This window comes from Denitrificimonas caeni, from assembly GCF_905120345.1.
Classification (GTDB): Bacteria; Pseudomonadota; Gammaproteobacteria; order Pseudomonadales; family Pseudomonadaceae; genus Denitrificimonas; species Denitrificimonas caeni_A.
The window spans coordinates 446,194-502,958 of sequence record NZ_CAJHOA010000002.1 but is presented as its reverse complement, the minus strand read 5'-3'; the positions used below and the strand labels follow the sequence as shown (position 1 = coordinate 502,958).

Genomic DNA, 56,765 nt, shown 5'->3' with positions numbered 1-56,765 from the left:
TATCGTGCTCAAGCCAAAGGACCAATTTTGTCTCTAGCTCTAGGTTTCTCGCATCCTATTGATTATGAATTGCCTGAAGGTGTGACGGCTGAAACGCCAAGCGCTACCGATATCATTATTCGTGGTATCGATAAGCAAGTTTTGGGTCAGGTTGCTGCTGAGATTCGTCAGTACCGTCGTCCAGAACCATACAAAGGTAAGGGTGTGCGTTACGCTGATGAAGTCGTACGCCGCAAAGAAGCTAAGAAGAAGTAGGGCTAGCATATGAACGACAAGAAAGTTTCAAGACTGCGTCGCTCTCGCAAAGCACGTCTGAAAATGAACGAGTTACAAATGACTCGTCTTTGCGTGTTTCGCTCTTCGCAGCATATTTATGCCCAGGTCATTTCGGCCGACGGCAGCCAAGTATTAGTTTCGGCTTCTACTTTGGATACGCAACTGCGCGATGGAGCCACAGGCAATATCGAAGCAGCCAAAAAAGTAGGCCAGCTGGTCGCCGAGCGTGCGAAAGCCGCTGGTGTTGCCAAAGTGGCTTTTGACCGTTCTGGCTTCAAGTACCATGGTCGTGTGAAAGCACTGGCTGATGCTGCTCGTGAAGGCGGGCTGGAGTTTTAAGTTATGGCAAATCACGATCAAAGACGCGATAACCGCGACGACAGCCGCGATGAGGGCTACATCGAGAAATTGGTGCAGGTCAACCGTGTAGCTAAAACCGTTAAGGGTGGTCGTATCTTCACTTTTACAGCGCTGAGCGTTGTAGGTGATGGTAAAGGCCGCGTAGGTTTCGGCCGCGGTAAATCACGCGAAGTTCCAGCAGCAATTCAAAAAGCTATGGAAGCAGCACGACGCAATATGATTCAGGTTGATTTAAATGGTGTTACTTTACAGTACCCAATTAAAGCTGTGCATGGTGCTTCACGCATCTTCATGCAGCCTGCATCAGAAGGTACTGGTGTAATTGCCGGTGGTGCAATGCGTGCGGTTTTAGAGGTTGCAGGTGTTCAGGACGTATTAGCTAAGTGCTATGGTTCTACTAACCCAGTCAACGTTGTTTATGCAACGTTTAAAGGTTTGAAAACCATGCAATCACCTGATTCAGTTGCTGCTAAACGTGGCAAAAGTGTCGAGGAGATTCTCTAACCATGTCTCAAGCAACCGTTAAAGTGACTCTTATTAAGAGCACGATCGGCCGTTTGGCTAATCACAAGGCTTGCGTTCGTGGCTTAGGCCTACGTCGCATTGGTCACACCGTTGAAGTTCTGGATACTCCAGAAAATCGCGGCATGATCAATACAGCTTATTATTTGCTTCGAGTGGAGGGCTGATCCATGCATTTGAACGATTTGCGTTCTGCGCCAGGCGCTCGTCGCAATAAAGTCCGTCTCGGCCGTGGTATCGGTAGTGGTATGGGCAAGACGGCTGGTCGCGGACATAAAGGTCTGAGCTCACGTTCTGGTGGTAAAGTTGCACCAGGTTTTGAGGGTGGTCAACAGCCTCTTTACATTCGTCTGCCAAAATTTGGTTTCACTTCATTAAAAGCTATGAACCGCGCAGAGATTCGTACTTCTGAGTTGGCTAAAGTTGATGGTGATGTGGTATCAGTACAGACTCTTAAAGATGCCAATCTGATTGGTTTGCATGTAAAGCGCGTTAAAGTCATGTTGTCTGGTGACGTTACTCGCGCAGTTACTTTGCAGGGTATTGGGGTCACCAAAGGTGCCCGCAGTGCAATCGAAGCAGCTGGCGGAAAAATCGAGGAATAAATGGCTAAGCAAGGTTCTCTCTCTGCAATGGGTGGTGGTGGTTTGTCTGAATTGTGGGCACGCTTACGTTTCCTCTTCATGGCGATTATTGTCTACCGTATTGGTGCACACATTCCTGTTCCAGGAATTAACCCCGATCGACTCGCAGACCTGTTTCGACAGAATGAGGGAACCATTCTCAGCCTGTTCAACATGTTTTCAGGTGGTGCGCTTGAGCGTATGAGTATCTTCGCATTGGGAATCATGCCGTATATTTCGGCATCGATTATCATGCAGTTGATGACCGCTGTGAGCCCTCACTTGGAGCAGTTGAAGAAGGAAGGTGAGTCTGGTCGTCGTAAGATTAGCCAGTACACCCGATACGGCACCTTGTTATTGGCATTTGTACAAGCGATCGGCATGTCCGTTGGTTTAGCCAGTCAAGGTGTTGCTTTTGCAAGTGACTTCAACTTTTACTTTGTAGCTGTAACAACTTTTGTTGCTGGTGCAATGTTTATGATGTGGTTAGGTGAGCAAATTACTGAGCGCGGTGTAGGCAATGGCATTTCTATGCTGATTTTTGCTGGTATCGTTGCTGGTTTGCCTGCAGCAATTGGTCAGTCTTTCGAGTCTGCCCGTCAAGGTGATATTAATATCTTTGCCTTGATTGCGATTGGTATGCTTGCTGTTGCAATTATTGGTTTTGTGGTCTTTATCGAACGTGGTCAGCGTCGTATTGCCGTGCATTATGCTAAGCGTCAACAAGGTCGCAAAGTATTTGCTGCGCAAACGAGCCATCTACCTTTGAAAGTGAATATGGCCGGTGTAATCCCAGCTATCTTCGCCAGTAGTATCTTGTTGTTCCCGGCGTCTCTTGGTCAGTGGTTCGGCCAATCAGAGAGCATGTCGTGGCTTGCTGATGTATCGCAAGCGCTGGCACCAGGACAACCTTTAAATATTTTGTTGTTTAGTGCAGGGATTATTTTCTTCTGCTTCTTCTATACAGCATTGATGTTTAATCCAAAAGATGTTGCTGAAAACCTGAAAAAATCCGGTGCGTTTATTCCGGGTATCCGTCCGGGAGAGCAGTCTGCGCGCTACATTGATGGTGTGCTTACCCGCTTAACCGCGTTTGGTGCCTTGTACATGACGGCTGTCTGTTTGCTACCGCAATTTCTTGTTGTAGCTGCAAATGTGCCGTTTTATCTCGGCGGGACATCGCTGTTGATCGTTGTTGTGGTTGTAATGGACTTCATGGCTCAAGTACAATCACACCTCGTTTCTAACCAGTACGAATCCCTGATGAAGAAATCCAACCTGAAAGGCTATGGCGGCAGTGGTTTAATGCGCTAAAAGGCCTTTAGGCTATAGGAGATAGTGATGAAAGTTCGTGCATCGGTGAAAAAGCTTTGCCGCAATTGCAAGATCGTACGTCGTGAAGGTGTTGTTCGCGTGATCTGTAAAGCGGAACCACGTCACAAGCAGCGCCAAGGCTGATTGTGTAGTGTCATGAACCGGACAGCTAGTGCGCTGTTCGGTTGTATATATAGTTATTACAGCATTGGTTCTTGCTTTCTTTCTTGGCTTCCTGAGAGTGAGTCGCTGTCAATTGGAGTTACACTGAATGGCCCGTATTGCAGGCGTTAACATTCCGGATAACAAGCATACTGTTATCTCGCTGACCTATATCTTTGGTATTGGTCGCACAACTGCGCAGAAGATTTGCGCTGCTACTGGAGTTAATCCAGCAGCAAAAATTAAAGATCTCTCTGAAGAGCAGATCGAGCAGTTGCGTGGCGAAGTTGCCGTCCTTCATACCGAAGGTGACTTACGTCGCGAAATCAACATGAACATCAAGCGTCTGATGGACTTGGGTTGCTACCGTGGCTTACGCCACCGTCGTAGTCTACCAGCCCGTGGTCAGCGCACCAAAACCAACGCGCGTACCCGTAAAGGCCCACGCAAGCCGATCCGTAAGTAATCGCATTGGTTCTAGATAGGAATTTGATTAATGGCTAAAGCAGCTGCTCGTCCTCGTAAAAAAGTTAAAAAGACAGTGGTTGATGGCATTGCCCACATCCACGCTTCTTTTAACAATACAATTATCACAATTACAGACCGTCAGGGTAATGCTCTGTCATGGGCTACTTCAGGTGGTTCAGGTTTCCGCGGTTCGCGTAAAAGTACGCCATTTGCTGCGCAAGTTGCAGCAGAGCGTGCTGGTCAGGCGGCTCTGGAATACGGCTTGAAAAATTTAGATGTTAACGTCAAGGGCCCTGGTCCTGGTCGTGAATCAGCAGTCCGCGCTTTGAATGGTTGCGGTTATAAAATCGCAAGCATCACCGACGTGACGCCCATCCCCCATAACGGATGCCGCCCGCCGAAAAAGCGCCGCGTGTAAATTAGGAGACAGTGAAAAATGGCTCGTTACATTGGTCCCAAATGCAAACTGTCCCGTCGTGAAGGCACAGACCTCTTCTTGAAGAGTGGTTCACGCGCGATTGAATCTAAATGCAACATCGAATCAGCACCTGGTCAACATGGTCAGCGTCGCGGTCGTTTATCTGAGTACGGTACTCAGTTACGTGAAAAGCAAAAAGTTCGCCGTATGTACGGTGTGCTTGAGCGCCAGTTCGCCAGCTACTATAAAGAAGCAGCGCGCCGTAAAGGTGCAACGGGTGAAAACCTTCTGCAACTTTTAGAGTCACGTCTGGATAACGTTGTATACCGTATGGGTTTTGGTTCTACACGTGCCGAGTCTCGTCAGCTGGTATCGCATAAGTCGATCAGCATCAATGGCAAGACTGTAAACGTTCCTTCATACCAGGTTCAACCCGGTGATGTTGTAGCTGTACGTGAAAAGTGCAAAAACCAATTACGTATTTCCCAGGCTCTCGAATTGTGTGTCCAACGTGGCCGCGTCGAGTGGGTTGATGTAGATGCAGAGAAAAAGTCAGGCGTGTTCAAAAGCACTCCTGAGCGCAGTGATCTGTCAGCCGACATCAACGAAAGCCTGATTGTCGAGCTCTACTCCAAGTAAGGGCTAGAAAATAGGTGTATCCATGCAGATTTCGGTAAATGAGTTCCTGACCCCTCGTCAAATTAATGTTGACATGGTCAGTCCGACCCGCGCCAAAATTACGCTTGAGCCTCTCGAGCGTGGTTTTGGACATACTTTGGGCAATGCGCTACGGCGTATATTGTTATCTTCAATGCCTGGCTGTGCAGTTGTCGAAGTCGAAATCGACGGCGTACTGCATGAGTACAGTGCTATTGAAGGGGTTCAAGAGGATGTTATTGAGATCCTTCTTAACCTGAAAGGCCTTGCAGTAATTATGCACGGTCGTGACGAAGCCACGTTAACTCTAAGCAAAAAAGGGCCGGGCGTGGTGACTGCTGCCGATATTAAGCTGGATCATGATGTGGAAATCGTCAATGGCGACCACGTTATTGCCAATCTGGCTGACAAGGGCGCATTGAATATGAAGCTACGTATTGCACGTGGCCGTGGTTATGAGTCAGCTGATTCTCGCTTTAGCGAAGAAGATGAAACTCGTAGTATCGGTCGTTTGCAAATCGACGCCTTATTCAGCCCTGTTCGCCGTGTAGCGTATGTGGTGGAAAACGCCCGTGTTGAGCAGCGTACTAACTTGGACAAGCTCATCATCGATCTTGAAACCAATGGCACGCTTGATCCTGAAGAAGCGATTCGTCGCAGTGCAACAATTCTGCAACATCAGTTAGCAGCATTTGTTGATCTTCAAGGTGAAGCGCAGCCGGTTGAAGAAAAACCGGAAGATGAGATTGATCCAATCTTATTACGTCCTGTTGATGATTTAGAGTTGACTGTGCGTTCGGCAAACTGCCTCAAAGCAGAAAGCATCTACTACATTGGTGATCTGATTCAGCGCACTGAAGTAGAGTTGTTAAAAACTCCGAACTTGGGTAAAAAATCTTTGACTGAAATCAAGGACGTTTTAGCCTCGCGTGGTCTGTCCCTCGGTATGCGCCTTGATAACTGGCCGCCGGCAAGTTTGAAGAAAGACGATAAGGCTACGGCCTGATCGCCATTATCACCGAACCGAAGAGTTTGGTAAGGAATTAAATCATGCGTCATCGTAAAAGTGGCCGTCACCTAAGCCGTACCAGCGCCCACCGCAAGGCTATGTTTCAAAACATGGCAGTGTCGCTGTTCGAGCATGAACTGATCAAAACTACTTTGCCTAAAGCTAAAGAACTGCGCCGCGTAGCTGAGCCGTTAATTACTTTAGCCAAAGAAGATAGCGTTGCTAACCGTCGTCTAGCATTTGCCCGTACTCGCTCTAAATCAGCGGTTGGTAAATTGTTTAACGATTTAGGTAAGCGTTATGCAACTCGTCAAGGCGGATACTTACGCATTTTAAAATGCGGCTTCCGTGCTGGCGATAACGCGCCTATGGCTTATGTTGAACTGGTTGACCGTCCGGTTACTGGTGAAGTAGAAGCTGCAGAGTAAGCAATATTGCAGTTCAAAAAAACCGAGCCTTGTGCTCGGTTTTTTTATGCCTATCTTTTCTGTATAGAAATTAACTATCGCCCGCTTTTGTGGAATCCATTAGGCTCATCTCGTCTTTTTCGTTACTCTCATGCTAAGTCCATTTTTGATAGACCAGTAGGAGAAACGCCATGACTGACAAGCCAAAACTCACATCTGTTTCTGGATGTCCGATTGCCAACAACCAAGATAGTTTAACCGCCGGTGCGCGTGGTCCGCTGCTACTGCAGGATGTTTGGTTTCTGGAAAAGCTCGCACACTTTGATCGCGAAGTTATTCCTGAGCGCCGTATGCACGCCAAAGGGTCTGGTGCGTTTGGTAGTTTCACTGTTACCCATGACATCACCCAATACACTAAAGCGACAATGTTTGCTGACGTCGGCAAGCAAACGGATATGTTTGTGCGTTTCTCTACCGTTGCCGGAGAGCGTGGTGCGGCCGATGCTGAGCGTGATATCCGTGGTTTTGCCATGCGTTTTTACACCGAGCAGGGTAACTGGGATTTGGTGGGTAACAATACTCCAGTATTCTTCTTTCGCGACCCGCTGAAGTTTCCTGATCTGAACCATGCGGTGAAGCGTGATCCGCGCACCAATATGCGCAGCCCAACCAATAACTGGGATTTCTGGACCGGGTTACCTGAGGCGTTGCACCAAGTCACTATCCTGATGAGTGACCGAGGTATTCCTACTTCTTTCCGTCATATGCATGGTTTTGGCTCGCACACCTTTAGCCTGATTAACGCTAACAATGAGCGTTACTGGGTTAAGTTTCATTTTAAAACTCAGCAAGGTATTAAAAATCTAACCGACCAAGAAGCCGCTGAACTGGTCGGGAAAGATCGTGAAAGCTCACAACGTGACTTGTATGAAGCCATCGAGCGCAGTGATTTCCCGCGCTGGACTATGTTTGTGCAGATCATGCCAGAAGCGGATGCCGCTAAAGTACCGTATCACCCGTTCGACCTGACTAAAGTGTGGCCAAAAGGTGATTATCCACTGATTGAGGTGGGTTACTTTGAGCTGAATAAAAACCCTGAGAACTATTTTGCCGATGTTGAGCAAGCGGCCTTTAATCCAGCGCACATTGTGCCAGGTATCAGCTTCTCGCCTGACCGGATGCTACAGGGTCGTCTGTTCTCCTATGGTGATGCGCAACGCTATCGTTTGGGTGTGAATCACGCGCAGATTCCAGTGAACACACCGCGTTGCCCGTATCACAGCTACCACCGTGATGGTGCGATGCGTGTTGATGGTAACCAAGGCAGTCGCTTGCATTATGAGCCAAACAGTCAGGGCGAATGGCAAGAGCAGCCAGATTTCTCTGAGCCACCGTTAGCGTTAGAAGGCGCAGCTGATCGTTTTGATTATTGGGAGACTGAGCCGGACTACTTCACTCAGCCTGGTAATTTATTCCGTCTTATGAGCCCAGCGCAGCAACAGGTGCTGTTCGAGAATACTGCGCGCAATATGAACGGGGTTCCGGATGCGATTAAGATGAAGCACATCTGCCATTGCATGCAAGCTGATCCTGCATATGGGCAAGGTGTTGCAGCAGCTTTAGGTATTGATCTACCGAAATAGATGGCCTAGTTACCGCTGTTAGTCACCACACAAGCCTCGTCTATCGAGGCTTGTGTGATTTTAGCACTTACAGTTTATCTTTAAGAAAACGGCCAGTATGTGAAAGGCTATTGTTAGCAACCTGTTCAGGTGTGCCGGTAGCAATAATTTCGCCACCGCCAGAGCCACCTTCAGGACCGAGATCGATAATCCAATCTGCAGTTTTAATCACATCCAAGTTGTGTTCAATCACCACGACAGTATTGCCGCGATCGCGTAAGCGGTGCAGCACATCAAGCAATTGTTGAATATCAGCGAAGTGCAAACCAGTGGTGGGCTCATCGAGGATATACAACGTTTGTCCGGTATCGCGTTTGGACAGTTCACGAGAGAGCTTAACCCGCTGCGCTTCGCCACCTGAGAGCGTGGTAGCGCTTTGCCCAAGACGAATATAAGACAACCCTACATCAATCAGTGTTTGTAGCTTACGGGCTAGGGCAGGCACTGGATCAAAGAAAGCGCGCGCTTCTTCAATGGTCATGTCCAACACTTCGTGAATGTTTTTACCTTTGTAACGGATATCCAAGGTTTCGCGGTTATAGCGCTTACTTTTACAGGTATCGCAGGCCACATAAATATCAGCCAAGAAGTGCATCTCAACCTTGATAACGCCATCACCTTGGCAGGCTTCACAACGGCCACCTTTGACGTTAAAGGAGAAACGCCCTGGGCTGTAACCGCGCGCACGGGATTCAGCGACACCTGAGAATAACTCCCGGATGGGCGTGAAAATGCCAGTGTAGGTCGCTGGGTTAGAGCGCGGGGTGCGACCAATCGGACTTTGGTCAATATCAACAACCTTATCGAGTAGTTCAACGCCTTCTAGTGACTGATAGGGCGCTGCTTCTAAGGTGGTCGCACCGTTTAGCGCCGTGGCCATCAATGGGTAGAGCGTATTGTTGATCAGGGTCGATTTACCTGAACCTGAAACACCGGTGACACAGGTCAGTAGGCCGAGCGGGATGTCTAAATCAACATTCTTTAGGTTATTACCAGTGGCACCGTGTAAGCGCAGCATTTTTTCTGGATTGACTGACGTGCGCTCAGGCGGGTAGGTGATCTGTACCTTGCCGGATAAGTATTGACCAGTGAGCGAGTTCGGATTGGCCATTACTTCAGCAGGAGTCCCTTGCGCGACGATTTCACCGCCATGCACACCTGCGCCAGGGCCGATATCGACAACATAGTCGGCCATGCGAATCGCATCTTCATCATGCTCAACCACAATCACGGTGTTGCCGATTTTACGTAGATGATCAAGGGTATTGAGCAAGCGTTCATTATCGCGCTGGTGCAAACCAATGGATGGTTCATCAAGGATATACATCACACCAACCAAGCCTGCGCCAATTTGACTGGCCAGACGAATCCGCTGTGCCTCACCGCCGGACAAGGTGTCGGCACTGCGGTTGAGGGTCAGATAATTCAAGCCCACGTTGACTAAGAACTGTAAGCGTGCACTGATCTCTTTAAGAATTTTCTCCGCGATCTCACCACGTTTACCCGGTAAGGTTAGAGCAGAGAAATACTCGAATGCTTCGCCGATGGGCATGGACGTGATGGTGGGTAAGGTGTTTTCGCCAACCCAGACATGACGCGCTTCACGGCGCAGGCGCGTACCTGAACAGTCAGGGCAGGACTGGGTGCTGAGATACTTGGCCAGCTCCTCACGGACGGTATTGGATTCAGTCTCACGGTAGCGGCGCTCGAGATTCGGTACAATGCCTTCGAAGGGGTGCGAGCGCTTAACAATATCACCACGGTCATTCAGATAACGAAACTCAACTTGCGTTTTACCTGTACCGTGCAGAATAGTTTGCTGTGTGGCTTTATCCAGCTCTTTAAAAGGGGTCTCAAGGCTAAAGTCATACTGCTGAGCCAGCGAATTGAGCATCTGAAAATAATAGACATTGCGTCGATCCCAACCGCGAATCGCTCCTTCAGCCAGAGTTAGCTCGCCATTGACCAAGCGTTTGGTATCAAAAAACTGCTTAACACCTAAGCCATCGCAGCTTGGGCACGCGCCGGCCGGATTGTTAAAGGAGAATAGCTTGGGTTCTAGCTCACTAATGGCATGGCCACAATGCGGACACGCAAAGCGAGCAGAAAATACCATTTCCTCGCTGCCGTCATCGTCCATGGAGGCTACTAAAGCAATGCCATCGGTTAAACGTAGTGCTGTTTCAAACGATTCGGCTAAGCGCTGAGCGAGGTCATCGCGGACTTTAAAGCGGTCAACCACCACATCAATCGAATGTTTTTTCTGTTTATCCAGTTTAGGTACGTCGTCTATTTCATAGAGCGTGCCGTTGACGCGGACGCGGACAAAACCTTGTGCGCGCATTTCTTCAAAAACAGAAAGATGTTCACCTTTACGCTCACGTACTACTGGGGCTAACAACATTAAGCGCCGTTCGGCTGCTTGGCCAAGAACCAAGTCGACCATTTGACTGACGGTCTGTGCTTCTAACGGAACATCATGGTCAGGGCAGCGCGGTACACCGGCGCGGGCATAGAGTAAGCGTAAGTAATCATAAATTTCAGTGATGGTGCCGACGGTTGAACGAGGGTTATGTGAGGTTGATTTTTGCTCAATAGAAATCGCCGGAGACAAGCCTTCAATAGTGTCAACGTCAGGTTTTTCCATCATGGATAAAAACTGACGTGCATAGGCCGACAAAGACTCAACATAACGGCGCTGACCTTCGGCATATAAAGTGTCAAAGGCTAATGAAGATTTACCTGAACCGGACAGACCGGTAATCACAATCAGTTTATTTCTAGGTAAGTCGAGATCAATATTTTTTAAATTATGGGTACGAGCCCCACGAACTACTATGGTATCCACTGCATTCCTCGCGTTGCGAGTGTAAACGGTTGAGTATACGGGTTAGAGGTATGCTGCGGCAAAGCGTTCCTCCTGATAGAATCGCGTCTCTAGATCAAGGAGACATCATGAACGAGCATAATAACGATGCAATGAACGCTCAAGAGCGCCGTGCGACAGCTGGCTTATCGCTGGTCTTTGCTTTTCGTATGCTGGGCATGTTTATGGTTCTGCCAGTGCTGGCAACCTACGGGCAAGATTTATCTGGAGCGACGCCTTTTCTACTGGGCTTAGCGATTGGAGCATACGGCTTAACTCAGGCGGTATTACAAATACCTTTTGGCATGCTCTCGGACCGTGTAGGGCGCTTGCCGGTTATTTATATTGGTTTGTTAATTTTCGCTGCCGGTAGTGTGGTGGCGGGTATGTCTGATTCAGTCTGGGGCGTTATTGCAGGTCGCATCTTGCAAGGTGCCGGTGCAATTTCAGCTGCAGTCATGGCGTTGTTGTCAGATATCACCCGTGAACAACACCGTACTAAAGCGATGGCCGTCATTGGTATTAGCATTGGTATCTCTTTTGCCGTGGCGATGGTGGTCGGGCCGTTGGTGACTCGTGCTTTTGGTTTGTCTGGACTGTTTTGGTTCACCGCAGCGATGGCCTTGCTGGGTATTGTAATTATTGCTCTGACGGTGCCGAAGCCAACAGTACAGTTGCAGCATCGTGAGTCAGGTGTGGCAACGGCGGCGTTATCGGCAACGTTACGTAATGTTGCTTTGCTGCGTTTAGACTTAGGTATTTTTGTTTTGCACGCGCTGTTGATGGCCAGCTTTATTGCTTTGCCTTTAGCGCTAGTAGAGCAGGGTGGTTTGCCAAAAGAAGAGCATTGGTGGGTGTATCTGATAGCAATGTTTGTCGGTTTTTTTGCCATGCTGCCGTTTATTATCTATGGTGAAAAAAAGCGACAGATGAAGCGTGTCTTTATCGGAGCAATTAGTGTTTTATTACTGACTGAATTGTTTTTTTGGTGGTTTGGACAAAGCCTGAATTTACTAGTGATCGGCACCATCGCCTTCTTTACTGCATTTAACTTATTGGAAGCGAGTCTACCGTCCTTGATCAGTAAGTTTGCACCGGCCGGCGCGAAAGGTACAGCAATGGGTGTGTATTCGACGAGTCAGTTTTTAGGGGCGGCGCTGGGTGGTATCTTAGGTGGTTGGTTATTTAGTTTAGGCGGAGCGTCAATAGTTTTTGCAGGATGTGCCGCACTGGCCGCACTCTGGTTGGTTTTTGCTGCTAATATGCAAGAGCCGCCTTATGTCACCAGTTTGCGCTTGTCGGTCTCTCCGGCCGCTATACAAACCACGCAATGGTTGACTCGATTACGTTCACAAGCAGGTGTTATGGATGCGGTGTTGGTGGCAGAGGAAGCTGCTGTTTATGTAAAATTTGATACGCAAATAATAGATCGTGCGACTGTTGAAACTTATTTATAAGTGATCTTAGTGCACTGACTGGATGGAGAAAGCTATGGCTCGTGGAATAAACAAAGTAATTTTAATTGGTAATGTGGGCGGCGACCCAGAAACACGTTATTTGCCTAATGGCAACGCGGTGACTAACTTGACTTTGGCGACCAGTGATAGCTGGCGTGATAAGCAAACAGGGCAAATGCAAGAGCGCACTGAGTGGCACCGTGTGTCATTTTTTGGAAAAATTGCTGAAATCGCCGGTCAGTACTTACGCAAGGGTTCGAAAGTTTATATCGAAGGCCGTTTGCAGACCCGTGAGTGGGAAAAAGATGGTGTAAAGCGTTACACCACTGAAATTGTTGTGGATATGGGCGGTAGCATGCAAATGCTAGATAGCCGTGGTGATAATGAAGGTGGCAGTCGTCCTGCACCTGCGCCGCGTCCTCAGCAGCAAAGTCAGCCACAACAGCAACAGCAGCAGTCACGTCCTGCGCCGAGTGTGCAGCATGATGCGCAGCCTGCACCTGATTATGATAGCTTTGATGATGATATCCCGTTCTAAGATTGACATACGTTATACAACATCTCTGAGGGGCTGATATGCAATTACGCTTGGTTTTGCTGGGTGGCGGTAACGCGCTAGGACAAGCTTTGGTACGTTTGGGTGCCGAGGAGGATATTTCCTTTCTCGCGCCTAAACCTGAAAAAGGTGCTTGGGACGCTGCCGGCTTAACCACCCTCATTGATGAAGTACGTCCTGATGCAGTGATCAATCTGGCGTACTACTATGATTGGTTTCAAGCTGGTGCAGTGGATCCTTTGCATTTTGTTCCGCAAGAGCGAGCGATTGAGCGCTTAGCGCAGTTGTGTAAGCATTACGATTGCATTCTCTTGCAACCATCTAGTTACCGTATATTTGATGGTGTGCGTGCCACCGCTTATAGCGAAAGCAGTGAGTGCAAGCCGCTCAGTCCACGAGGACAGGCTTTGCAGCGTATGGAACAGAGCGTACGAGCGTTATGTTCCAAGCATATTTTGCTGCGGGTTGGCTGGTTACTGGATGACAGTCCTGAAGGGATGTTGGGTCGTGTATTACGTCGCGCACAAGATCATGAACCGGTCGAGATGGCCGATGATCGGCGCGGCAATCCAACGCCGGTGGAAGATGCTGCGCGGGTTATGTTGGCGATATTAAAACAGCTCGATTGTTCGGCGCCGTTATGGGGTACTTACCATTATGGCGGGCAAGAAGCCGCGACGGCGTTAGCAGTTGCGCAAGCAATTTTAGCTGAAGCCCAGGCTTGGCGGCCGCAATTGAGTCAAGAGGTGGTGTCGCGAGCGCATGCGAGTTTTGCTGATGCGGTGATTGAGCCACAGCATGGTGTGCTAGACAGTCGTAAGATTACCCATACTTTCGGCATTAAGCCGCGGGCGTGGCGAACAGGTTTGGCAGATTTGCTCGACAGCTATTATCGCAATGTCTAAGGTTTGTCTGATCGAGTCAGTGCTTGCGTTCCTATAGGAACGCAAGCACTTTAATAGTTTAGCGCAGGATGTTGCAGCACAAATAAAAACAGGCGCTTAATGCGCCTGTTTTGTTTTCGCTGGTAAAACTTAGAACTTGTAGCCAAGACCGACCATGTAAACCCATGGTTTAACATCAACATTTACTTTGGCGCGAGCCACATCAGCCACATTCACATAAGCATCTGTATCAATATCGATATAACGAATTTGGCCGTTGATCAGCAAATTATCATTAAGCATATAGTCAGCACCAATCTGCGCTGCTAAGCCCCAAGAATTTTTAATATTTAAGCTTTTCAGTGGAAGGCCCGCTGCGTTATTACCAGCTTTAGCACCACTACTTACGCTCTCGTCAAAGAACCAAGTGTAGTTAATACCTGCACCAACATAGGGCTGGAAGGCTGATTTACTATCCAGTGGGTAGTACACAGCACTTAAGGTCGGTGGTAAGTGCTTAAAGCTACCAAGCTTACCGTCAACCGCGCCGGTGCCTTTAATGTTCGCTTCATGCTTAAAAGGTGTTGCTGCTAGTAATTCAACACCCCAATGGTCAGTGACCATATAAGCAAAGTTTAAACCCAGTTGGGTGTCATTATTTAGAGTGGCTTTACCACCAAGATTTGCGCCTTCAAGAATACCTCGGTCACCTTTAACACCGGAAGTGCTTTCATGAGTTTGTACAGTCACAGCACCTGCACGAACGATAATATCGCCGGCTTGGTGAGCTTGAACTGAAGGTGCTGCAACCGCTAACGCCAATAATGACGTGGCAAATAAAGTTGTGCGCATGATGTGCTCCGTTTGCAATTTGTCTTATGTGTTGGTTGGTAACAATGTTACGGAATGAAGCACACTGCTGTTTGATACAGATCAACAAAAACGCCGCTAGTTAACTATGTCGCTGTGAAAATGGCACTTAAGATAGATAAGCGTGACTAAGTTGGCTGTTTTTGGCTGTGCAGCGCTACCGATAGGCTGCGGGGTGATTGATTTAATGTGACTTTAGGCGAGTCATCGAACCGCAAATGAAAAGCGTTGCAGCATTCAGAGTCACAAAGCGGTAAACTTGCCGGCATATTTTTTTCCTACTCCGTTGGAGCGTTTTATGTCACGCACGAGTTCACGCACGAGTTTAAGTCGTTTCCTTATTGAACAAACACGTTCGCATCAAACCCCGGCAGAGCTGCGCTTTTTAATCGAAGTAGTGGCGCGCGCTTGTAAAATGATCAACCACCAGGTGGCTAAGGGCGCATTGGGCGGTGTTTTAGGTAGCATGGGTACTGAAAACGTACAGGGTGAAGTACAGAAGAAACTCGATGTGTTATCTAATGAGATTCTTCTCGAAGCGAATGAGTGGGGTGGCCACCTCGCCGGTATGGCGTCTGAAGAAATGGATAATGCCTATCAGATCCCAGGTAAGTACCCAAAAGGTTCATACTTGCTGGTGTTTGACCCATTAGATGGCTCGAGTAATATCGATGTGAACGTCTCTGTTGGTACGATTTTCTCAGTGTTACGCTGTCCAGATCGCAATGGTGACGATGGCGATTTAGGCGAGGAAGCATTTTTGCAGCCTGGCACTGAGCAGGTGGCAGCAGGCTACGCGATCTATGGTCCGCAAACCATGCTGGTGTTGACCTTAGGCAACGGCGTTAAAGGCTTTACTTTAGATGCTGAAATGGGCTCATTTATTATGACTCATGATGATATTCGTGTGCCTGAGCAAACTGCAGAGTTTGCCATCAATATGTCCAATCAACGCCACTGGGAAGCACCAGTAAAACGCTATGTCGATGAACTGCTACAAGGCGAAGAAGGACCACTCGAGAAAGACTATAATATGCGATGGGTTGCGGCAATGGTTGCTGATGTTCACCGTATTTTGACGCGTGGAGGTATTTTTATGTATCCACGTGATAGCCGTGAGCCAGAAAAACCAGGTAAATTACGCCTGATGTACGAAGCTAATCCGATGTCGTTTATTATTGAGCAAGCCGGCGGCGTTTCAACCAACGGCTATCAGCGCATTATGGACATTCAACCGAGCTCGTTACATGAGCGCGTTGCAGTATTTTTAGGCTCCAAAGAAGAGGTTGAGCGTGTAACAGGCTATCACGCTGAATAAAATGCTATAAGCTGCATCCATAACGCACAAAGCCAGGCTCGCCTGGCTTTGTGCGTTATGGATGCAGTGTTGACTTGGGTCAATACTTCATTGATTTGATAGGTTTGTTGAGGCGTATGAAGATAAGCCTGTATGTCCGATGTTCTCTGCATTTGCATCAATATTATGTACATTGATTAACAGTAAAAAAAATAACTATGACTTTGGTCAAGGTGTATTAACTGCCCCGCTTGCTAAGCTCAAGGTACTTTTTAAGTACTAAGGCACGATCATGCAGGCTATTTATTTTTTATCCACACAGCGCAGAACATGGGCCCGTATAGCTTGGCTAATGCTCGTGTTGGTGTTCTTTTTTTCTGTATTGGGCTCAGCGCAAGCGGCAAGCTTAAGCGCGCTAGAAAAGGGGCGTATAGCTTTAGCTTTTCCACAGTCGGGCACTATTACTGAACCTGAAGGCGAGTTTCAGATAAGACAGATTTTGTTGGGTGATGAGTTACTCGGCTATGCCTATCAGACTATTAATGTGGTGGATATTCCAGCTTACTCAGGTAAACCTGTTAATTTGCAGGTGCTCTTAGATCCCCAAGGTGTTATCAGAGATGCTTATGTTTTAAAACATGAAGAGCCCATCTTATTGATTGGTATTCCTGAGCAAAAACTGCATGATTTTGCGGCGAAATATGAAGGCATTCGGGTTGATCAGCGCGTTGTAATTGGCCGCTCAAAAGATGAAACTGCTATCACCATTGATGCGGTCTCAGGTGCTACTGTAACGGTTATGGTGGTGAATGAAGCCATTATGCGTTCTGCACACCGAGTGGCGGTGTCGCTTGGTTTGGTAGAGGCTCACTCACAAGTTAAAAGTAAGCCCGCCATAGTGCTGATGGATCAGTATGAGAAAGCCAGTTGGACCACCTTGACCGGTGATGGCTCTATTCGTCGCTTATTGCTTAACCGCGGACAAGTGGATGATGCCTTTATTGGCAGTGAAGCAGAAGGTGTCGATGCGGCTGCTGCAGATCAGCGTGATGATACTTTTATTGATCTCTATGTCGCCGAGCTGAACCCGCCGACGATTGGTCGTAACCTATTGGGTGAAAGACAATATAAAGACTTAATGGATGAGCTGAAACCTAACGAGCATGCCATTGTGGTGCTGGGTAATGGTGAATATTCATTTAAAGGTTCCGGCTATGTACGTGGCGGTATTTTTGACCGTATTCAGTTACGTCAATTTGGCGACATTATCAGTTTCCGTGACTTAGACTTTTATCGCTTAAGTGATGTGTATGCCGAAGGGATGCCAGATTTTACTGAAATGGGCATCTTTATTATTCGGCCACAATATGCCTTTGATTCAGGGTCAGACTGGACGTTAGAACTGTTAGTTCGTCGTCAAACCGGCCCGGTTGACAGCATCTTTACCAGCTTTGAATTGGCTTACCAAATTCCTGAAATGTACATTGAGCGCCCACCATTAACCGCGTCTGAACAGGCGGCGATTGATGAAGCGAATCGTCCATTGTGGTTGAATATTTGGTATCAAAAAACTTTCCAAATTAGCGTGTTAGGTATTGGCTTATTCGTACTGTTCGCGATCTTGTTCCTGCAAGATCAATTAGTGCGCCATCCTAAATGGCTACACCGCATTCGTATGGGTTATCTGACCTTTACTGTAGTGTTTATTGGTTGGTATGCCTTAGGGCAGCTGTCCATTGTTAACGTGCTAACTTTTGCGCATTCGATTATGAATAACTTTAGTTGGGAGCTGTTCTTAAGTGACCCCGTCATCTTTATTCTCTGGGGTGTGACTGCAGCGATTGTCTTGCTCTGGGGGCGCGGTGTGTTCTGCGGCTGGTTATGCCCATTTGGTGCCTTGCAAGAGATTATTAATGAGATTGCGCGCAAGATAAAAATCCCACAGTACGAAGTGCCATTCGCATTGCATGAACGGCTCTGGGCGATCAAATACATTATATTACTCGTGCTATTTGGTATCTCTCTCGAATCAATGTCGACTGCAGAGCAGTTCGCAGAGATTGAGCCCTTTAAAACCGCAATCACATTGAGGTTTGATCGTCAGTGGTGGTTTGTTCTATATGCTGTCGTTTTGCTAGTGATTAATATCTTTACTCGCAAAGTGTATTGCCGTTATATCTGCCCGCTGGGCGCTGGTTTAGCCATACCGACTAAACTACGTTTATTTGACTGGCTCAAGCGCCGCAAAGAGTGCGGTACACCTTGTCAGTTATGTGCGGTTGAGTGTGAGGTTCAAGCGATTCATCCTGATGGGACGATCAACGCCAATGAATGTCACCACTGCCTCGATTGCCAAGTGACTTACTTTAATGAGGATCGTTGTCCTCCTTTGGTGGCGAAGAAGAAACGCCGCGAACGCACTAAAGCAGCTCCGCAAACGCAAGAGCCGCAAATCATTCCGGCCGTCCAGCTGGAAACCACGTCTTAATTCCGTCCAAATTAAGATAAATTATCAAGGAGATGTATCTGTCATGAGCGAAAAGAAAACAACAACTGAGATTGAAAAAGCAGGCTTAAGTCGGCGCGGATTTCTTGGCGCCACTGCAGTCACTGGTGCAACCCTAGCAGGTGCTACAGCGATCGGCTCTTCTGTAATGAGTCGTGAAACTTGGGCTGCTGCTGTTAAAGAGGCGAAGAATAAAGCCCATGTTGGTCCTGGTGAATTGGATGATTACTACTGCTTCTTAAGTGGCGGTCACCAAGGTGAAGTGCGTGTGATGGGTCTACCATCTATGCGCGAACTGATGCGTATTCCAGTTTTTAATATGGATGGTGCTGTTGGTTGGGGTATTACCAACGAAAGTAAGGCTGTTTTAGGTGAAAGTGCCAAGTTTATGAATGGCGACTGTCACCACCCACATATTTCTATGACTGATGGCAGTTATGATGGTAAATATCTATTTATTAACGATAAGGCCAACACCCGTGTTGCGCGTATTCGTTTAGATATTATGAAGTGTGATAAAATCACTACCATTCCTAACGTACAATCAATCCACGGTTTGCGTTTGCAAAAAGTACCTTACACAAAATATGTACTGTGTAACGCAGAATTTATCATTCCACATCCTAACGATGGCACAAACCTCGATAACCTCGATGCAGCAGAAAAGTACACCATGTACAACGCTCTCGACGCCGAAACCATGGAAATGGCATGGCAGGTAATTGTTGACGGTAACCTTGATAACACCGATATGTGCTACACCGGTAAATATGCGGCAGCAACGTGCTACAACTCAGAAGGTGCTACTGATCTTGCTGGTATGATGCGTAACGAGCGTGACTGGGTCACCATTTTTAATATTCCGCGTATTGAAGAAGAAATCAAAGCAGGCCGCTTCATCACTTTAGGTGATTCTAAAGTACCTGTAGTTGATGGTCGTAAAAAAGAAGGTAAAAACGCTCGTGTCACCCGTTATGTGCCGGTTCCAAAAAACCCACACGGCTTGAATACTTCACCAGATGGTAAATACTTTATTGCCAACGGTAAGCTGTCACCCACCTGTTCAATGATTGCCATTGATATGTTGGACGATTTGTTTAATGACAAATTTGCCGATGAACGTGAAGTGGTTGTCGCTGAGCCAGAGTTGGGTTTAGGCCCATTACACACCACCTTCGATGGTCGCGGTAATGCGTACACCACACTGTTTATTGACAGTCAGGTGGTAAAGTGGAATATGGAAGAAGCCGTTCGCGCTTACAAAGGCGAAAAAGTGAACTACATTAAGCAAAAGCTTGATGTACACTACCAGCCAGGCCACAACCATGCGTCATTGACTGAAACAAAAGATGCTGACGGTAAGTGGTTGTTAGTGTTGAGTAAGTTCTCTAAAGACCGTTTCTTGCCAGTGGGTCCATTGCACCCAGAGAATGATCAGTTGATCGATATCTCTGGCGATGAAATGAAAATCGTGCATGATGGCCCATCCTATGCTGAGCCGCATGATGCGATTATGGCGCGTCGCGACCAGATCAAAACCAAGAAAGTTTGGGATCGTGATGACCCATACTTTGCTGCAACAGTAGAACGTGCGAAAAAAGATGGCATTACTCTAGAAACGGATAACAAAGTGATCCGTGATGGTAATAAAGTCCGCGTTTACATGACGTCTATTGCTCCGTCTTACGGCATGAGCGAGTTCACTGTTAATCAAGGTGATGAAGTTACTGTTACAATCACCAACTTGGATATGATTGAAGACGTAACCCATGGTTTCTGTATGGTAAACCACGGTGTCAGTATGGAAATCAGCCCACAGCAAACTGCGTCAGTGACCTTCACTGCTGATAAGCCTGGTGTGTTCTGGTACTACTGCAACTGGTTCTGTCATGCACTGCACATGGAAATGGTCGGTCGTATGCTCGTTAAACCTGTGTAAAAACAGGTAAAAGCTACCGGCGATGCACTGGCAATCAGGCATCGCCGGTTTTCCGATACATTGGGGACTTTATATGCAGGCTCGTAGACAACAGGATGCGCGGCGATGATTCGCGGAATTATTTACAGTGTTGCATTGATTTTAGCTCTGCCTGTTTACGCAGCAGAAGAAGTACCTGACGAATTGAAAAACGTGCAATTGCACGAGATACAAGCCGCACCCGATGCGGACTTAAAATTACAATCAATCACTCAATTACCTTTAGAAAAGGTCTCCGAGCAACATTGGCGCTTACCTGCCGGTGATTATGTCGGGCATTTTGTGATGGATCAGCCAATGATCCTCGAGTGCGCTAAAGACGCTTATTTACGTGCCGATGGACTTGGTAATGCGCTGAATATTCGCGCCGCAGATGTCACCATTAAGAACTGTGATATCAGCGAATGGGGCAATAACCTGACGCAAATGGATGCAGGTATTTTTGTTGAACGTACGGCTAAAAATGCGCGTATTGAAAACAACTTTATCCATGGTCAAGGTTTTGGTGTGTGGGTCGATGCCACGCACAATGTGAGTATTATTGATAACAAAGTCCAGGGTGATAAAGATTTACGTAATCAAGACCGTGGCAATGGTATTCATTTGTTTGCTGTGCGTTTTGCGAACATTAGTGGCAATGAAATTTGGGAAACCCGCGACGGTATTTATATAGAAGCGGCCAATGATAATATTATTCATAACAATCATATCCGTGATTTGCGTTATGGCATCCACTATATGTTTTCCAACCGTAATCAAGTCACCAACAACAGTACCACGCGAACGCGTACCGGCTATGCGCTGATGCAAAGTCGTCAGCTGACGGTCACGGATAACCGCTCTGACCATGATCAGAACTACGGCTTACTGATGAACTACATCACCTATTCCACGCTTAAAAATAATTTTGTTACAGCTGTACAGCCAGGCTCTGGCGATGGTGTGCATATCAGCGGAGCAGAGGGTAAAGCGCTATTTATTTATAACTCACTGTTTAATACCCTCGCTGGTAATCACTTCGAACATAGTGCGTTGGGTATTCACCTGACAGCAGGATCAGAAGATAACCGTATTTATCACAACTCCTTTATTGGCAATCAGCAGCAAGTAAAGTATGTGGCTATTCGCTACCAAGAATGGTCACACGAAGGTAAAGGTAATTACTGGAGCGACTATTTAGGTTGGGATCGCAACAGCGATGGTGTTGGCGATGTCGCGTACGAGCCTAACGATAACGTTGATCGATTACTGTGGATGTACCCACAGGTGCGCTTATTGATGCACAGCCCAAGTATCGAGTTATTACGCTTAGTGCAGCGCGCTTTTCCAGTGGTTAAATATCCTGGCGTACAAGACAGTTATCCTCTTATGCGCCCAGTGAGCACGGCTGCCCCTCTTTCATCAGGAATATCAGAATGAATGCTGTAGAGCTGCACAATGTTTATCAGCAGTACGGCACTATGGCTGTGCTGGACAATATCAGTTTGAACGTTGCGGAAGGCGAAGTGCTAGGCCTGTTTGGTCATAACGGCGCGGGCAAAACGACCACAGTACGTTTGATTTTAGGTTTGTTACAAGCCACAAGTGGGCAAGTTCGCGTATTAGGTGGCACCCCTGGCGATAGTGATATTCGTCGAGACATTGGTTTTTTACCAGAAAACGTCACTTTTTACCCGCAGTTAACTGGACGTGAAACCTTGCTGCATTTTGCACGCCTAAAAGGTGCGGCAGTGCAACAGGTAGATGACTTGCTTGAGCAGGTAGGCTTGACTGCTGCCAGCTCGAAACGAGTAAAAACCTACTCTAAAGGCATGCGCCAACGTCTTGGCTTGGCTCAAGCTTTGTTAGGGCGTCCGCGCTTATTATTATTGGATGAGCCTACAGTTGGTTTAGACCCCATTGCCACGCAAGAGCTGTATCAAGTGATTGGTCGCTTGCGGGATGAAGGCACTAGTATTGTTATTTGCTCGCATGTGTTACCCGGTGTCGAGCCGTATATTGATCGCGCTGCAGTGTTAGCGCTTGGACGTTTAGAGGCGATTGGTAGTTTGCATGAGTTGCGCACTCAGGCGCAGTTACCGGTACGTATTCGTGCGGCGGGTTTAACTGTCGCGCAGTTGAGTGCGCCTGATGTGCAAACCATCCGTCCTTTACACGGTGCTTGGCATGAAGTGTTTGTTGCTCCGGCGGATAAACTAGCGACGGTGCAACGTATTTTACAACTACAGCCGCAAGACTTAGAAGTGCAGCCTCCTTCGTTAGAAGACCTGTACTGCTATTACATGGAAAAAGCAGGTGCCTTGGGTGTTGCAGGAGTTCAGCAATGAATCAGATTTGGAATATTGCCCGTAAAGAGTTTAGCGATGGTTTACGCAACCGCTGGATGCTGGCAATCAGTGTGGTTTTTGCTTTATTGGCGGTGGGTATTGCGTGGTTTGGCGCTGCTGCTTCTGGGCAAATTGGCTTTACTTCAATCCCCGCTACGATTGCCAGTCTAGCGAGTTTGGCAACTTTTTTAATGCCGTTAATTGCCTTATTGCTAGCTTATGATGCGATTGTTGGTGAAGACGAAGGCGGCACCTTGATGCTGCTACTGACCTATCCATTAAGTCGTGGACAAATTTTACTGGGCAAATTTGTTGGTCATGGCATGATCTTGGGTTTAGCGACGCTGATTGGCTTTGGTTGCGCAGCAGTGGCTATAGCCGTATTAGTTCCTGAAATTGAGCTGGGCATGTTGGTCTGGGCCTTTACTCGTTTCATTGTTTCCTCCACCTTATTGGGTTTGGTATTTTTAGCCTTGGCCTATGTTCTTAGCAGTCGCGCCAATGAAAAGTCCAGTGCAGCTGGTTTAGCTTTAGGGTTATGGTTTTTATTTGTGCTGGTGTTTGATCTAGCCTTGCTCGCAGTTTTGGTGGTTAGCGAAGGTACCTTCAGTCCCGAAGCTTTACCTTGGTTATTGTTGCTCAATCCTGCGGATATTTATCGACTGATTAATCTGGCTGGTTTTGAGTCCAGCTCAAGCACCGTCGGGGTGATGGCGTTAGCCGGTGATTTGCCAGTCAGTAGTGCCGTATTATGGGGTTGTTTAGTCGCTTGGGTTGCCACCTCATTAGCTTTAGCACATTGGATGTTTGCCCGTCGAACAGCATGATTTCATAACAATTAAGGAGCTTGAAATGATAAAAATGCAAAGTGTTGCCATGCGTTGGTTGGTGGTGCTGTTAGCAAGTGTTTTGCTGACGGCCTGCGGTGATGATAAAAAAACAGCAGAAGTGGCTGAAGTATTAGGCCCTGTGGCTTTTGAGTCCGGTGACGAGTGTCATGTTTGCGGGATGATCATTACTGAATTACCGGGTGCTAAAGCACAAGCTTTGGAAAGCAGCAGCACTGCAGTGCGCAAGTTTTGCTCGACGCAAGACATGCTTAGCTGGTGGCTGCAACCGGAGAATCAGCACCTTAAAGCTGAGTTGTATGTACACGATGTGGCAAAAACCCCTTGGGATCATCCAAAAGATGAACATCTGATTGATGCACGTACTGCATGGTATGTGGTTGGTTCAAGCTTACAGGGTGCTATGGGACCGTCCTTAGTTTCCTTTAGTAGCCGTGAAGCAGCGCAGTTGTTGGCCGATTCTAAAGGCGGCCGCGTACTGAGTTGGGATCAATTGGATATGGCTGTTCTGCAAGAGCTCGCCAGCGCTGGGCATGAGCATGCGGCGGCATACGGCGAGCATTTGATGGATGAGTATGGTGTTGCTGAAGAAATCGATGAGCACGACCAGCATACAGCCCCAGTCGACGTACCTGCTACAGATGCAGCAACAGAGCATGATGCACATCAGCAGCATTAATCTTTTGTTTGCTTGATGCTTCAATACATTCAATAGGCACTCAGTTGTCTATTGAATGTGAGCTCTTATTCATCCACCTCCGCACTTGTTCCTATCGTTGTTGCTGATTTGAAATATTGCGTTGTGCATTGAAGAGTGTATCTTGAGCTATAACTGAGATTTTTGTTTAATCTTGGCGCGCCACCTCTATAGTATTTTTTGGCTGTATGAGATCGTACTATGTCACCTCCGCAAATGACGCCTCGCCCTGCCTCCACGCTTATTTTGACACGGGACACTTCGTTTGGATTAGAAGTATTCCTAATGCAGCGTACCCATCAAGCAACCTTTATGCCGGGTGTTTTTGTTTTTCCTGGCGGAGCTGTAGATCCTATGGACAGCAGTGACAGCATACTGTCACTCTGCAATAGCATCGATGACACTGACGCCAGTTGCATGCAGGGCGTGGAGCAAGGTGGTCTTGCATATGCGATTGCTGCGATCCGAGAAAGCTTCGAGGAGGCCGGTTTGCTGCTGGCCCATAATGCGCAAGGGACTTATGTGGAAATCGCTGAGTCGAGTGATATTGAATATTATGCTGGCATGCGTGAAGGGCTGAATACTGGGCAATTGACTTTTGCTGATGTGATCCGTCTCAGAGGTCTGAAGATTGCTGTGGAAAAGCTGGTCTTCTTCAGTCGCTGGATTACGCCTGTTGGACTACCGCGGCGCTACGATACGCATTTTTTTGTTGCGGCTGCTCCAGAGCAGCAGATAGCCGTACCGGATGGTCAGGAAGCCATCGATCATATTTGGCTTGCTCCATTAGACGCGCTGGAGAGAGGAAGGCGCGGCGAGTTGCCACTGTCGTTACCGACAATAAGCACATTACAAGACATTGCGGCATTCGAAACAACTGCTGCGCTGATCAACTCTGCGCGCAGTCAACGCCGAGTGAAACCCAGGCAGTAACGACTGGTTGTTAGCCGTATTGGATGGAATTGGTTTTTTAGTTGATTGCCATGAGCAGTTAGCAGTTGTAAATCCAGGAGCAGTGAGCGAAAAGCCGGTGAGTGCCGTTATCGTCGCTACTCCTGGTTTTTTACTTAGCGTTTAATATGTGAAATCTTCGTACCTTCAATGCTCACACCAGCCATCAATCCTTGCTGACTGAAGATAAATGCATAAGCATCATTTTTCAGTGAAGAGGAAGAAATATTCTTAGCGATGCCTTCGTCAACGACAACTACGGTCGGACCGACACCTACTTCCCAACCTTTGGTCTTCTCTATATAGCTAACTGCTTCATCGGTCATCAGAAACACTGCATATCCATAAGATTGTGCACCGATTTGAACACCCCATGAGCCAGCAACAGAGTTGTAGTAATCGATAACCTGAGAGCCTTTCAGCAGAACGCCTTCACCATAGCTGCCGCCGAAGACCAATCCGGCTTTAATCATATTAGGGAAAACCAAAACCGCCTTGGCACTTTGTGAAAGTGTTTTGGCTACGGGTTCGGCTTTATATAGTGTTTGCAATGCCTGCAGAGAATCTCTATCTAAATCCTCAGCCGTTGCTGCGCTTGCCAGATTCAACGTCGCCATCGAAACGGTGGCTACCGCTGCAACGATGAATGCAATAAATGTACTGCGTAATTTGTTCATTATATTATCCTTTTTTGATGAGCATCCGAGCTTTTCCTGATCGCACAAAGGCAACCAAGCTATTTGACAATACTCGGGAAACAGCAGCATAGCTAGTTAAATAGTAAAGTTCAGTCTTCACACAATCGATGTATGTTCGTATGTATTGTCTCCTTAATTAGACGGTTCTTCGCTATAGGAATGGGTACTTCGCACCAGCACCCATCAGGCTTTTGCTTTAAACTCATGAAGCAAGCAGGCCTGTTTTTGATCCGCGTAGAATTGGGTTGAGTCACGCCGATATCAATATTTTTAGCAGTCGATAGTAAGAGGTGGACGTGAAAGCATTATTGCAGCGGGTTAGCCAAGCCAGCGTTAGTATTGAAAACCTTGAGGTGGCACGCATTGCGGATGGTTTGTTGGTTTTGATCGGTATTGAACCGCAGGATAATCAGCAAAGCATTGAGAAAATGCTGCATAAACTGCTTAATTATCGGGTTTTTGCTGATGAGCAGGGGCGAATGAACCACTCTTTAACGGATACACAAGGTGGTTTACTGTTGGTTTCGCAGTTTACTTTAGCTGCTGATACCCGCAGTGGTTTGCGTCCAGGGTTCTCTACTGCTGCGACACCGGCGCAAGCGCAAGAGTTGTTTAAACAATTGGTCACTTTGGCACAGCAACGCCATAGTACTGTGCAGGCAGGACAGTTTGCTGCAGATATGCAAGTACAGTTGATAAATGATGGGCCAGTGACCTTTATGCTGGAGGTCTAGCTCAAATCTGCGCAGTACTGTTAGACAACAGCTGCCGCGCAGAACGCGTTGATGCATCGATGACTGCCCGAGCTTTTAGCGCTATGGTTGCAATCGATAATAGTCTGAGCGTCGATTAAAAGCGCTTTTTCAATAAACGTAAACTATTGATAATCACCAATAAGCTGGCGCCCAGATCAGCAAATACGGCCATCCACATTGTGGCTTGACCGCTGATGGCCAACACTAAAAATATTAATTTAATCACCAAAGCAAAGCTGATATTTTGTTTAAGAATCGTACTTGTGTGCTGCGATAAGCGAATAAATTGTGGGATTTTGCGTAAGTCAGCATCCATTAAGGCAATATTGGCTGCCTCAACTGCACTATCTGAACCGGCTGCAGCCATGGCAAAACTGATATTAGCTTGGGCTAAGGCTGGCGCATCGTTAATACCATCACCGACCATGCCCACAACCTGCTGCGCGTTGCTTTGCAGTTGCTGCACGGTGCGTTGTTTATCTTCGGGTAGCATCTCACCGGTGGCTTGTTGAATGCCCACTTGTGCGGCAATAGCGTTCGCTGTGTGCTGATTATCACCGCTGAGCATTAACGTGTGTACACCTAGCGCGTGCAGTTGTGCAATGGCCTCAGCAGCTTGTTCACGCAAGGTGTCCGCGACCGCAAAGCAGGCGATGACGTCGCTCTCGCTGGCCAGCATCACGACGCTTTGTCCTTGCTGCTCAAGAGTTTGTAGTTGCTTTTCGAAATGCTCTGAATCAATCTTCAATTCTTTGATGAGACGCTGGTTACCTAAGTAATAGCGTGTGCCATTGATTATGCCGCTACTGCCGCGTCCCAGTAGGGCTTGGAAGTCACTGACTTCATACCAGTGGTCTTGCTGGTCTATAAACGCATGCTCAATGGCTTTGGAGACTGGGTGGTCGGAACGTGTGGCGAGGCTAGCGGCTAAATGCTTAGCGTTGCTATGTGCATCATGCAGCAGCAGTGTTTGCGTCAATACGGGCGTGCCATGGGTGAGGGTGCCTGTTTTATCGAAGGCTAATGTCGTCAGCGCTTTACCTTGCTCTAAAAAGACACCACCTTTAATTAAAATCCCCTGGCGGGCTGCTTGAGTGAGAGCGCTGACGACGGCGACCGGAGTAGAGATGACCAGTGCACAAGGGCAAGCGATAACTAATAACACCAGCGCCTTATACAACCAGACCGACCACAATCCGGCAAAAAGTAGAGGGGGTACGATGGCGACCAAACAGGCAATACCGACCACGATTGGCGTGTAAACTTTGGCAAAGCGATCAATAAAACGTTGGGTTGGCGCACGACTGACTTGCGCTTCTTCAACCGCATGGATAATCCGTGCTAGTGTTGAGTTATCTCGCGTCGCTGTGGTGGTGTACTCCAGAGCACCTTGCATATTGATACTGCCGGCAAATAGCGGACTGTCGATGCTCTTTTCAACCGGTAAGCTTTCACCGGTAATGGGAGCTTGATTAACCGTTGAGTTGCCACTGACCACAATGCCATCTAAGGGCACACGCTCGCCCGGTTGTAAGCGCACTCGGGTGCCAATAACGACCTCGTCAGCAGATTGTGTTTGCCACTGTTGCTCAACTAAAATGAGCGCGGTTTCTGGCGCCAGTTCTAACACGCTATGAATTGCGTAACGGGCGCGATCGAGTGACTTCGCCTCAATCCATTCTGCGAGGGCAAATAAGAAAGTGACCATCGCTGCTTCCGGCCAGTGGCCGATAAAGAGTGCGCCGGTTACAGCAATCGTCATTAAGGCATTAATATTTAGATTGCCAGTACGAATGGCAATCCAGCCTTTTTTTAACACCGGTAAGCCAACCGTGAATAACACTACAAGGGTGAGGACCACGGTACTCCAATGCGTACCGTCCAGTCTCCAGTCTAAGACCTCAGCGGCAGTAGCGGCTATACCAGCAATAATGAGCGGCCAGCGTGCTGACTGCGGCTGATGAAGTGCACTGCTGTTGCTCTGCTCGTGTTGCAGCTGTGGTCTAAATCCGATGCTCTCTAGAGCGCTCATAATTGTTGCAAGAGCAGACTCTGCATGACTGACGGTGAGCTGGCGCCGCATCAGATTAAACTCTACTGCGCTAATACCCGATACAGTCGCCAGCTTGCTACGAATCAGCTGCTCTTCGGTGGGACAGTCCATTTCGGTAATGATAAAGACACTGGTGATATGTGTAGCGTCTTTTTTTGTGGAAGATCTAGGTTGCGTGTTGTCTATGCCGCACTCCGTTTTGCAGGATTTCATAGCGACTCCAATCGAGATGATGTTTGACTACTGACTAAAGACCATTATAAAGACTATAGCGTCAAGCGCTTTAGTCGGTAGAGCGCTAGGATTGAGCCATGACTCACTAGACTGAAACTCGTTAGTGAATGCTATAAACAGAGGTTGCAGCGCAAAGCTTTAGTGATGTAGACATTTAAAATAGCCGTGCTAACAGCGCAGGCACGGCTGTTTCGACGCGTAAAATACGCTCACCGAGTTGTACAGGTTGCAGTCCGGCTTTGCTCAGCAACTCAACTTCATAAGGAATCCAACCACCTTCTGGGCCAATGGCTAAGGTGACAGCTTCACTCAGTGCTCTTGGGCACTCAGGGTAGTTACCAGGGTGCGCGATTAAACCGTGCGTGTTAGCAGCAATAGCGGGCAGTTGATCCTCGACAAACGGCTTAAAACGCTTGGCTAATATGACTTCTGGCAACACTGTATCGCGTGCTTGTTCCAAACCTAAAATCAGTTGTTCAGTGATCGCATCGAGGTGTAAAAAAGGTGTTTGCCAAAAACTTTTTTCCACTCGGTAACTATTAATTAACACCAGCTTATCTACGCCCATGCTGGCAATGGTTTGCAGGGTGCGTCGCAGCATTTTTGGACGAGGCAACGCTAGCAGTAGGGTCAGGGGAAGTTTTGCGGGGGGATTGTCTTGCAGGCTAATCTGTAACTCTGCCGCTTCCTGAGTAATCGACAATATCGTGGCTTGACCTTGCAAGCCACCTAGGCGACCCGCGCGCAGAGTTTGTCCGATGCTGGCTTTATTGACACTGTTGAGGTGCTGTAAACGGCGGTCAGTAATACGTACCCGATCCGCCGCGATAAAATCAGCGTCATTGAGCAGCAGTAAATTCATGATTGAACTGAAGGCGTTTGGTCATCGTTATTGGTATCTGACTCAGACTCTTCAGCCGCCTTCGCCTCACGCTCTTTTTGAATAATGCCACCAAACAGCACACCCACTTCAAATAGGAACCACATGGGGATGGCCAGTAGGGTTTGCGAGAAAATATCAGGTGGAGTCAGTACCATTCCAACAAAAAAACAACCCACGACTACATAAGGACGACTTTTGCGCAAGGTTGCGACGTCAACGATACCCATCCACACCAGTAAGAAAGTGGCAATGGGGATTTCAAAGGCAACGCCAAAGGCAAAAAATAAAGTTAAAACAAAGTCTAAATACTGGCCAATATCCGTCATCATCTCGACCCCTTGTGGGGTCACGCTGGCAAAGAAGCCAAACATAATGGGGAACACGACAAAGTAGGCAAAAGCCATGCCGGCATAAAATAAAATAACACTGGAAATCAGCAGTGGTATTGCAATGCGTTTCTCATGTTTGTATAAACCTGGTGCAATAAAACCCCAGATTTGCTGTAAAATCACTGGCATGCTGAGAAACAGCGAAACCACCATAGTGAGTTTAAAAGGTGTCAGGAACGGCGACGCAACGCCCGTTGCAATCATCGTTGCGCCTTCCGGTAGATACGCCCGTAAAGGTGCCGAGACTAAGGCATAAATGTCTTGAGCGAAATAAAACAGGCTCGCAAAAATCACCAAGATAGACACTACGCAACGTAATAAACGTGTGCGCAGCTCGGTCAGATGAGCAACCAATGGCATGGTCGTGTCTGGCTGTTGGGGTGTACTCATAAGGGCTGCTCTTTATCTGCGCTATTACTGTCTTTTAGTAAGGTCTCTAGTGGTTTATCGCTCAGCATTTTATTAGCTTTACTGGCAGTATCCTTGAGCATTTTACGCTCTTTTTCTAAAATCCCTTCGTTATGCAGCTCACGGCGAATCTCATCCGCGCCCAGTTCACGCTCGACATCTTCTTTTATATTGTTAAAACTGCGTTTGATACGGCCCAGCCATAGCCCTGCAACCCGTGCTGCACCAGGTAAACGATCAGGGCCAAGCACCAAGAGAGCAACGACGCCAATCAGGATCAGTTCAGAAAAGCCAATATCAAACATGGATTAACTCATTTTTTAGAAGAAGGTTCTTCGATATGTTGTGCCGTGGCGTCAAAAGTCTGTCCAGTCGCTTCGGACTTCTGTACCGTCTCAGTTGGTTTTTCCTCACCGGTGTCGACTGCTTTGCGGAAGCCTTTAATCGCGTCACCGAGGTCAGAACCAACGCCTTTAAGACGCTTGGTACCAAACAAAACAATAACGATTGCGAGAATAATCAGTAGTTGCCAAACGCTAATACCGCCCATGATATGTACTCCAAAATGCAAATAATTAAGTGGTTGTGCGAGCCGCTTTTTCTGCGTGACCTGATAAGCCAAAACGCCGCTCAAGCTCATCAAGTACAGCTTGTGGCTCTAAGTTTAAAGCAGATAGCATGACTAAACTATGAAACCAGAGATCTGCTGTTTCATAAATAACGTCGCTGTTATCACCCGAGCTGGCTGCATCTTTTGCCGCAAGGATGGTTTCTACCGCTTCTTCGCCGACCTTCTCCAAGATTTTATTTAAGCCTTTATGGTGCAGGCTTGCAACGTAGGACGTGTTTGGCTCAGCGCCTTTGCGAGAGTCAATGACCTGTGCTACACGGCGCAGAATATCGTCAGTCATGCTTATAAGCCTTGATAGATATCATGTGGATTTTTTATAACAGGTTCTACTACCTGCCATTGACCATCATTTAATACACGATAAAAGCAGCTGTGGCGACCGGTATGGCAAGCAATATCACCAATTTGCTCCACTCGCAGAATAATAACATCAGCATCACAGTCTAGGCGTACTTCATGTAGTTGCTGAATATGTCCGGATTCTTCACCTTTACGCCAGAGTTTTTGCCGTGAGCGTGACCAATAAATTGCGCGTTGTTCTTTAACAGTCAGTTCCAGCGATTCGCGGTTCAGCCACGCTACCATTAAAACGCGATTGGTTTTGTAGTCTTGGGCGATGGCGGGAATCAGGCCGTCGCTGTCCCATTTTATTTCGTCTAACCAGTTGCTCATAGTATTCTCAATAACTGTCGTGTTGTTAAGTGTCTAGAAAAACCGCATGTTGCTAACGACGTAAGACTAAACTGAGGCCAGTCCCTAGCATTAACCAAGCAGGCCAAGCGTGCAACTCTAGGGCTAAGCCCAGTTGTGCGCTGGCCACTAATAATCCTGCACCTAAAAGTCGATTCAACCATAGCTGAGGTGCGGCAGGTTGCACAGAATTTGTGCTGAATTTTTCAAAGCTATCGCGTGCCATATGGGCTAAGTGTGGCAGTTTCTCAATTTGTTGCTGCAGATTGCTCAGCACATGCTTGGGCATATAGCGTTCGCGCATCCAGCGTTCTAAATAAGGCTGCGCGGTACTCCACAGATCAAGATCAGGGTACAACTGACGACCTAAGCCTTCGATGTTTAACAAGGTTTTTTGCAACAAAACCAGTTGCGGCTGCACTTCCATATTAAAGCGTCGCGCGGTTTGGAACAGATGTAATAAGAGATGACCAAAAGAAATTTCTTTTAACGGTCGTTCAAAAATAGGCTCACAGACGGTACGAATCGCCGCTTCAAACTCATTGATGCGGGTATCACTGGGCACCCAGCCGGAATCAATATGCAGTTGCGCGACTTTACGGTAGTCACGCTTGAAAAATGCCAATAAGTTACGCGCTAGATAATCTTGATCTTCTGGTGTCAGCGAACCAATGATGCCACAGTCAATAGCAATATACTGCGGATCCCATGGGGTGTGGGTGCTGACAAAAATATTACCAGGGTGCATATCAGCATGAAAGAAACTGTCGCGAAAAACCTGAGTGAAAAAAATTTCTACACCGCGCTCAGCCAATTTCTTAAGATCGGTACCCTGATCAACTAATGCGGCCATATCGGTGACTGGAATACCGTAAATACGCTCCATCACCAAGACTTTTGGACGGCTCCATTGCCAATAAATCTGCGGCACATAGAGCAATGAAGAACCGCTAAAGTTACGACGTAACTGGCTGGTATTCGCTGCTTCTCGTAGCAAGTCCAGCTCATCATAGATAGTTTTTTCGTAATCACTGACCACTTCTTTAGGACGCAAACGGCGTGCGTCTGGTGAGGCGCGTTCAGCTAAACTGGCCAATGTGAAGAGCCAAGCAATGTCTTGAGCAATGATTGGTTTTAAGCCTGGTCGAATCACTTTAACCACTACGTCTTCGCCAGTTTTGAGTTGTGCAGCGTGCACTTGAGCAATCGAAGCAGATGCCAATGGAATGCTGGAAAAAGTACTAAAAACTTCACTAATTGGCGCGCCGAGCTGCTCTTCAATCAGTTTCATGGACTGCTCTGATGAGAAGGGCGGAACTTGATCTTGTAGCTTTGCCATTTCATCAGCAATATCCGGCGGCAATAAATCACGCCGGGTCGAGAGGATTTGGCCAAATTTAATAAACACTGGCCCTAGATCCTCCAGTGCTAAACGTAATGCTTCACCGCGCTTCATAGGGTTGCTGCTGCGGGGTAACCAGCGCCAAGGCATTAGAACCTGCAAGATACGCAAATGCCAAGGTAAGGGCAGAGCAAAGAGCAGGTCATCCAGACGATAACGGATGGTGACACGTAAAATGCGCCAGAGTCGGCGGATGGCAAGCAGCTTCATAGAGGCTTTTGGTTCCGTTTAAGTAAGAGCGCAATGCGAGCATCAAGACGGTCTAAATCAAGTGTCAGCTGGTCTATTTCACTAAAGCGCATATCTGCTTCAATATGCCCCACCAGGGCGCGCGACTCTTCAGCCAAATAGTCGGCGGCATTTAAATGCAGGCTTTGTGCTGACTGTAACAACCAACGGCTGCGGCTACGTAAGTGGCCGCTGAGCAGGGCTGTTGGGACAGGGCCGAGCCAGCGTGATACTTCATACTCCCAGTCCAGCTCAAGGCTTTGTAGGATATCTGCGAGTTCCATCAGGAGTGCACTGTTGCCGTCGAGGCTAACATCAGGATGGTGTAGCACTGTGCTTTTATCGGTACTGGTGACGAGCTTTAGCAGCAGTTTAGCTGGTGCGCTTAAAGTACAGTCAGCTGGCGCCTGCCATTCTTTGGCCAGCTGTATGCCCGTCTCTAACGGGATCAGATAGACCGTGACGGCTGGCATGCTGCAGACTATCGCAATGACTTTTCCTGCTAAAGGCGCGAGGCGTGCTTGTGCTCTGCTGTCTAAACTGAGCACATGATTAACTGCCCGTTCGGCACTGGCTAAAGCAAACTGGGTCAGCATTAGGGTTTGATTCCGCGGTGCAGTGCGACAATACCGCCGGTCATATTGTGAAAGGTCACTCGTTCAAAGCCCGCATCGTTCATCATCGCTTTTAACGTTTCTTGATCCGGGTGCATACGAATGGATTCAGCAAGATAGCGGTAGCTGTCGGCATCATCGGTAATCAACTTGCCAGCCAGCGGCATAAATTTAAATGAGTACGCATCGTAAAACTTAGACAGCAGTGGGTTGCTCGGTTTAGAAAACTCCAGCACCAGTAAACGCCCGCCCGGCTTTAGTACGCGGAGCATCGAGCGTAAGGCTTCTTCTTTATGAGTGACATTACGTAAACCAAAGGCAATGGTCACGACATCAAAGTGATTATCTGGGAAAGGCAGTTTTTCGGCATCGGCTTGAACAAAGCGGATATTGTTTGCCACACCTTTATCGAGCAGACGATCACGGCCTACTTTGAGCATTGAGGCATTAATGTCAGCCAATACTACTTGGCCTTCAGGGCCGACAAGACTGGAAAACTTACGTGCGAGATCGCCTGTGCCGCCGGCAATATCGAGCACTTTATTGCCGCGACGCACACCCGAAAGTTCGATGGTGAAACGTTTCCATAAACGGTGCATGCCACCAGAAAGCACGTCATTCATAATGTCATAACGGGCAGCCACAGAATGAAACACTTCAGCAACTTTTTCTGCTTTCTGACTTTCAGGAACATTTTCAAAGCCGAAGTGGGTGGTGGGCTCATTACTATTGGGCTGATGTGGATTGCTCATAAAACTTCACCTTAGACAGATTATCGAACATTCTAATACCCACAGCGCAGTTTGTCTTGACGCTGGACAGATTAGCGTCAATATCGCCTGTACAATATGTACAGATACTCGCTGTTGGGCAACGCGTTAGGAGATAGATATGAGTAAAATTGTAGTTGAGCGACAACACCACTTGGGTCGTGCTGGTGCGCGCGAGCAGGCGCAACAGCTGGCTGAGCGTCTGGCTAAGCAATATGACGTCAGTTACCGTTGGGTGGGTGATACCCTGGAGTTTCGTCGTACGGGTGCACAGGGTACGATTGCTGTGGATGATGCTAAGGTCTGTGTCAGTCTTAAGCTGGGTTTATTGCTGTCAGCACTCAGTGGCACCATTAAGCGTGAAATTGAAGAGGCTTTAGACAAGCAATTGGCATAAAACGCTGGGTGCAATGTTTTTGATAAACACAGCGAGCTGTGAGCTGTGAGCCGTGCGTACGTGACCGAGGTCGCGTATAAGGCTATGAGTGGTTACTTCGCGGTGCTGCGGCGTACTCGCTGATTAAAGCATCATCCGAACAACCGACTCACTCGGATCACGTGAGCGTCCTGCGGTGCTGAGCGTATCTAAGTACTCTTGCCATAACGTTGCTTGTTGCGTGGCTAATTGATGCAGGTAGGTCCAAGTATACAAACCGCTGTCATGACCATCATCGAAGGTCAGTTTTAGCGCGTAATTACCTGTGGCCTCTACATCAGTCAGCGCAACATTCAGCTTGCCGTACTGCAGTATTGGCTGGCCATGTCCTTGTACTTCAGCAGAAGGGGAATGCACGCGTAAAAACTCAGCTGGCAAAATAAACTGCTGACCGTCGGCATAGCCCAGCTCCAGTGTTTTTGAGCTTTTATTGAGTTTAATACGTGTTGGAATCAGCATGGTGGTCTCACTTTGGGCTGTTATATCAGCGCTGGATGTAGCGCTGATATAACAGTACCGACTTATAAGATATAACGCGACAGATCTTCGTCTTTGGCCAGTTCGCCCAGATGCTCATCAACATAGGCTGCATCGATTTCTAAAGCGTTAGTGCTGTATTTCTCTGCCAATGCTGCCGCATCAAAGGATACTTCTTCCAGCAAGCGCTCGAGTAACGTGTGCAGGCGACGGGCACCGATATTCTCGGTTTTCTCATTGACCTGCCAAGCTATCTCGGCAATACGTTCAATGCCGCTCGCGGTAAAGGTGATATTAAGACCTTCAGTCGCCAGTAGCGCAACGTACTGCTCAGTCAGTGAGGCATCCGGTTCACTGAGAATGCGCTTAAAATCATCCGGTGTCAGGGCTTTCAGCTCGACTCGAATCGGTAAGCGACCTTGCAATTCAGGCACTAAGTCGCTGGGCTTACTGAGGTGGAAGGCGCCCGAGGCAATAAACAGAATATGGTCGGTTTTGACCATGCCCAGTTTAGTATTGACGGTACAGCCTTCAATCAGCGGTAGTAAATCACGCTGTACACCTTCGCGTGAAACGTCGGCACCGCCAGTGTTGCCGCGTTTAGCAATTTTATCGATTTCATCAAGGAAGACGATACCGTGCTGTTCAACGGCTTCGAGCGCGCGCACTTTAAGGTCTTCTTCGTTGACTAAACGCGCTGCTTCTTCATCGCGAATCAGTTTTAGCGCATCGGCGACGCGTAGCTTACGACTTTTGGTTTTGCCTTTGTTCATGCCAGAAAACAAATTCTGCAGCTGACTGGTCATTTCTTCCATGCCCGGCGGGGTCATGATTTCTACGCCCATCGGTGCTTCGGCTACTTCGATTTCGATTTCTTTATCGTCGAGCTGACCTTCGCGTAAACGTTTACGAAATAATTGACGTGTGCTTGAGTCGGTGCGCTCTGGTTGCTCATCAAAGCCTGAGCGTGCAGGCGGTAAAAGAGCATCTAAAATACGCTCTTCAGCCGCATCTTCAGCACGGCTGCGCATCCCTTTCATCTCTTGCTCGCGCAGCATTTTTATCGCAGCGTCAGCTAAATCACGAATAATGGATTCAACATCACGACCGACATAACCCACTTCGGTGAACTTGGTCGCTTCAACTTTAATAAAAGGAGCGTTAACCAGTTTTGCTAAACGTCGGGCAATTTCAGTTTTACCGACACCGGTTGGACCAATCATTAAAATATTTTTTGGGGTGACTTCATTGCGCAGGTCGGCGGACAGCTGCATGCGTCTCCAGCGGTTGCGCAAAGCAATCGCAACAGCACGTTTGGCATCATCTTGGCCAACGATATGGCGATTGAGCTCATGCACAATTTCACGGGGTGTCATGGACATAGTGGTCTCCGAGGTGCGCTTAAATAGCGCTATCCTGCTCTTCGATGGTCAGATTATGGTTGGTAAATACACAAATTGTACCGGCGATATGTAAGGCTTTTTCAGCAATTTCACGTGCTGAGAGTTCAGTGTTTTCTAATAAAGCCATGGCTGCCGCTTGGGCAAAACCGCCGCCTGAACCCATTGCAATCAAGCCGTGCTCCGGTTCTACCACATCCCCATTACCGGTAATAATTAAAGAAGCGTCTTTGTTGGCTACTGCCAGCATGGCTTCGAGACGGCTTAGTGATCGGTCGGTCCGCCAGTCTTTGGCTAACTCAACTGCCGCACGCACCAGATGACCTTGGTGTTTTTCGAGCTGGCCTTCAAAACGCTCAAATAAAGTAAAAGCGTCTGCTGTAGCACCGGCAAAACCTGCCAGTACTTCGCCGTTGTATAAACGACGAACTTTTTTTGCATTGCCTTTCATAACGGTATTGCCAAGGGATACTTGACCGTCACCACCCATAACGACTTTGCCGTTGCGACGAACTGAAACAATTGTGGTCAAGGGACATTCTCCTCGCTGATGGGTATACACCCGGATTATTAACAGATGGGGATGCTAGGAGCAGGCTTCAAGGGTTGAGCTTGAAAAACATAGGGATGCTGCACACTTTACGTACAATTAAGACCCGTAGTGGCAGGCATAGTTTCAAGACACACTACGCGCAAGGTTACAGTCTTAGCGTTTGCAGGCAGCGTGTTTACGCGATACCTGCAAACGCGAGTATCAGCCGCCTTTACGTTGTTGCAGGAGTAGGTTATTAAAACCGTTATTTGCCAGTTGTTTTTGTGCGACTGCCAGTTGTTCACGGCTGACAAAAGGACCGACTAACACGCGATACCAAGTTTTATCCGCGACTTGCCCTGACTCAATACGTACATCTTGGCCGCTCAGCAACAGTTGTGCTCGAACACTTTCAGCCTTGGAGCGTTCAGGAAAAGAGCCCGCTTGCAGGTAGAATTGAGTTTTAACTTCTTTTTTCACCACCGGTGCAGGTGGGGTTTTGCCATCCAGTATTGCTTGAGCGCGCACTGCATCGGCTTTTTTCACCGCTTCCAATTCAACTGGGGTAGGCGGTGGCGGTGTTTTTTCAGGTAAAGCCTCTGCTGGTACAATCACTTCTGATTCAGACAGCAAGGTATAGAACTCAAATTTAGGTTTGTTAGCCGATGCTTCTTTTTTTTCTGAAGCAATAGGTTTTTTACTCTCGGCGACTGATTTTTTGCGCTTAATCGCATCATCACCGGGATCCAGCTTAAACAATGACATCATGAAGATACCAATGATCAGGCCGCTGATCACCCAAACTAGAGGGTGCACGGGTTTATTCGCTGGCGCTTGGTAGCGGCTCGCACCTCTTTTCGGCGCAGTCTTTTTACGTGCAGCCATTTACATACGCTCCAAGGTCTTTAAACCGAGTAGCTCAAGGCCCTGTTTAAGCGTACGACCGGTAAAAGCAGCAAGGCGTAAACGGCTGTGACGAGTCGCTTCGTTCTCAGCAGACAAAATAGGGCAATGCTCATAAAAGCTTGAAAATTGACCAGCCAACTCATACAAATATGTGCAAAGAATATGCGGTGTACCTTTGTCGGCAATGTTGTACAGCACTTCGCTAAAACGTTGCAGGGTTGCCGCCAAGACTTGTTCTGCTTCACTGTCTAACACTATGCTGCCGAGAAGTTCGCCATTCATATCCAAGTCTGTGCGTCTAAACACACTGGCAACACGGGTGTAGGCATACAACAAGTACGGTGCGGTATTACCTTCAAAACTGAGCATTTGTTCAAAGTTAAAGCAGTAATCACTGCTGCGGTGCTTGCTTAAATCCGCATACTTAACCGCGCCAATGCCAACAGCTTGAGCAATGCTCTGCAGTTCGCTTTCGGCCAGTTCTGGGTTTTTCTCTTTAACCAAAGCGTAAGCGCGTTGCTCGGCTTCATTGAGTAGGTCTACTAGCTTGACAGTACCGCCGTCGCGAGTTTTAAACGGGCGACCGTCGGGGCCGTTCATGGTGCCAAAACCCATGTGTTCCAGTTGCATGCTCGGGCTGACGAATTCAGCACGGCGTGCCACGGCAAAGACCATTTGGAAGTGCAGGGCTTGGCGTTGATCAACAAAATATAGCGCTCGGTCAGCATGCAGTGTTTGACTGCGGTAACGCATCGCAGCCAAATCAGTGGTGGCATACAAATAACCACCGCCGGCTTTTTGCACAATGACTGGCAAAGGCTGGCCTTCAGCATTTTTAAATTCATCTAAAAACACACACTGCGCACCATCACTTTCGGTGAGCAAGCCCTTGTTACGTAGGCTGTCGACGATATTCGCCAACTCAGCATTGTATGAGCTTTCACCGCGCACATCGTCCATGCCCAACTTTACACCAAGACGGTCGTAGAGCTCTTGGCAGTGGCTGAGTGACACTTTATTAAATTGCTGCCACAAACGTAAGCACTCTGGATCACCAGCTTGCAGTTTCACCACTAAGCCACGGGCACGCTCAGCAAACTCGGGAGACTCATCAAAGCGCTGCTTGGAGGCACGATAAAACTCTTCTAAATCCGACAGCTGGCTGTTTTGTGCGCTAGGATTTTCTTGCAGATAGGCTAAAAGCATGCCGAACTGAGTACCCCAGTCGCCGACATGGTTTTGGCGAATCACATCGTGACCTAAAAACTCTAACACTCGCGCCACGGCATCACCAATAATGGTTGAGCGCAAATGGCCGACGTGCATTTCTTTGGCCAGATTGGGCGAGGATAAATCCACCACCACTCGCTGTGCCGGTTGCTGCTCCGGTACGCCAATCTGGCTATCGCTTAAGGCTGCATCTAAACGCTGCGCCAGTGCCGCATGGTTTTGGAAAAAATTTAGAAAGCCTGGGCCAGCGATGGCCACTTGACTGACTTGCGGATCGGCCGGCAGGGCTTTAATCAGCAGCTCAGCTAAATCACGCGGCTTCATTTTTGCCGGTTTAGCCAACATCATGGCGATATTGCTGGCGAAGTCGCCGTGGGTTTTATCCCGCGTGTTTTCGACTTGAATGTTTGCAGTCAGTCCTTCGGGAAGGATGCCTTCGCTAGTAAGTTGATTGACTGCGTGTTGAATCAGGGTGCGGATACTGTCTTTCATAATTTCTCTTAACGAAGGCGAGTCGCGAATGAACGCTGAATAAATAATCTATTATCGACGCCAGACGCGCAGGCTTCAAGCGGCAAGCGCGATCTGCTGTGCTTTAAAATAAATCGATCGGGTCGACATCCATTGACCAGCGACTTTGTCTGGCGCTGGTGAGGTTTTCTAAGTTACTGCATAAGGGTGTCAGTAAACGGTGTAATTGTGCGCGGCTGCTGGCTTGCAGCAACAGTTGTGCACGGTAGCGGCCGGCGCGACGTTCCATGGGTGAGGTAATCGGCCCTAATAGCTCAACACCTTCAATACTGTGCAGCTTAATTAATTGTTCAGCAATGCTGTAAGCATCTTCTAAAAATACATCGGCCAGTTCGGCTTTTAAGGCATCGGCACGTAACAGCGCTAAATGACTAAAGGGCGGTAAGCCGGTGGCGCGGCGCTCACTCAGAGCCTGTTCAGCAAAGGCAAAATAGCCTTGCTCGCTGAGTTGCACCAATAGCGGATGATCCGCCAGTTGACTTTGAATAATCACGCGTCCCGGATCACCGGCACGCCCGGCACGCCCGGCCACTTGCATAATCAGTTGCGCCATCCGTTCGCTGGCGCGGAAATCAGCAGAAAACAAACCGCCATCGGCATTTAAGATCGCCACTAATGTCACGCGAGGGAAGTGATGACCTTTAGCCAACATTTGCGTGCCAATCATAATGCACGGTTGGCCGCTGCCAATGGTGGTCAATAAAGCATCCATTGAGCCTTTGCGTGTGGTGCTGTCACGATCAATGCGCAGCACCGGCGTATCGGGAAATAAAATCTGTAAACGCTCTTCGGCGCGTTCGGTGCCGGCGCCAATCGGACGCAAGTCGACTTTACCGCACTCGGGGCAGTTATGTGGACGTGCTTCAGTGTGGCCACAGTGGTGGCAGCGCAATTCGTTGTAGCGCTGATGAAATGTCAGGCGCGCATCACATTCTGAGCATTGACTCATCCAGCCGCAGTCATTGCACATCAACACTGGAGCAAAACCACGACGGTTAAGAAAGACTAAAACTTGCTGGCCCGCTTCTAGCGTTTTACCGATTTCTTTCTGCAATGGCGCGCTAATCCCAGAGTCCAGTGGCAAACTGCGCACATCCATACGAATAAACTGCGGTTGACTGGCACCACCGGCGCGCTTGGTTAAGCGCAGTAAAGCAAAGCGTCCGCTATGGGCATTATGCAGGCTTTCTAAACAGGGCGTCGCCGAACCTAAAACAATCGGCACATTAGCAGCACGAGCACGTACCAGTGCTAGGTCGCGAGCATGGTAGCGCAGACCTTCCTGCTGTTTATACGAGGCATCGTGCTCTTCATCAATAATGATCAGGCCGAGCTTCTTCATCGGGGTAAACAGCGCTGAGCGTGTCCCAATAATAATATCGGCATGTCCCGAGCGTGCGGCCAGCCATGCCTCTAAACGTTCACGATCATTGACGCTGGAGTGCAACAAAGCAATGCGCGCATTAAAACGCTTAGTAAAGCGCTCTAAGGTTTGTGGCCCGAGGTTGATTTCAGGAATCAGCACCAGCACTTGTTTGCCGGCGACTAAGGCTTCACGAATCAGCTGTAAATACACTTCAGTTTTACCGCTGCCAGTGACGCCAGCTAATAAGTAGGCTTTGAAGGTTTGGTTATTGGCGTTGATTGCATTAAATGCCGCGAGCTGTTCATCATTTAATGGCAGTTCGGGCTGGGCAAGGCTTGGCTGTTTATGCGCTAAGTCTTGTAGCTGGCGCACGTGCTGGATGACAAAACCTTTTTTGAGTAACGCCGTGGCACTGTCTTTACTGATATCGAACTGCTCAAGACGTTCATGGGCAATGCCTTGAGCATGCTGGGCTAATACCTTCAGGGCATCACGTTGGCGTGGTGCACGGGTTAATTGCGGATCTTCGAGATTGAGTGGTAATTTTGCCAGCCAGATTTTTTGCTGACGTGCTTGCGCCGCTTCACCTTGACGCAGTAGTGTGGGTAACGCCCAGCTAAAAGTATCGCCTAAGCTGTGCTGATAATACTGCGCGGTCCAAATACATAAACGCATCATGCTTGGCGGTAGTAACGGCTGCTGGTCGAGCAACTCCAGCGCATCTTTTAGCTTATTGCTGGGCACATTGGTGACGCTGCTCGTTTCGACCAGAACACCGACCATTTCACGCCGGCCAAAGGGCACCCGCACGCGCACACCAGGCTGCCATGCCGTCACCGCGATGTGCGCTGGCGCACGGTAATCAAATAGCCGGCGTAGCGGTGAGGGCAAGGCGATACGTAAATAGAGATCAGACACAGCGTTACCCTTAGGCATAATGGCGTTATCTTAGCGCATCATTTGCGAAGTTGCTTAGGGGCCGAGTTGATTGCGCTTTGACAGAGCAAAGGCTGTCTAAGTTTTGTAACCGGCAGACAAGCTTTAGACGGATATGTCCTCATTCGGCCCAGTGTCTTGGCTGGCTTACGATAGTTCACTTAAACTGTTTGAGAAAAATAAAATTTAGTAAATAAATTTTCACATTCATACACAACAATAAAGGTACTTTTATTTATGACATCCAACCTTTTTATCGCACTCGGCATGGTATCTATTGTCAGCACTCAGGCATTGGCTTTTGATGCTAAATTTGCCGATGACACATGGGACGGTATTAAAGTCCCTGCAGGGGAGCAATGCCAGAAATTTGGTGGTCAAAATCCCGCAACACCGCCACTGATTATCAAGGGCATTCCCGCTGGCTCGAATGCAATCGTGCTGGAATACAGCGATGGCGACTATGCGCCGATGGATAAAGGCGGGCATGGGCGGATATCGTTTATGCTTGATTCATCGGCAAACGAGGTGACAATACCCTCTGTTGCTGGGCATACCTTCGATCTTCCTGCCGCGTTTAAAGTGCTTGAAGCGCATCGCAACCCGGACTGGGATACAGCCGGTGCCTATATGCCGCCATGCTCTGGCGGTAAGGGACATGCGTACTATGTGACGCTCAAAGCGACTCAGGATGATAAGGTTATGGCCATGACCACGCTGCAAATGGGTACGTTTTAACTATTGATAGTGGCGCATTTATTTAAGCTAATAAGGCGTTTTCAGTGGATGCATAGATTGCTGCTGAAAACGTCAGTAGGGCGTCAACACTCAGTCAGTCTGGGCACCTTGCCAGCGACTTTGCAGTGCTGGACATGCCAAGGTCAAATCATCCCTCAAGCTGCATCCTTATGCGAACTAACGCTGGTGCCCCGATAGCTGGCCAACAGGAAAAATACGACGATGCCTAATAGGCCAATCATCCCTGCTGAGGTCGAGAGCAGTAGCGTATGCGTTGTTGTGAAGGCCGCCTTACCTGCGGCGATGAGTGCCGCGCCCTGATCGGCGGACAGCTCAGCTGCGACTAGATAGGTATCTCCAATAGAGCGCGCCGCGCGTCGGGCCAGATCGGGTGCTAAATCTGCAGGCACGCGCAGTGCTCGAGCAAAAGCACTCGACATAAAAACACCAAATAAGGTGATACCAAGCCCCGTACCCAGCTCGTAACTGGTCGCCTCCAATGAACCCGCGGCGCCGCCTTTGCTGGCTTCGACCGAACCCATAATGGCGATAGAGGAAGCGGTCAACCCGATGCTCAGCGTCAGACCCAGAAGCGCCAGCAGCACAGGAACCACTAAGCCTGGAGCATGAAAATCGCTGAAGGCCAATCCAGCAAGGGCTCCGGCCGCGATAAATAGCGACAGGCAGGCCAGCGGGCGTAGGCCGAAAAGATTCGATAAACGACCGGCGATTGGGCCGCCAACCGCGGCTGCTGCCATAATGGGGATCATAAAAATCCCTGCCTGCAGCGGTGTTTTATCCAGCACGTATTGCAGCTCTTGCGCCAGCGTCAGCTCAACGCCAGCCAGTGCGCCGACTGAGACCATCGCCATAATCATCCCCGCAATGATGGCTGGATGCGAGAATAAGGTCAGATCCAGCATGGGCGTGGCCGAGCGTAATTGCTGGCGTGCAAATAGAATCAGCAGCGCAATGCCTAGGGTGACAATAAGCATTACGACCGACAGACTTTGCGTTGCGCCGAAGCCCGCCTTGATGCCGTACACCAGCGCAATCATGCCCACAATCAGTAAAAGAGCCTGTCCGATGGGCCAAGCGCTGGGCGTGGTCACCTCGACCCGCGACAGCAGCAGAAAACACACCGGCGCCACCACCAGCATCAGCGGCACATTGATCAGAAAAACTGACCCCCACCAGAAATGTTCCAGCAGCGCGCCGCCAATCAGCGGACCCAACGCCGCGCCCGCCGCGCCGACCATGCCCCATAGGCCGAGCGCCATCGCGCGCTCGGCGGCGTCCTCAAAAGTGCGGCGAATGATGCCCAGCACGCAAGGCATGATCATCGCTCCGCCCAGCGCCAGCAGCACACGGGCGGCGATCAGCATAGCCGTGTTGGGCGCGAAGGCGGCCAGCCCCGATGCAACCCCAAAGACCGCAAGCCCGATCAGCAGCATAGGTCGGTTACCAATCCGGTCGGCTAGCGTCCCCATCGGCACCAGCAGGCCCGCCATGAGTAGCGGATAAATATCGATAATCCACAGCACCTGAGTATTACTCGCCCGTAACGCCTGAGTCAGGGTCGGCACAGCAACGTGGAGGATGGTCATGTCCAAAACAACCGGCAGAAATGCCAGCATCACCGCGATAAGTACGAGCCAGCGCTTAGGATCGGGGGAGGGCGTGGACATAGTTCACCTAAAAATGAGGTTGCGATCGCGCGTGTAAATCTAGAGGTGTAAATCTAGCACGAGCGTGCACTTGCGCCCGAGTCTGTGTGACAGCACGCGGGCGACTATACTTTGCCAAAGTGCGCTGAGTACAGGGCAATAAACCCATTGATGGTTCGTCAGCTTGTCATGGTAATGGCCGCACAATAGTTTTTTAAGTGATCGAGTAACAACGCTTGATGACCCAAGGTTACTAAATTAAGTGATCAGGGTGTGTCATACAGGTTTTGCTGGACTTCTAACGCTCCGCTTTATCGTCTTCTTTCTACGCACCGGTGCCTTGCCCTGACCTTGCAAGCCAGCAAAGCGAATCATCGCAACCTGCTCAACCAAGCTATTCAGTCCATCCAGCATGGGCGTCATAAATTGCTTATAGCTGATGCGCTTTTCTGCAATGGCTTCAAGCTGCGATTCCCAGTGCGCAGTCATATCGGGTAAGACCATCACTTCAGGCAGAGCCAAGATTAAACGTCGGCCGACTTCAGTGGCATGGATTTCTTTGCCGTGTTTGATCAGAAAACCGCGCTTAAACAGCAACTCAATGATCCCTGCACGAGTGGCTTCGGTGCCTAAACCGTCGGTCTCACGCAGCACTTTTTTGATCTCAGGATCAGCGACATAGCGCGCGATGCCGGTCATGGCACCGAGTAAAGTGGCGTCAGTAAAATGCTTGGGAGGGCTGGTTTGTTTTTCATGCAAACGGCCATCGGTACAGAACACGTTTTCGCCTTTGACGACCTTGGGGAGTTGTAGCGCCGAAAACTCTGTGTCTTCAGGGTTGGCTTTGCGCTCGGGCAGCAGGGCTTTCCAGCCGTTGTGCAGCACTTCTTTTTGCCGACTGATAAACAGACCGCCGCCCACCTCAGTATCAATTTGCTTTTCCTGATAGCTAAAGGGCGGGTAAAACTGCATTAAGTATTGCCGAGCGACTAAGGCATAGATTTTTTGTTCATCGGCGGCTAAACGGCTGGCATCAACCGCGCGACTGGTGGGAATAATGGCGTGGTGGGTGCTGACCTTGGCGTCATCCCAGGCTTTAGATCTGAGTGATAAATCAGCGTTTTTAACGGCCTGAGCCAGTGCAGGGCTGCTTTGCGCAATGGCCTGAGTGACTGAATGCTTATCGCTGTAGTGGCCTTTAGGTAAGTAGCGGCAGTCGGAGCGTGGGTAGGTCAGCAGCTTGTGGGTTTCGTAGAGCTTTTGGCAAATGTCCAAGGTCTTTTGTGCGTTGAAATTAAAGCGATTGGAGGCATCGATTTGCAATGACGATAGGTTATAGGGCAGGGGCGCGGCTTGTTTTTTCACGCTTTGGCGGACGGCTACGACCTGACCGGGTTGGTTAATCACTTTTCTCAGGACGGTTTCCGCGAGCTTTTTTAACAGCACGCGGCCGTCTTCATCCATATAGTCTTCACAGGCGGCGCTGGGTTTCCATTTGGCGCTGTAGCTTTGCGCTTTGTCTGTTTGCAGTTCAATAAAAACCTCATAAAAAGGCTGAGTGACAAAGTTCTCAATCTCAAGATCACGGTGCACCAGCAAACCTAAGATCGGCGTTTGCACGCGGCCAACCGAGAGCACGCCTTGATAGCCGCTGGCTTGGCCTTGCAAGGTACAGAGCCGCGTCATATTAATCCCATACAACCAATCGGCACGGGCGCGTGCTAGGGCTGAGGTGGCGAGGGGGATAAAATCGCTATTGCGGCGCATATCATTGAGTGAGCGTTTGATTGCATCGGGGTTCATGTCGCTGATTAAGCAGCGCTGTGCCGCCATGCGCTTGTCTTTAGGCACGTCACAATAGTTAATGATTTCATCAACCAGAATTTGGCCAACACGATCGGGGTCGCCCATATTGACCAAGACATCTGCTTGTTTCACCAGTTTTTTTACCACGTTAAATTGCTTTTTAGTCGCGGCTTTAACCTGATGTTGCCATTCAGTGGGGACTATGGGTAAGTGCGCTTTACACCATTTTTTATACTCGGGGTTATAGGCTTCAGGCTCGGCTTGTTCGAGTAAGTGGCCGATGCACCAAGTCACCACATCGCCGTTGGCGACTTTAATAAAACCATCGCCCTTTTGCTGTGGCTTAGGTAAGACCTCAGCCACCGCTCGACCGACACTGGGCTTCTCCGCTATATATAGGATCACTTAATTTACCCACTTTGACTGGCAATAGCGCACAACACTGCATCAGTATAGAGGGCAGGCAGTTTTTTTCTAACTCTAGCTGATTTTTAATGCTTGTCTTGCGTGGTGCAGGTAGGTGAGAGGCATTAGGTAAATCACGATTGGCGTAAAGCGCTGCCTCGTGGTATGAATAAAGTCACACATTTAATAAGCGAGGAGAGCATCATGAGCAAGAAAGTAGCGATCATCTTATCGGGATGTGGTGTCTTTGATGGCGCAGAAATTAATGAGACGGTACTGACCGCTTTACGATTGGATCAGTTGGGAGCGCAGGTTGAATATTTCGCGCCTGATATCGCCCAAGCAGCGGTGATTAATCATCAAACTGGCGAGAAAATGGATGAGCAGCGCAATGTGCTGGTTGAGTCAGGGCGAATTACTCGTGGTAAATCGCGTGATATACGCGAGCTCAAAGCTGCGGATTTTGATGCGGTGATTTTGCCTGGTGGTTTTGGTGTGGCGAGTAATCTGTCAGATTTTGCCAGTAAAGGCGCTGACTGCAGCGTGCAAGAGGATACCTTAAAAGCTATTCTGCAATTTAAAGAGGCGAAGAAACCTGTCGGCTTAATCTGTATCTCGCCAGCCTTATCCGCGAAAATTTTTGGCCAAGGCGTCAGCTGCACCATTGGTAATGATGCCGATACTGCTGCAGTGATGACGCAAATGGGTGCGGTTCATCAAGACTGTGCGGTGGATGGCATTGTGGTAGATGAGGCCAACCGTTTGGTGACCACTCCAGCTTATATGCTGGCGCAATCGATCGCTGAAGCGGCGAAAGGGATTAATAAACTGGTTGAACAGGTTCTCGCCATGGCCTAATTGCCAGGCACACCATGTGCTTGCCGACTGTCGTGCGCAATCTACTCGCCGCAGGTGAGCACAATCTTTAGTGCTGTATTGAACAATAAAAACCAATTGTGTTGAATGGTTTTCTAACATACGGTCATTAAACACAATACAGGCAGGATGACTCTGTGATGAATGCAACAGAACTGGCTCCAGAGTTACTGCAAGCGGCGCAGTATTTTTTTGATCAAATACCTTTTAACAGCTTAGTAGGGATTCAAGTGGATTCATTGTCCACTGAACACGTACGTATGCATGTCTCGATGCGCGAAGAGTTGGTGGGCAATCATATTCAAGGTATTTTGCATGGTGGCGTGATTGCTTCGATTTTAGATGTGGCCGGTGGTGCTATGGCTTTAATTGGTGCCTTGCAGCGTCTACCTGAACTGCCGGTCGTTGAGCGAATGATGAGCATGTCGAAGTTGGGCACCATTGATATGCGCGTTGACTATTTGCGCCCAGGACGCGGCCAACGTTTTGATGCGGTGGCCACGGTGTTGCGTACGGGTAATAAAGTGGCGGTGGTGCGCACCGAGTTGCACAACGATGAAGGGTATTTAATTGCTGTCAGTACTGGCACTTACTTGGTTGGCTGAGGCATTGCTGGGCAGTTTGGCTAGACGCGTAAGAATGCGATCCAGGGCATTGGCAAAAGCTTGCTTGTCGCGCTCATCATAGGCGCGTTGGCCGCCGGACATCTGCCCTTGATCGCGCAAATCGGTAAATAGATTACGCATGGCTAAGCGATCACCCATATTGCGCTCGGTAAACTCATTGCCACGCGGATCCAGTGCGATCGCTTTATTTTTAAGTAGGCGATCGGCCAGTGGAATATCACTGCAAATCACCAGTTCATTGGCCTGTGCGTTTTCCACGATATAGTCATCGGCGGCATCTGGGCCACTGGGGACGACAATCAGTTGTACACAGGCAAAGTTGGGCCGTGGCTGGGCTTGTCCGGCGACTAAAATGACTGAGAAGTTGCGCTTTAAAGCGAACTTGATCACTTGATCACGGGCTAAGCGTGGACAGGCATCGGCATCAATCCAGACGCGCATAACAATTACTCCAGAACATGATCTCAGCGCTGCTGGAGCGCTGAGAGGCAGTGTATTGCATGGTGTTTTATGGCGTGGGCAGGTCTTTATCAACCGCGTGTGACGCAGTTAAAGAGCGCTTGAGCTTCACTGCGTTACGCATTTTAATATTGAGCGCTTCAACGCCTAAAGAAAACGCCATAGCAAAGTAGATATAGCCTTTTGGCACATGCACGCCAAAGGCTTCGGCAATCAATAAAGTACCGACCACAATTAAAAAAGATAAGGCCAGCACTTTGAGCGAAGGGTGTTTTTCAATAAAGGCGCTGATGGTGCTGGCTGACAGCATCATAATCAGAATAGAGATCATAATCGCCGCGACCATTACCGGCACATGCTGTACCAAGCCCACCGCGGTAATTACAGAATCCAGTGAGAAAATAATATCAATCACGGCAATTTGTAAGATCACGCTGACAAAACCGGCTTTAACGCCTGCGCCCTGTGCAGATTCTTCTTCACCTTCAACGCTGTGCCAAATCTCTCTGGTACTCTTAAATAAAAGAAATAAACCACCAAAGAATAAGATCAAATCACGCCCTGAGAAGCCTTGCCCCATAATTGCAAACAGGTCGTTGGTCAGACGCATAATCCAAGTGATGGAAAGCAGCAACAAAATACGTGTGCCCATGGCGAGGCTTAAGCCAATGATGCGGCCTTTAGCTTGCTGGTGGACGGGTAGGCGGCTGACTAGAATCGAAATAAAAATAATATTATCGATACCCAGCACAATTTCCAGTGCGGTTAGGGTGAAAAAGGCAATCCAGATTTCTGGGTTAGTCAGCCATTCCATAGAGGTTATTTCTCAGAGGGTTGAGGAAGCTCTGGACCACGCCAGCGCCGGATAACTTTTTGAAAAAATAAACTGTTAGGTATTTGTAGCAGCGCACCTTCATTGCCTTCGCTTAGATCCTCAAGGGTGGTGTAGAAGATATTGATTGTCACCACGCGCCCACGAACGCCAAGTTTGTCAGCGCTTTCCAACACCTCAACACGGTCGCCAAGACGAAACGGGCCAACGGTGAAGATCAGCGCAGCACAGAAAATGTTGGACAGTACGCTCCATATCGCAAAGAAGGCAATCGCCGCCACTGCGACAAAACCAGTCAGAGCCGTCCAGAGTACGCTGGCGGAGACACCGAAGCGCTCCAAGATCAGCATCAAGGCGCTACCCATCACCAACCAACGGATCGCGCCGCGCAGCGGTAGTAGCATGCTCGGCGGCATATGGTAGCGTCCGGCCAAACTGGTCAGGCCGCGCGCTAATAAGCGCTGTAATAACCAGGCGGTGAGAGCAATTAACAGAATTTGCCCGCCTGGAATTAACAAGCTAAACCAGTCCACCGCCCACTCTTCAAACCATTGCGTCATAGGTTGGCCTCAAGCTCATTCTGTAATAGCTCCAGCTCTTCTAAGTGCATTAGCCACGTTTCTTCAAGTTGCGATTGTTGCTGTAACAGTTGGCTTTGCTGGCTCAGATAGATCTTAAGTTGATCTTTTTGTGCCTGTTCATAGAGACTGTTATCGGCCAAGATGGTTTCCAACGCCACTAATTCTTTTTGAATTTTATCCAGTTGCTTTTCCAGTGTATCGGCTTGTTTACGCAGGGGTGCCAGCTGTTTACGCATGTCAGCCGCCGCTTGACGCTGAGCCTTGCGGTCAACTTTGTCAGAGTTATCCACATCGCCCGTAGTGACGCTGGCCTGCTGGCGCAAACGGTAATCGCTGAGCCATTTGCTGTAATCCTCAAGATCACCCTCAAACTCTTGTACGTGACCTTCGGCAACAAGGTACAACTCATCAACCGTGCTTTTAATCAAGTGACGGTCGTGCGAGACCAGCAGCAGTGCGCCGGAGAACTCTTGCAGCGCCATGCTCAGCGCTTGGCGCATTTCTAAATCAAGGTGGTTGGTCGGCTCATCGAGCAGCAGTAAGTTGGGTTTGCCCCACGCAATCAGCGCTAAGGCTAAACGGGCTTTTTCACCGCCAGAGAAATTCAGCACCGGCTCATCACAGCGTTTGCCACGGAAATCAAAACCGCCGAGAAAATCGCGCAATACTTGCTCGCGCTCATCGGGAGCGATGCGCTGTACATGCAGTAAGGGGCTGGCCTTGGGATCAAGCGAGTCCAATTGATGCTGAGCAAAATAGCCGATCACGAGGTTTTCACCGCAGGTGAGCTTGCCGCCCAGCAGGGGTAGATCATTCATAATGCTTTTGATCAGGGTCGACTTACCGGCACCATTGGGGCCGAGTAAAGCAATCCGCGCCCCAGGCACCAGCTGCAGCTTTACATTGCTTAAAATAGGCTGTGCTGGGTCATAACCGAGCTGGGCATTATGCAGATCCAGCAGCGGACTGGAGACTTTATTGGACTCACGGAAAATAAAATCAAAGGGTGAGTCAAAGTGCGCCGCCGCGATGTCTTCCATACGCTCCAAGGCTTTGACCCGGCTTTGTGCTTGCCGTGCTTTACTGGCTTTGGCTTTAAAGCGGCGAATGAAGTCTTCCATATGCGCGCGCTGGGCTTGTTGTTTTTCGAAGGCTTGCTGTTGTTGCATCATGCGTTCGGCGCGTGCGCGTTCAAAAGCTGTGTAGCCACCGCGGTACAGGGTCAGTTTCTGCTGGTCGACATGCACGATATGGCCGACGACAGCATCGAGAAAGTCACGGTCGTGGGAAATCAGCAGTAAGGTGCCAGTGTAGTTTTGTAGCCAGCCTTCCAGCCAGAGAATCGCATCAAGGTCTAAGTGGTTGGTGGGCTCATCGAGCAGCAGTAAATCGGAAGGACACATCAAGGCTTGCGCTAGATTTAAACGCATGCGCCAGCCGCCGGAGAAGCTGTTGACTTGGTTGTCCATTTGCTCTTCGAGGAAACCTAAACCAGCCAATAATTTGCGCGCGCGCGCATCTGCGGTATAGGCATCGGCGCTATCCAGTTCGGCATGCAAACGGCCCAGCTCAGCACCATCGTGCAGCTGCTCGGCACTGGCCAACTGTTGTTGAATATCACGTAAGTGCGTGTCGCCATCGAGGACATAATCAATCGCGTTGCGATCGGGCGCATCGATTTCTTGGCGCATATGCGCAATACGCCAGTTGGCCGGTAAAGCGCAATCGCCTGCATCGGGATGCAATTGACCGCGCAGTAAGGCGAAGAGGCTGGATTTGCCAGCGCCATTGGCGCCAATTAAGCCGACTTTATGCCCTGGGTGCAGGGTTAATTCTGCATTTTCCAGTAAGCGAAGAGGACCACGTTGTAGGGTAAGTTCTGAGATTCGTATCATGCCGCGCAGTTTAGCAGTTTCGTAGCCTTTACCAATATGCGGCGCGAGATATTTAGTTAGTGGTGCAGGAGCTGACAAGCAGGACAGCCAGGTCAATGACTGCCCATTTGGGTACTGGCTTAGCTAGCGAGTTTTTCTGCCGCAGGTTGTATATCGACCACGCTATAGCGACCGCGATCATCACGAGCAATCGCGCCAATCGCTACGTCTGGATCATGAGTGAACACGAGGCGGCCATTACGGGCGTATAAATCATCTAAGAGTGCTTGTTTTTCTTCAATCAAACCTTCAGGGAAACGGTCGTAACCCATGGTGATCGGTAAATGCACCCAAGGTGCGCCGGGGACTAAATCACCTGGAAACACGACTGGACCATCGGGCATCGCCACTTCAGGTAACATTTGCCCAGGCGTATGACCATGACTCCAATGCAAACGCCAGCCGTCACCTAATAAAGGGAAGCTTTCGCTGTCATCTTCAACCAAATGTAAACGTCCACAGTCTTTTAATAGCACCAGTAATTCTGGAATATAGGATGCGCGATCACGGGCATGTGGGTTATTCGCGCGCTGCCATTGACCAGCGCCAGTAATAAACTCTGCATTAGGGAATAACAACTGCGCAGGTTGACCGTCTTGCCATGCTGAGAGTAAGCCGCCGGCATGATCAAAATGCAGGTGGGTGAGAACCACGATATCAATATCTTGGTCAGTCAAACCCTGCTCGGCTAAGCTATCGAGTAATACGTGATGGCTTTCTTGCACGCCAAAGCGCTCTTTCATTTCTGGTGAAAAGAAAGCACCAATACCGGTTTCAATTAAAATATTACGACCTTCTTCTTGCACCAGTAACGCGCGACAACCGAGATCAATACGATTCAGTTCATCCGGCTGCATCCAGCGCTGCCATAGGGCTTTTGGTGCGTTGCCAAACATGGCGCCGCCATCCAGTTTTTGGCTGTTGCCTTGGAGGGTGGTTAAGGTTCTCATTGTTGTTGTGCTCCTTATTTGCATCTAATCAATGTTCAACCCCGCAACACTGCAGTCTTACGGGACTGGATCGCTTATCTTAAAAAAGCTCTGCGGCTAATCCATATAAAGACTGGCTACCGGCTTTAATACTGGCTTCCAAACCTAAGGTTCGTGGCAGCATACGGGCGAAGTAGAAGTCAGCCGTGGCCAGTTTGGCCGCATAAAAATCTGGATCTTGAGCGTGATTGGCTTGCGCAGTTGTCGCCATCCGTGACCACATCCAAGCGTAAGCCACGTAACCAAACAGATGCAGGTATTCAACTGAAGCGGCACCCACTTCGTTCTTGTTGACAGCTGCTTGCTCAAGCAACCACTGGCTGACACTTTCTAAACGCTCGACCGCAGCCAACACTTCAGCCGCATACAAGGTGTTGGGCTGGCTGAGTTGTTCACGAATGCTACGAGTGAAGGTCTTTAAAAATGCGCCGCGATTGGCGACCAGTTTACGACCGACTAAGTCGAGCGCTTGAATACCGTTGGTGCCTTCATAGATTTGCGCAATGCGCACATCACGCACCAATTGCTCTTGGCCCCATTCGCGCACATAACCGTGGCCACCAAAGACTTGTTGGCCGTGGATGCAGCTTTCTAAACCGGTATCAGTAAAGAATGCTTTGGTGACTGGCGTCAGTAACGCGACCAAGTCTTGCGCTTGAGCGGCTAATGCACTGTCTGGGCTGAATTTGGCAATATCCAATTGCTTGCCCACATAACAAGCAAAGGCACGGCCGCCTTCGGTCATGCTCTTCATGGTCAGCAGCATACGGCGCACATCGGCGTGTACAATAATGGGGTCAGCGGCTTGCTCAGGGTTTTGTACGCCTGTGGCTGCTCGGCTTTGAATACGCTCGCGAGCATAATTGGCTGCGCGCTGATAGGACGTTTCTGCGCAACCAATGCCTTGAATACCAATGGATAAACGTTCGTAGTTCATCATGGTAAACATTGCCGCGAGGCCTTTGTTGAGCTCGCCGACTAAATAACCGGTGGCACCATCAAAGTTCATCACGCAGGTGGCTGAAGCTTTGATACCCATTTTATGTTCGATAGAACCGCAGGTGACTTCGTTAAGAGAACCTAATGAACCGTCAGCATTAACGTTGATTTTCGGCACTAAAAATAAAGAAATACCGCGTGCGCCTTCAGGAGCATCAGGCAGTTTGGCTAGCACTAAGTGAACAATATTTTCGGTGAGATCTTGTTCGCCGCCAGTAATGAAAATTTTGCTACCGGTGATTGTATAGCTGCCGTCACTGTCTGGGATGGCGCGCGTGCGGATCAGACCTAAGTCAGTACCTGAATGCGCTTCAGTTAAACACATGACACCAGCCCAACGGCCTTCATATAAAGGCGGTAAATAGGTGCTTTTTAGTTCTTCGCTGGCGTGTGCATCAATGGCTAAACACGCGCCAGAGGTGAGGGCAGAGTACAGTGCAAAACTTGAATCCGCGGCATACAGCATTTCTTCAAATTGCACGGAGAGCATTTTTGGCATGCCCATGCCGCCGTAGGCTGGGTTACCGGCTAAGCCAACCCAACCACCTTGAATATAAGTGTTGTAAGCCTGCTTGAAACCATCGGGCGTGGTGACCACACCATTGTCCCACTGTGCGCCTTGCTCATCACCGCTGCGGCTGAGGGGTGCAATTAATTGGCTGGTTACTTTTGCTGCTTCTTCAAGAATGGCATCTGCGGTTTCTGGGTCAACGCTCTCTGCCAGTTCAGGCAGCTGCTCCCAAACTTTTTTAGCATTGAATACTTCGTGCAGGACAAAGCGCATATCGCGCAAAGGAGCGTTGAAATCAGACATGATCTATCCTATTTTGGTTGCGAAAGCCGCAGGTTAGGGCGGCTATCTAATACAAATGATTTATTATTCTGTAGGTGTTGCCGTGTCGTCTTGTTGAGGCTTGGCCGTGGTGAATTTCAGAATGTGTGTACGCTCAACTAAAATATAGAGCACCGCACCTGCTGCTAAACCCCAACCTGCCCCATACACCGCGAGCACAACGCCCATAGTGCCAGCAATACCGCGCTCAGTGTTGTTATTGAGCTGTTCAAAGCCGACCATTAAGCAAATGTAGCCGGTTAAAACTAAGGTCAGAGATAAGGCAATTGGCAGTACCGGTTGGAAGAAAGTCACCAGCGGTAGCATAAATAGTGCAAGGAAACCGGTAATCCAGAAAGTGCCGCAGCCGCTGTAAATCGATTCCATGGCATGGCGACCGTATTTGTAGCGCTCGGCCATTGTCGCTGCTACAGCTGTCCACAGAGGGCCCGCTAAACCAGGGTAGGGTGCGAAGAAAGCGTGAATGGCGTTACGTAAAGCGGTGACTAAGTGGACACGGTCGATATTGTTTTCAATTTTTTCGTCAGGGCGCAATTCATCGGCACGTTGCATTAATGATTGACCAACGATGATGTCACCGAAAGCAATAATATAAGCAATCACTGCCGTTGGAATCGCTAGCATAAACACCTTGGCGTCTGGGAATCCTAGGGTAAACGGTAGGTAGTTCCACATTTCTGCAAAGGCGGGTGCAGTAATACCAAAACGTATATCCGGCATTTTGTATTCGCCCACGCCAATGCCGATAAAGATCGCAATCAACATGCCAGGCACCATGCCATAGTTCACAACCTTACGGGCAAAGGGCAGGCGTTCAGTTAGGCCGCGGAAGGACACAGAAAACATCAGATATAAACAGACTAAGCTGCCAATCACCAAAGAAATTGGCGTATTAGCTAAGCGCCCACCGGCATCAATCTCGCCAATCAGGGCAGCGATACCTGCACCAATAATGATGCCGCCTTTCATCGAGTTAGGAATAATACGCACCAGCGTACTACCCAGTCGTGTGATTCCAAGAATTAGAAAGATGACAAACACCAGAAATTGTAAGGCAAACAGCGCTTGAATGGCTTCTGGGCCGGGCTCAAAGTCACCTAAAAACAGTAAGACCACTGGAATGCCAGGGGTAATCCAGCCCGGTACAAAAGGCACACCTAAGAGTGCGGGCAGCATAAAGCCAATACCACACACGGTGACATAGGCTAAGGCCACATCGTAGGGTAGGCCTAAGTATTTTTCTAACAGCGGAATCATCCCAAGGCTGACCACAAACATAATCAGCGCTTGAAACAT

The 56,765-nt window shown here is 48.8% G+C and carries 57 protein-coding genes (2 of these 57 only partly in view); 29 read left to right on the top strand and 28 right to left on the bottom strand.

All coding sequences use genetic code 11. The annotated features are described in order from the left end of the window. The 13 genes from rplF to JYJ62_RS05910 all read left to right on the top strand — a co-directional run. Positions 1 to 255, top strand: the 3' portion of a protein-coding gene (rplF, locus tag JYJ62_RS05970; protein ID WP_205341276.1) for a 50S ribosomal protein L6. 279 nt of this gene lie to the left of the window's left edge; the window shows 255 of its 534 coding nt (coding positions 280-534); the start codon falls outside the window, past its left edge; the stop codon is at positions 253 to 255. A gap of 9 nt (positions 256 to 264) precedes the next feature. After that, positions 265 to 615, top strand: a complete 351-nt coding sequence (gene rplR, locus JYJ62_RS05965; RefSeq protein WP_205341275.1) for a 50S ribosomal protein L18 — start codon at positions 265 to 267, stop codon at positions 613 to 615. A 3-nt stretch (positions 616 to 618) separates the two neighbouring features. After that, on the top strand, positions 619 to 1,140 hold the full coding sequence (rpsE, locus tag JYJ62_RS05960; protein ID WP_205341274.1) for a 30S ribosomal protein S5: 522 nt from the start codon (positions 619 to 621) through the stop codon (positions 1,138 to 1,140). A 2-nt stretch (positions 1,141 to 1,142) separates the two neighbouring features. Beyond that, the gene (gene rpmD / locus JYJ62_RS05955; RefSeq protein ID WP_022965440.1) at positions 1,143 to 1,325 is read left to right on the top strand and encodes a 50S ribosomal protein L30; all 183 of its coding nucleotides are present in this window, start codon (positions 1,143 to 1,145) and stop codon (positions 1,323 to 1,325) included. Positions 1,326 to 1,328: 3 nt separating this feature from the next. Next, complete coding sequence (gene rplO, locus JYJ62_RS05950) at positions 1,329 to 1,763, top strand: 50S ribosomal protein L15 (protein WP_205341273.1); 435 nt, start codon at positions 1,329 to 1,331, stop codon at positions 1,761 to 1,763. Then, positions 1,764 to 3,095, top strand: a complete 1,332-nt coding sequence (secY, locus tag JYJ62_RS05945; RefSeq protein WP_205341272.1) for a preprotein translocase subunit SecY — start codon at positions 1,764 to 1,766, stop codon at positions 3,093 to 3,095. A 27-nt stretch (positions 3,096 to 3,122) separates the two neighbouring features. Beyond that, positions 3,123 to 3,239, top strand: coding sequence for a 50S ribosomal protein L36 (gene rpmJ, locus JYJ62_RS05940; protein WP_028244127.1), 117 nt, complete (start codon positions 3,123 to 3,125; stop codon positions 3,237 to 3,239). A gap of 127 nt (positions 3,240 to 3,366) precedes the next feature. Next, a complete protein-coding gene (gene rpsM / locus JYJ62_RS05935; protein WP_205341271.1) occupies positions 3,367 to 3,723 on the top strand; it encodes a 30S ribosomal protein S13 in 357 nt (118 codons plus the stop codon). 30 nt (positions 3,724 to 3,753) lie between these two features. Further along, complete coding sequence (gene rpsK, locus JYJ62_RS05930; RefSeq protein WP_205341270.1) at positions 3,754 to 4,143, top strand: 30S ribosomal protein S11; 390 nt, start codon at positions 3,754 to 3,756, stop codon at positions 4,141 to 4,143. A gap of 18 nt (positions 4,144 to 4,161) precedes the next feature. Next, positions 4,162 to 4,782: a 30S ribosomal protein S4 gene (gene rpsD, locus JYJ62_RS05925; RefSeq protein ID WP_205341269.1), complete on the top strand. Its 621-nt coding sequence runs from the start codon at positions 4,162 to 4,164 to the stop codon at positions 4,780 to 4,782. Positions 4,783 to 4,804: 22 nt separating this feature from the next. Next, a complete protein-coding gene (locus tag JYJ62_RS05920) occupies positions 4,805 to 5,806 on the top strand; it encodes a DNA-directed RNA polymerase subunit alpha (RefSeq protein ID WP_205341268.1) in 1,002 nt (333 codons plus the stop codon). Between the two features lie 44 nt (positions 5,807 to 5,850). Beyond that, a complete protein-coding gene (rplQ, locus tag JYJ62_RS05915) occupies positions 5,851 to 6,237 on the top strand; it encodes a 50S ribosomal protein L17 (RefSeq protein WP_205341267.1) in 387 nt (128 codons plus the stop codon). Between the two features lie 170 nt (positions 6,238 to 6,407). Next, positions 6,408 to 7,859: a catalase gene (locus JYJ62_RS05910; protein WP_205341266.1), complete on the top strand. Its 1,452-nt coding sequence runs from the start codon at positions 6,408 to 6,410 to the stop codon at positions 7,857 to 7,859. Between the two features lie 67 nt (positions 7,860 to 7,926). Here the strand turns inward: JYJ62_RS05910 and uvrA are convergent, their stop codons facing one another. Next, positions 7,927 to 10,746 carry an excinuclease ABC subunit UvrA gene (gene uvrA / locus JYJ62_RS05905; RefSeq protein WP_205341265.1) on the bottom strand — a complete coding sequence of 940 codons (2,820 nt, stop codon included), beginning with the start codon at positions 10,744 to 10,746 and terminating at the stop codon, positions 7,927 to 7,929. Between the two features lie 107 nt (positions 10,747 to 10,853). Here uvrA and JYJ62_RS05900 point away from each other — a divergent pair, with 107 nt between their 5' ends. The 3 genes from JYJ62_RS05900 to JYJ62_RS05890 are packed head-to-tail and all read left to right on the top strand — an operon-like array spanning position 10,854 to position 13,682. Then, positions 10,854 to 12,221, top strand: a complete 1,368-nt coding sequence (locus tag JYJ62_RS05900; protein ID WP_205341264.1) for an MFS transporter — start codon at positions 10,854 to 10,856, stop codon at positions 12,219 to 12,221. A 34-nt stretch (positions 12,222 to 12,255) separates the two neighbouring features. Then, entirely contained in the window at positions 12,256 to 12,759 is a 504-nt protein-coding gene (locus JYJ62_RS05895; protein ID WP_205341263.1) for a single-stranded DNA-binding protein, read from the top strand. Between the two features lie 38 nt (positions 12,760 to 12,797). Beyond that, complete coding sequence (locus JYJ62_RS05890; protein WP_205341262.1) at positions 12,798 to 13,682, top strand: sugar nucleotide-binding protein; 885 nt, start codon at positions 12,798 to 12,800, stop codon at positions 13,680 to 13,682. A 129-nt stretch (positions 13,683 to 13,811) separates the two neighbouring features. On the opposite strand, the gene JYJ62_RS05885 is transcribed toward JYJ62_RS05890, so the two are convergent. Further along, positions 13,812 to 14,513 carry an OmpW/AlkL family protein gene (locus JYJ62_RS05885; protein WP_205341261.1) on the bottom strand — a complete coding sequence of 234 codons (702 nt, stop codon included), beginning with the start codon at positions 14,511 to 14,513 and terminating at the stop codon, positions 13,812 to 13,814. A 316-nt stretch (positions 14,514 to 14,829) separates the two neighbouring features. On the opposite strand from JYJ62_RS05885, the gene JYJ62_RS05880 reads away from it, so the two are divergent. The 8 genes from JYJ62_RS05880 (at position 14,830) to JYJ62_RS05845 (ending at position 25,117) form a co-directional block, all read left to right on the top strand. Beyond that, positions 14,830 to 15,849, top strand: coding sequence for a class 1 fructose-bisphosphatase (locus tag JYJ62_RS05880; RefSeq protein WP_205341260.1), 1,020 nt, complete (start codon positions 14,830 to 14,832; stop codon positions 15,847 to 15,849). Positions 15,850 to 16,120: 271 nt separating this feature from the next. Next, positions 16,121 to 18,316, top strand: a complete 2,196-nt coding sequence (gene nosR, locus JYJ62_RS05875; RefSeq protein WP_232365724.1) for a transcriptional regulator NosR — start codon at positions 16,121 to 16,123, stop codon at positions 18,314 to 18,316. Positions 18,317 to 18,359: 43 nt separating this feature from the next. Then, positions 18,360 to 20,273: a TAT-dependent nitrous-oxide reductase gene (nosZ, locus tag JYJ62_RS05870; protein ID WP_205341259.1), complete on the top strand. Its 1,914-nt coding sequence runs from the start codon at positions 18,360 to 18,362 to the stop codon at positions 20,271 to 20,273. Positions 20,274 to 20,378: 105 nt separating this feature from the next. Beyond that, complete coding sequence (locus tag JYJ62_RS05865) at positions 20,379 to 21,731, top strand: nitrous oxide reductase family maturation protein NosD (protein WP_205341258.1); 1,353 nt, start codon at positions 20,379 to 20,381, stop codon at positions 21,729 to 21,731. Further along, positions 21,728 to 22,639, top strand: coding sequence for an ABC transporter ATP-binding protein (locus JYJ62_RS05860; RefSeq protein WP_205341257.1), 912 nt, complete (start codon positions 21,728 to 21,730; stop codon positions 22,637 to 22,639). Before JYJ62_RS05865 ends, JYJ62_RS05860 begins: the two co-directional genes overlap by 4 nt. Beyond that, complete coding sequence (locus JYJ62_RS05855; protein WP_205341256.1) at positions 22,636 to 23,466, top strand: ABC transporter permease; 831 nt, start codon at positions 22,636 to 22,638, stop codon at positions 23,464 to 23,466. The genes JYJ62_RS05860 and JYJ62_RS05855 overlap by 4 nt, the downstream gene beginning before the upstream one ends. A 25-nt stretch (positions 23,467 to 23,491) precedes the next feature. Continuing rightward, positions 23,492 to 24,166 carry a nitrous oxide reductase accessory protein NosL gene (locus JYJ62_RS05850; protein ID WP_232365723.1) on the top strand — a complete coding sequence of 225 codons (675 nt, stop codon included), beginning with the start codon at positions 23,492 to 23,494 and terminating at the stop codon, positions 24,164 to 24,166. Positions 24,167 to 24,469: 303 nt separating this feature from the next. Continuing rightward, complete coding sequence (locus tag JYJ62_RS05845) at positions 24,470 to 25,117, top strand: NUDIX hydrolase (RefSeq protein ID WP_232365722.1); 648 nt, start codon at positions 24,470 to 24,472, stop codon at positions 25,115 to 25,117. Between the two features lie 134 nt (positions 25,118 to 25,251). On the opposite strand, the gene JYJ62_RS05840 is transcribed toward JYJ62_RS05845, so the two are convergent. Further along, positions 25,252 to 25,752: a YSC84-related protein gene (locus JYJ62_RS05840; protein ID WP_232365731.1), complete on the bottom strand. Its 501-nt coding sequence runs from the start codon at positions 25,750 to 25,752 to the stop codon at positions 25,252 to 25,254. 377 nt (positions 25,753 to 26,129) lie between these two features. Between JYJ62_RS05840 and dtd the strand changes: the two genes are divergently transcribed. Then, complete coding sequence (gene dtd, locus JYJ62_RS05835) at positions 26,130 to 26,567, top strand: D-aminoacyl-tRNA deacylase (protein ID WP_205341253.1); 438 nt, start codon at positions 26,130 to 26,132, stop codon at positions 26,565 to 26,567. Between the two features lie 115 nt (positions 26,568 to 26,682). On the opposite strand, the gene JYJ62_RS05830 is transcribed toward dtd, so the two are convergent. From JYJ62_RS05830 to ubiE, 10 genes are all read right to left on the bottom strand, one after another. Then, entirely contained in the window at positions 26,683 to 28,854 is a 2,172-nt protein-coding gene (locus JYJ62_RS05830; protein WP_205341252.1) for a heavy metal translocating P-type ATPase, read from the bottom strand. A 175-nt stretch (positions 28,855 to 29,029) separates the two neighbouring features. Continuing rightward, a complete protein-coding gene (locus tag JYJ62_RS05825) occupies positions 29,030 to 29,737 on the bottom strand; it encodes a 16S rRNA (uracil(1498)-N(3))-methyltransferase (protein WP_205341251.1) in 708 nt (235 codons plus the stop codon). Then, positions 29,734 to 30,537: a twin-arginine translocase subunit TatC gene (gene tatC, locus JYJ62_RS05820; RefSeq protein WP_205341250.1), complete on the bottom strand. Its 804-nt coding sequence runs from the start codon at positions 30,535 to 30,537 to the stop codon at positions 29,734 to 29,736. Before tatC ends, JYJ62_RS05825 begins: the two co-directional genes overlap by 4 nt. Further along, complete coding sequence (tatB, locus tag JYJ62_RS05815; protein ID WP_205341249.1) at positions 30,534 to 30,860, bottom strand: Sec-independent protein translocase protein TatB; 327 nt, start codon at positions 30,858 to 30,860, stop codon at positions 30,534 to 30,536. The genes tatC and tatB overlap by 4 nt, the downstream gene beginning before the upstream one ends. 8 nt (positions 30,861 to 30,868) lie before the next feature. Then, positions 30,869 to 31,105, bottom strand: coding sequence for a twin-arginine translocase TatA/TatE family subunit (gene tatA / locus JYJ62_RS05810; protein WP_205341248.1), 237 nt, complete (start codon positions 31,103 to 31,105; stop codon positions 30,869 to 30,871). Between the two features lie 25 nt (positions 31,106 to 31,130). Beyond that, positions 31,131 to 31,466 (bottom strand): phosphoribosyl-ATP diphosphatase, encoded by a 336-nt coding sequence (locus JYJ62_RS05805; RefSeq protein ID WP_205341247.1) that lies wholly within the window; start codon positions 31,464 to 31,466, stop codon positions 31,131 to 31,133. 2 nt (positions 31,467 to 31,468) lie between these two features. Continuing rightward, entirely contained in the window at positions 31,469 to 31,858 is a 390-nt protein-coding gene (gene hisI / locus JYJ62_RS05800) for a phosphoribosyl-AMP cyclohydrolase (protein ID WP_205341246.1), read from the bottom strand. Positions 31,859 to 31,910: 52 nt separating this feature from the next. Beyond that, on the bottom strand, positions 31,911 to 33,488 hold the full coding sequence (gene ubiB, locus JYJ62_RS05795; RefSeq protein ID WP_205341245.1) for a ubiquinone biosynthesis regulatory protein kinase UbiB: 1,578 nt from the start codon (positions 33,486 to 33,488) through the stop codon (positions 31,911 to 31,913). Next, positions 33,485 to 34,102, bottom strand: a complete 618-nt coding sequence (locus JYJ62_RS05790) for a ubiquinone biosynthesis accessory factor UbiJ (RefSeq protein ID WP_205341244.1) — start codon at positions 34,100 to 34,102, stop codon at positions 33,485 to 33,487. The genes ubiB and JYJ62_RS05790 overlap by 4 nt, the downstream gene beginning before the upstream one ends. Next, positions 34,102 to 34,872 (bottom strand): bifunctional demethylmenaquinone methyltransferase/2-methoxy-6-polyprenyl-1,4-benzoquinol methylase UbiE, encoded by a 771-nt coding sequence (gene ubiE / locus JYJ62_RS05785; RefSeq protein ID WP_205341243.1) that lies wholly within the window; start codon positions 34,870 to 34,872, stop codon positions 34,102 to 34,104. Before ubiE ends, JYJ62_RS05790 begins: the two co-directional genes overlap by 1 nt. A gap of 139 nt (positions 34,873 to 35,011) precedes the next feature. On the opposite strand from ubiE, the gene JYJ62_RS05780 reads away from it, so the two are divergent. Then, positions 35,012 to 35,287 (top strand): polyhydroxyalkanoic acid system family protein, encoded by a 276-nt coding sequence (locus JYJ62_RS05780; protein ID WP_205341242.1) that lies wholly within the window; start codon positions 35,012 to 35,014, stop codon positions 35,285 to 35,287. Between the two features lie 123 nt (positions 35,288 to 35,410). Here the strand turns inward: JYJ62_RS05780 and JYJ62_RS05775 are convergent, their stop codons facing one another. The 6 genes from JYJ62_RS05775 to JYJ62_RS05750 all read right to left on the bottom strand — a co-directional run bounded on the left by JYJ62_RS05775 (position 35,411) and on the right by JYJ62_RS05750 (position 42,686). Then, positions 35,411 to 35,782 carry a gamma-butyrobetaine hydroxylase-like domain-containing protein gene (locus JYJ62_RS05775; RefSeq protein ID WP_205341332.1) on the bottom strand — a complete coding sequence of 124 codons (372 nt, stop codon included), beginning with the start codon at positions 35,780 to 35,782 and terminating at the stop codon, positions 35,411 to 35,413. Positions 35,783 to 35,847: 65 nt separating this feature from the next. Continuing rightward, positions 35,848 to 37,185 (bottom strand): ATP-dependent protease ATPase subunit HslU, encoded by a 1,338-nt coding sequence (hslU, locus tag JYJ62_RS05770; RefSeq protein ID WP_205341241.1) that lies wholly within the window; start codon positions 37,183 to 37,185, stop codon positions 35,848 to 35,850. Between the two features lie 19 nt (positions 37,186 to 37,204). Beyond that, positions 37,205 to 37,735, bottom strand: a complete 531-nt coding sequence (gene hslV / locus JYJ62_RS05765) for an ATP-dependent protease subunit HslV (RefSeq protein ID WP_205341240.1) — start codon at positions 37,733 to 37,735, stop codon at positions 37,205 to 37,207. Positions 37,736 to 37,957: 222 nt separating this feature from the next. After that, a complete protein-coding gene (locus JYJ62_RS05760) occupies positions 37,958 to 38,620 on the bottom strand; it encodes an SPOR domain-containing protein (protein WP_205341239.1) in 663 nt (220 codons plus the stop codon). Next, the gene (gene argS, locus JYJ62_RS05755) at positions 38,621 to 40,363 is read right to left on the bottom strand and encodes an arginine--tRNA ligase (protein WP_205341238.1); all 1,743 of its coding nucleotides are present in this window, start codon (positions 40,361 to 40,363) and stop codon (positions 38,621 to 38,623) included. It abuts the gene before it with no gap. Positions 40,364 to 40,466: 103 nt separating this feature from the next. Further along, positions 40,467 to 42,686 (bottom strand): primosomal protein N', encoded by a 2,220-nt coding sequence (locus JYJ62_RS05750; protein WP_205341237.1) that lies wholly within the window; start codon positions 42,684 to 42,686, stop codon positions 40,467 to 40,469. A gap of 255 nt (positions 42,687 to 42,941) precedes the next feature. Here JYJ62_RS05750 and JYJ62_RS05745 point away from each other — a divergent pair, with 255 nt between their 5' ends. Next, the gene (locus tag JYJ62_RS05745; RefSeq protein WP_205341236.1) at positions 42,942 to 43,442 is read left to right on the top strand and encodes a hypothetical protein; all 501 of its coding nucleotides are present in this window, start codon (positions 42,942 to 42,944) and stop codon (positions 43,440 to 43,442) included. A 155-nt stretch (positions 43,443 to 43,597) separates the two neighbouring features. On the opposite strand, the gene JYJ62_RS05740 is transcribed toward JYJ62_RS05745, so the two are convergent. Further along, positions 43,598 to 45,130, bottom strand: coding sequence for an MFS transporter (locus tag JYJ62_RS05740; protein WP_205341235.1), 1,533 nt, complete (start codon positions 45,128 to 45,130; stop codon positions 43,598 to 43,600). 255 nt (positions 45,131 to 45,385) lie between these two features. Then, positions 45,386 to 47,320, bottom strand: a complete 1,935-nt coding sequence (locus JYJ62_RS05735; protein ID WP_205341234.1) for a DNA topoisomerase III — start codon at positions 47,318 to 47,320, stop codon at positions 45,386 to 45,388. 204 nt (positions 47,321 to 47,524) lie between these two features. Here JYJ62_RS05735 and elbB point away from each other — a divergent pair, with 204 nt between their 5' ends. After that, positions 47,525 to 48,178 carry an isoprenoid biosynthesis glyoxalase ElbB gene (gene elbB, locus JYJ62_RS05730; RefSeq protein WP_205341233.1) on the top strand — a complete coding sequence of 218 codons (654 nt, stop codon included), beginning with the start codon at positions 47,525 to 47,527 and terminating at the stop codon, positions 48,176 to 48,178. A 158-nt stretch (positions 48,179 to 48,336) separates the two neighbouring features. Then, entirely contained in the window at positions 48,337 to 48,801 is a 465-nt protein-coding gene (locus JYJ62_RS05725; RefSeq protein ID WP_205341331.1) for a thioesterase family protein, read from the top strand. Here the strand turns inward: JYJ62_RS05725 and JYJ62_RS05720 are convergent. The 7 genes from JYJ62_RS05720 to JYJ62_RS05690 all read right to left on the bottom strand — a co-directional run. Further along, entirely contained in the window at positions 48,763 to 49,263 is a 501-nt protein-coding gene (locus tag JYJ62_RS05720; RefSeq protein ID WP_205341232.1) for a YaiI/YqxD family protein, read from the bottom strand. The genes JYJ62_RS05725 and JYJ62_RS05720 overlap by 39 nt on opposite strands. 67 nt (positions 49,264 to 49,330) lie before the next feature. Continuing rightward, the gene (locus tag JYJ62_RS05715) at positions 49,331 to 50,095 is read right to left on the bottom strand and encodes a TerC family protein (RefSeq protein WP_205341231.1); all 765 of its coding nucleotides are present in this window, start codon (positions 50,093 to 50,095) and stop codon (positions 49,331 to 49,333) included. A 5-nt stretch (positions 50,096 to 50,100) separates the two neighbouring features. Next, positions 50,101 to 50,673 carry a mechanosensitive ion channel family protein gene (locus JYJ62_RS05710; protein ID WP_205341230.1) on the bottom strand — a complete coding sequence of 191 codons (573 nt, stop codon included), beginning with the start codon at positions 50,671 to 50,673 and terminating at the stop codon, positions 50,101 to 50,103. Beyond that, positions 50,670 to 52,589, bottom strand: coding sequence for an ATP-binding cassette domain-containing protein (locus JYJ62_RS05705; protein ID WP_205341330.1), 1,920 nt, complete (start codon positions 52,587 to 52,589; stop codon positions 50,670 to 50,672). Before JYJ62_RS05705 ends, JYJ62_RS05710 begins: the two co-directional genes overlap by 4 nt. A 119-nt stretch (positions 52,590 to 52,708) precedes the next feature. Continuing rightward, complete coding sequence (locus JYJ62_RS05700) at positions 52,709 to 53,578, bottom strand: MBL fold metallo-hydrolase (protein ID WP_205341229.1); 870 nt, start codon at positions 53,576 to 53,578, stop codon at positions 52,709 to 52,711. A gap of 79 nt (positions 53,579 to 53,657) precedes the next feature. Then, on the bottom strand, positions 53,658 to 55,430 hold the full coding sequence (locus JYJ62_RS05695) for an acyl-CoA dehydrogenase C-terminal domain-containing protein (RefSeq protein ID WP_205341228.1): 1,773 nt from the start codon (positions 55,428 to 55,430) through the stop codon (positions 53,658 to 53,660). Positions 55,431 to 55,493: 63 nt separating this feature from the next. Next, on the bottom strand, positions 55,494 to 56,765 hold the 3' portion of the coding sequence (locus JYJ62_RS05690) for a solute carrier family 23 protein (protein ID WP_205341227.1). The gene runs 105 nt beyond the window's last position; only the last 1,272 of its 1,377 coding nucleotides appear in the window; its start codon lies beyond the right edge, outside the window; the stop codon is at positions 55,494 to 55,496.

What these genes read in the sequence shown, in the direction of transcription:
- JYJ62_RS05715 (WP_205341231.1), bottom strand. Translation starts at nt 50,095, where the DNA reads ATGGAATGGCTGACTAACCCAGAAATCTGGATTGCCTTTTTCACCCTA.
- JYJ62_RS05830 (WP_205341252.1), bottom strand. Translation starts at nt 28,854, where the DNA reads ATGAAATCCTGCAAAACGGAGTGCGGCATAGACAACACGCAACCTAGA.
- secY (WP_205341272.1), top strand. Translation starts at nt 1,764, where the DNA reads ATGGCTAAGCAAGGTTCTCTCTCTGCAATGGGTGGTGGTGGTTTGTCT.
- JYJ62_RS05745 (WP_205341236.1), top strand. Translation starts at nt 42,942, where the DNA reads ATGACATCCAACCTTTTTATCGCACTCGGCATGGTATCTATTGTCAGC.
- JYJ62_RS05710 (WP_205341230.1), bottom strand. Translation starts at nt 50,673, where the DNA reads ATGACGCAATGGTTTGAAGAGTGGGCGGTGGACTGGTTTAGCTTGTTA.
- hslU (WP_205341241.1), bottom strand. Translation starts at nt 37,185, where the DNA reads ATGTCCATGACACCCCGTGAAATTGTGCATGAGCTCAATCGCCATATC.
- JYJ62_RS05705 (WP_205341330.1), bottom strand. Translation starts at nt 52,589, where the DNA reads ATGATACGAATCTCAGAACTTACCCTACAACGTGGTCCTCTTCGCTTA.
- rpmD (WP_022965440.1), top strand. Translation starts at nt 1,143, where the DNA reads ATGTCTCAAGCAACCGTTAAAGTGACTCTTATTAAGAGCACGATCGGC.
- nosZ (WP_205341259.1), top strand. Translation starts at nt 18,360, where the DNA reads ATGAGCGAAAAGAAAACAACAACTGAGATTGAAAAAGCAGGCTTAAGT.
- JYJ62_RS05895 (WP_205341263.1), top strand. Translation starts at nt 12,256, where the DNA reads ATGGCTCGTGGAATAAACAAAGTAATTTTAATTGGTAATGTGGGCGGC.
- JYJ62_RS05845 (WP_232365722.1), top strand. Translation starts at nt 24,470, where the DNA reads ATGCAGCGTACCCATCAAGCAACCTTTATGCCGGGTGTTTTTGTTTTT.
- rplO (WP_205341273.1), top strand. Translation starts at nt 1,329, where the DNA reads ATGCATTTGAACGATTTGCGTTCTGCGCCAGGCGCTCGTCGCAATAAA.
- JYJ62_RS05725 (WP_205341331.1), top strand. Translation starts at nt 48,337, where the DNA reads ATGAATGCAACAGAACTGGCTCCAGAGTTACTGCAAGCGGCGCAGTAT.
- rpmJ (WP_028244127.1), top strand. Translation starts at nt 3,123, where the DNA reads ATGAAAGTTCGTGCATCGGTGAAAAAGCTTTGCCGCAATTGCAAGATC.
- elbB (WP_205341233.1), top strand. Translation starts at nt 47,525, where the DNA reads ATGAGCAAGAAAGTAGCGATCATCTTATCGGGATGTGGTGTCTTTGAT.
- JYJ62_RS05700 (WP_205341229.1), bottom strand. Translation starts at nt 53,578, where the DNA reads ATGAGAACCTTAACCACCCTCCAAGGCAACAGCCAAAAACTGGATGGC.
- rplQ (WP_205341267.1), top strand. Translation starts at nt 5,851, where the DNA reads ATGCGTCATCGTAAAAGTGGCCGTCACCTAAGCCGTACCAGCGCCCAC.
- ubiB (WP_205341245.1), bottom strand. Translation starts at nt 33,488, where the DNA reads ATGAAGCTGCTTGCCATCCGCCGACTCTGGCGCATTTTACGTGTCACC.
- JYJ62_RS05880 (WP_205341260.1), top strand. Translation starts at nt 14,830, where the DNA reads ATGTCACGCACGAGTTCACGCACGAGTTTAAGTCGTTTCCTTATTGAA.
- tatB (WP_205341249.1), bottom strand. Translation starts at nt 30,860, where the DNA reads ATGTTTGATATTGGCTTTTCTGAACTGATCCTGATTGGCGTCGTTGCT.
- JYJ62_RS05885 (WP_205341261.1), bottom strand. Translation starts at nt 14,513, where the DNA reads ATGCGCACAACTTTATTTGCCACGTCATTATTGGCGTTAGCGGTTGCA.
- JYJ62_RS05805 (WP_205341247.1), bottom strand. Translation starts at nt 31,466, where the DNA reads ATGACTGACGATATTCTGCGCCGTGTAGCACAGGTCATTGACTCTCGC.
- JYJ62_RS05900 (WP_205341264.1), top strand. Translation starts at nt 10,854, where the DNA reads ATGAACGAGCATAATAACGATGCAATGAACGCTCAAGAGCGCCGTGCG.
- ubiE (WP_205341243.1), bottom strand. Translation starts at nt 34,872, where the DNA reads ATGAGCAATCCACATCAGCCCAATAGTAATGAGCCCACCACCCACTTC.
- JYJ62_RS05825 (WP_205341251.1), bottom strand. Translation starts at nt 29,737, where the DNA reads ATGAATTTACTGCTGCTCAATGACGCTGATTTTATCGCGGCGGATCGG.
- hisI (WP_205341246.1), bottom strand. Translation starts at nt 31,858, where the DNA reads ATGAGCAACTGGTTAGACGAAATAAAATGGGACAGCGACGGCCTGATT.
- JYJ62_RS05695 (WP_205341228.1), bottom strand. Translation starts at nt 55,430, where the DNA reads ATGTCTGATTTCAACGCTCCTTTGCGCGATATGCGCTTTGTCCTGCAC.
- JYJ62_RS05790 (WP_205341244.1), bottom strand. Translation starts at nt 34,102, where the DNA reads ATGCTGACCCAGTTTGCTTTAGCCAGTGCCGAACGGGCAGTTAATCAT.
- rpsM (WP_205341271.1), top strand. Translation starts at nt 3,367, where the DNA reads ATGGCCCGTATTGCAGGCGTTAACATTCCGGATAACAAGCATACTGTT.
- nosR (WP_232365724.1), top strand. Translation starts at nt 16,121, where the DNA reads ATGCAGGCTATTTATTTTTTATCCACACAGCGCAGAACATGGGCCCGT.
- JYJ62_RS05920 (WP_205341268.1), top strand. Translation starts at nt 4,805, where the DNA reads ATGCAGATTTCGGTAAATGAGTTCCTGACCCCTCGTCAAATTAATGTT.
- JYJ62_RS05890 (WP_205341262.1), top strand. Translation starts at nt 12,798, where the DNA reads ATGCAATTACGCTTGGTTTTGCTGGGTGGCGGTAACGCGCTAGGACAA.
- argS (WP_205341238.1), bottom strand. Translation starts at nt 40,363, where the DNA reads ATGAAAGACAGTATCCGCACCCTGATTCAACACGCAGTCAATCAACTT.
- JYJ62_RS05740 (WP_205341235.1), bottom strand. Translation starts at nt 45,130, where the DNA reads ATGTCCACGCCCTCCCCCGATCCTAAGCGCTGGCTCGTACTTATCGCG.
- JYJ62_RS05860 (WP_205341257.1), top strand. Translation starts at nt 21,728, where the DNA reads ATGAATGCTGTAGAGCTGCACAATGTTTATCAGCAGTACGGCACTATG.
- JYJ62_RS05840 (WP_232365731.1), bottom strand. Translation starts at nt 25,752, where the DNA reads ATGGCGACGTTGAATCTGGCAAGCGCAGCAACGGCTGAGGATTTAGAT.
- JYJ62_RS05865 (WP_205341258.1), top strand. Translation starts at nt 20,379, where the DNA reads ATGATTCGCGGAATTATTTACAGTGTTGCATTGATTTTAGCTCTGCCT.
- JYJ62_RS05780 (WP_205341242.1), top strand. Translation starts at nt 35,012, where the DNA reads ATGAGTAAAATTGTAGTTGAGCGACAACACCACTTGGGTCGTGCTGGT.
- JYJ62_RS05760 (WP_205341239.1), bottom strand. Translation starts at nt 38,620, where the DNA reads ATGGCTGCACGTAAAAAGACTGCGCCGAAAAGAGGTGCGAGCCGCTAC.
- JYJ62_RS05850 (WP_232365723.1), top strand. Translation starts at nt 23,492, where the DNA reads ATGATAAAAATGCAAAGTGTTGCCATGCGTTGGTTGGTGGTGCTGTTA.
- rpsE (WP_205341274.1), top strand. Translation starts at nt 619, where the DNA reads ATGGCAAATCACGATCAAAGACGCGATAACCGCGACGACAGCCGCGAT.
- JYJ62_RS05855 (WP_205341256.1), top strand. Translation starts at nt 22,636, where the DNA reads ATGAATCAGATTTGGAATATTGCCCGTAAAGAGTTTAGCGATGGTTTA.
- tatA (WP_205341248.1), bottom strand. Translation starts at nt 31,105, where the DNA reads ATGGGCGGTATTAGCGTTTGGCAACTACTGATTATTCTCGCAATCGTT.
- rpsK (WP_205341270.1), top strand. Translation starts at nt 3,754, where the DNA reads ATGGCTAAAGCAGCTGCTCGTCCTCGTAAAAAAGTTAAAAAGACAGTG.
- tatC (WP_205341250.1), bottom strand. Translation starts at nt 30,537, where the DNA reads ATGAGTACACCCCAACAGCCAGACACGACCATGCCATTGGTTGCTCAT.
- rplR (WP_205341275.1), top strand. Translation starts at nt 265, where the DNA reads ATGAACGACAAGAAAGTTTCAAGACTGCGTCGCTCTCGCAAAGCACGT.
- JYJ62_RS05910 (WP_205341266.1), top strand. Translation starts at nt 6,408, where the DNA reads ATGACTGACAAGCCAAAACTCACATCTGTTTCTGGATGTCCGATTGCC.
- JYJ62_RS05720 (WP_205341232.1), bottom strand. Translation starts at nt 49,263, where the DNA reads ATGCGCGTCTGGATTGATGCCGATGCCTGTCCACGCTTAGCCCGTGAT.
- rpsD (WP_205341269.1), top strand. Translation starts at nt 4,162, where the DNA reads ATGGCTCGTTACATTGGTCCCAAATGCAAACTGTCCCGTCGTGAAGGC.